The organism is Ignavibacteria bacterium (genome assembly GCA_036262055.1).
Lineage (GTDB): Bacteria > Bacteroidota > Ignavibacteria > Tepidaquicellales > Tepidaquicellaceae > DATAJP01.
In genome coordinates this window covers 865,070-912,500 of the sequence record DATAJP010000003.1, presented here as the reverse complement: position 1 = coordinate 912,500, position 47,431 = coordinate 865,070, and the positions used below count along the sequence as shown (strand labels likewise).

40 protein-coding genes, 1 tRNA gene and 2 rRNA genes (2 of these 43 cut by a window edge) are annotated in these 47,431 nt (G+C 36.2%); 32 read left to right on the top strand and 11 right to left on the bottom strand.

Annotated features, from left to right (window positions below):
- The 3 genes from VHP32_11065 to VHP32_11055 all read left to right on the top strand — a co-directional run.
- Nucleotides 1-280 (top strand): 23S ribosomal RNA (locus VHP32_11065) (it extends 2,642 nt beyond the left edge of the window).
- 195 nt (nt 281-475) lie between these two features.
- Nucleotides 476-590: ribosomal RNA gene (rrf, locus tag VHP32_11060) — 5S ribosomal RNA — on the top strand.
- 150 nt (nt 591-740) lie between these two features.
- Complete coding sequence (locus VHP32_11055) at nt 741-3,059, top strand: zinc-dependent metalloprotease family protein (GenBank protein ID HEX2788433.1); 2,319 nt, start codon at nt 741-743, stop codon at nt 3,057-3,059.
- Between the two features lie 78 nt (nt 3,060-3,137).
- Here VHP32_11055 and VHP32_11050 read toward each other — a convergent pair whose 3' ends face one another.
- Nucleotides 3,138-5,111 carry a T9SS type A sorting domain-containing protein gene (locus VHP32_11050; GenBank protein HEX2788432.1) on the bottom strand — a complete coding sequence of 658 codons (1,974 nt, stop codon included), beginning with the start codon at nt 5,109-5,111 and terminating at the stop codon, nt 3,138-3,140.
- Nucleotides 5,112-5,287: 176 nt separating this feature from the next.
- Between VHP32_11050 and VHP32_11045 the strand changes: the two genes are divergently transcribed.
- From VHP32_11045 to dnaB, 9 genes are all read left to right on the top strand, one after another.
- A tRNA-Arg gene (locus VHP32_11045) sits at nt 5,288-5,361 on the top strand.
- A gap of 30 nt (nt 5,362-5,391) precedes the next feature.
- Nucleotides 5,392-6,114 (top strand): SDR family oxidoreductase, encoded by a 723-nt coding sequence (locus VHP32_11040; protein HEX2788431.1) that lies wholly within the window; start codon nt 5,392-5,394, stop codon nt 6,112-6,114.
- A 5-nt stretch (nt 6,115-6,119) separates the two neighbouring features.
- Nucleotides 6,120-7,073, top strand: a complete 954-nt coding sequence (locus VHP32_11035) for an LOG family protein (protein HEX2788430.1) — start codon at nt 6,120-6,122, stop codon at nt 7,071-7,073.
- A gap of 54 nt (nt 7,074-7,127) precedes the next feature.
- The gene (locus VHP32_11030; GenBank protein HEX2788429.1) at nt 7,128-8,009 is read left to right on the top strand and encodes a YicC/YloC family endoribonuclease; all 882 of its coding nucleotides are present in this window, start codon (nt 7,128-7,130) and stop codon (nt 8,007-8,009) included.
- A gap of 26 nt (nt 8,010-8,035) precedes the next feature.
- Nucleotides 8,036-8,593 (top strand): guanylate kinase, encoded by a 558-nt coding sequence (gene gmk, locus VHP32_11025; GenBank protein ID HEX2788428.1) that lies wholly within the window; start codon nt 8,036-8,038, stop codon nt 8,591-8,593.
- A gap of 80 nt (nt 8,594-8,673) precedes the next feature.
- Nucleotides 8,674-8,961, top strand: coding sequence for a DNA-directed RNA polymerase subunit omega (locus VHP32_11020; GenBank protein ID HEX2788427.1), 288 nt, complete (start codon nt 8,674-8,676; stop codon nt 8,959-8,961).
- An 82-nt stretch (nt 8,962-9,043) separates the two neighbouring features.
- Nucleotides 9,044-10,255, top strand: a complete 1,212-nt coding sequence (gene coaBC, locus VHP32_11015; GenBank protein ID HEX2788426.1) for a bifunctional phosphopantothenoylcysteine decarboxylase/phosphopantothenate--cysteine ligase CoaBC — start codon at nt 9,044-9,046, stop codon at nt 10,253-10,255.
- On the top strand, nt 10,252-11,055 hold the full coding sequence (locus tag VHP32_11010; protein HEX2788425.1) for a uracil-DNA glycosylase: 804 nt from the start codon (nt 10,252-10,254) through the stop codon (nt 11,053-11,055). Before coaBC ends, VHP32_11010 begins: the two co-directional genes overlap by 4 nt.
- Nucleotides 11,056-11,059: 4 nt before the next feature.
- Nucleotides 11,060-12,523, top strand: a complete 1,464-nt coding sequence (gene dnaB / locus VHP32_11005) for a replicative DNA helicase (protein ID HEX2788424.1) — start codon at nt 11,060-11,062, stop codon at nt 12,521-12,523.
- Here dnaB and VHP32_11000 read toward each other — a convergent pair.
- Nucleotides 12,520-12,990, bottom strand: coding sequence for a GNAT family N-acetyltransferase (locus tag VHP32_11000; protein HEX2788423.1), 471 nt, complete (start codon nt 12,988-12,990; stop codon nt 12,520-12,522). The two genes, dnaB and VHP32_11000, sit on opposite strands and share 4 nt — an antisense overlap.
- An 81-nt stretch (nt 12,991-13,071) precedes the next feature.
- On the opposite strand from VHP32_11000, the gene VHP32_10995 reads away from it, so the two are divergent.
- From VHP32_10995 to cphA, 6 genes are read left to right on the top strand one after another with little or no spacing between them, the layout of a single operon-like run.
- A complete protein-coding gene (locus VHP32_10995) occupies nt 13,072-13,947 on the top strand; it encodes an N-acetylmuramoyl-L-alanine amidase-like domain-containing protein (GenBank protein HEX2788422.1) in 876 nt (291 codons plus the stop codon).
- Between the two features lie 28 nt (nt 13,948-13,975).
- Nucleotides 13,976-14,662: a glycerol-3-phosphate acyltransferase gene (locus tag VHP32_10990; GenBank protein ID HEX2788421.1), complete on the top strand. Its 687-nt coding sequence runs from the start codon at nt 13,976-13,978 to the stop codon at nt 14,660-14,662.
- Between the two features lie 27 nt (nt 14,663-14,689).
- The gene (locus VHP32_10985) at nt 14,690-15,553 is read left to right on the top strand and encodes a transketolase (protein ID HEX2788420.1); all 864 of its coding nucleotides are present in this window, start codon (nt 14,690-14,692) and stop codon (nt 15,551-15,553) included.
- Entirely contained in the window at nt 15,546-16,019 is a 474-nt protein-coding gene (locus tag VHP32_10980) for a protease complex subunit PrcB family protein (protein ID HEX2788419.1), read from the top strand. The genes VHP32_10985 and VHP32_10980 overlap by 8 nt, the downstream gene beginning before the upstream one ends.
- 13 nt (nt 16,020-16,032) lie before the next feature.
- Complete coding sequence (locus VHP32_10975) at nt 16,033-16,908, top strand: cyanophycinase (protein ID HEX2788418.1); 876 nt, start codon at nt 16,033-16,035, stop codon at nt 16,906-16,908.
- 21 nt (nt 16,909-16,929) lie between these two features.
- A complete protein-coding gene (gene cphA / locus VHP32_10970; protein HEX2788417.1) occupies nt 16,930-19,593 on the top strand; it encodes a cyanophycin synthetase in 2,664 nt (887 codons plus the stop codon).
- Between the two features lie 38 nt (nt 19,594-19,631).
- Here the strand turns inward: cphA and VHP32_10965 are convergent, their stop codons facing one another.
- The 4 genes from VHP32_10965 to VHP32_10950 all read right to left on the bottom strand — a co-directional run bounded on the left by VHP32_10965 (nt 19,632) and on the right by VHP32_10950 (nt 23,532).
- Nucleotides 19,632-20,561 (bottom strand): isoaspartyl peptidase/L-asparaginase, encoded by a 930-nt coding sequence (locus tag VHP32_10965; protein ID HEX2788416.1) that lies wholly within the window; start codon nt 20,559-20,561, stop codon nt 19,632-19,634.
- 84 nt (nt 20,562-20,645) lie between these two features.
- Entirely contained in the window at nt 20,646-21,665 is a 1,020-nt protein-coding gene (locus VHP32_10960) for a PorV/PorQ family protein (protein ID HEX2788415.1), read from the bottom strand.
- Nucleotides 21,666-21,812: 147 nt separating this feature from the next.
- A complete protein-coding gene (locus tag VHP32_10955) occupies nt 21,813-22,814 on the bottom strand; it encodes a glycosyltransferase family 4 protein (GenBank protein ID HEX2788414.1) in 1,002 nt (333 codons plus the stop codon).
- Nucleotides 22,815-22,833: 19 nt separating this feature from the next.
- Nucleotides 22,834-23,532 (bottom strand): FkbM family methyltransferase, encoded by a 699-nt coding sequence (locus VHP32_10950; GenBank protein ID HEX2788413.1) that lies wholly within the window; start codon nt 23,530-23,532, stop codon nt 22,834-22,836.
- A 155-nt stretch (nt 23,533-23,687) separates the two neighbouring features.
- Here VHP32_10950 and VHP32_10945 point away from each other — a divergent pair, with 155 nt between their 5' ends.
- The 6 genes from VHP32_10945 (at nt 23,688) to VHP32_10920 (ending at nt 31,446) form a co-directional block, all read left to right on the top strand.
- Nucleotides 23,688-25,064, top strand: coding sequence for a sugar transferase (locus tag VHP32_10945; GenBank protein ID HEX2788412.1), 1,377 nt, complete (start codon nt 23,688-23,690; stop codon nt 25,062-25,064).
- 3 nt (nt 25,065-25,067) lie between these two features.
- The gene (locus VHP32_10940) at nt 25,068-25,787 is read left to right on the top strand and encodes a polyprenol monophosphomannose synthase (GenBank protein HEX2788411.1); all 720 of its coding nucleotides are present in this window, start codon (nt 25,068-25,070) and stop codon (nt 25,785-25,787) included.
- A gap of 3 nt (nt 25,788-25,790) precedes the next feature.
- On the top strand, nt 25,791-27,728 hold the full coding sequence (locus tag VHP32_10935) for a glycosyltransferase (GenBank protein ID HEX2788410.1): 1,938 nt from the start codon (nt 25,791-25,793) through the stop codon (nt 27,726-27,728).
- A gap of 60 nt (nt 27,729-27,788) precedes the next feature.
- Complete coding sequence (locus tag VHP32_10930) at nt 27,789-28,739, top strand: acetyl-CoA carboxylase carboxyltransferase subunit alpha (protein HEX2788409.1); 951 nt, start codon at nt 27,789-27,791, stop codon at nt 28,737-28,739.
- Nucleotides 28,740-28,884: 145 nt separating this feature from the next.
- Nucleotides 28,885-30,195 carry a UDP-N-acetylglucosamine 1-carboxyvinyltransferase gene (gene murA, locus VHP32_10925; protein HEX2788408.1) on the top strand — a complete coding sequence of 437 codons (1,311 nt, stop codon included), beginning with the start codon at nt 28,885-28,887 and terminating at the stop codon, nt 30,193-30,195.
- 30 nt (nt 30,196-30,225) lie between these two features.
- Complete coding sequence (locus VHP32_10920; protein ID HEX2788407.1) at nt 30,226-31,446, top strand: tetratricopeptide repeat protein; 1,221 nt, start codon at nt 30,226-30,228, stop codon at nt 31,444-31,446.
- A 2-nt stretch (nt 31,447-31,448) separates the two neighbouring features.
- On the opposite strand, the gene VHP32_10915 is transcribed toward VHP32_10920, so the two are convergent.
- The gene (locus VHP32_10915) at nt 31,449-31,676 is read right to left on the bottom strand and encodes a hypothetical protein (GenBank protein ID HEX2788406.1); all 228 of its coding nucleotides are present in this window, start codon (nt 31,674-31,676) and stop codon (nt 31,449-31,451) included.
- A gap of 183 nt (nt 31,677-31,859) precedes the next feature.
- Between VHP32_10915 and VHP32_10910 the strand changes: the two genes are divergently transcribed.
- The 4 genes from VHP32_10910 to VHP32_10895 all read left to right on the top strand — a co-directional run bounded on the left by VHP32_10910 (nt 31,860) and on the right by VHP32_10895 (nt 34,530).
- Nucleotides 31,860-32,159, top strand: a complete 300-nt coding sequence (locus VHP32_10910) for a hypothetical protein (protein ID HEX2788405.1) — start codon at nt 31,860-31,862, stop codon at nt 32,157-32,159.
- Nucleotides 32,160-32,229: 70 nt separating this feature from the next.
- Nucleotides 32,230-32,652 (top strand): hypothetical protein, encoded by a 423-nt coding sequence (locus tag VHP32_10905; GenBank protein ID HEX2788404.1) that lies wholly within the window; start codon nt 32,230-32,232, stop codon nt 32,650-32,652.
- On the top strand, nt 32,652-34,193 hold the full coding sequence (locus tag VHP32_10900; protein HEX2788403.1) for an acyl-CoA carboxylase subunit beta: 1,542 nt from the start codon (nt 32,652-32,654) through the stop codon (nt 34,191-34,193). The genes VHP32_10905 and VHP32_10900 overlap by 1 nt, the downstream gene beginning before the upstream one ends.
- 46 nt (nt 34,194-34,239) lie before the next feature.
- Nucleotides 34,240-34,530: a GIY-YIG nuclease family protein gene (locus VHP32_10895; GenBank protein HEX2788402.1), complete on the top strand. Its 291-nt coding sequence runs from the start codon at nt 34,240-34,242 to the stop codon at nt 34,528-34,530.
- A gap of 241 nt (nt 34,531-34,771) precedes the next feature.
- Here VHP32_10895 and VHP32_10890 read toward each other — a convergent pair whose 3' ends face one another.
- Nucleotides 34,772-38,587 (bottom strand): PKD domain-containing protein, encoded by a 3,816-nt coding sequence (locus tag VHP32_10890; protein HEX2788401.1) that lies wholly within the window; start codon nt 38,585-38,587, stop codon nt 34,772-34,774.
- Between the two features lie 184 nt (nt 38,588-38,771).
- On the opposite strand from VHP32_10890, the gene VHP32_10885 reads away from it, so the two are divergent.
- On the top strand, nt 38,772-39,263 hold the full coding sequence (locus VHP32_10885; GenBank protein HEX2788400.1) for a hypothetical protein: 492 nt from the start codon (nt 38,772-38,774) through the stop codon (nt 39,261-39,263).
- Between the two features lie 59 nt (nt 39,264-39,322).
- Here VHP32_10885 and xerD read toward each other — a convergent pair whose 3' ends face one another.
- The 3 genes from xerD to VHP32_10870 form a co-directional block, all read right to left on the bottom strand.
- Nucleotides 39,323-40,240: a site-specific tyrosine recombinase XerD gene (gene xerD, locus VHP32_10880; protein HEX2788399.1), complete on the bottom strand. Its 918-nt coding sequence runs from the start codon at nt 40,238-40,240 to the stop codon at nt 39,323-39,325.
- A 1-nt stretch (nt 40,241) separates the two neighbouring features.
- Nucleotides 40,242-42,500, bottom strand: coding sequence for an HDIG domain-containing protein (locus VHP32_10875; GenBank protein HEX2788398.1), 2,259 nt, complete (start codon nt 42,498-42,500; stop codon nt 40,242-40,244).
- A gap of 120 nt (nt 42,501-42,620) precedes the next feature.
- Nucleotides 42,621-42,914, bottom strand: coding sequence for a hypothetical protein (locus tag VHP32_10870; protein HEX2788397.1), 294 nt, complete (start codon nt 42,912-42,914; stop codon nt 42,621-42,623).
- Nucleotides 42,915-43,039: 125 nt separating this feature from the next.
- Between VHP32_10870 and VHP32_10865 the strand changes: the two genes are divergently transcribed.
- The 3 genes from VHP32_10865 to VHP32_10855 all read left to right on the top strand — a co-directional run.
- Nucleotides 43,040-44,569: a tetratricopeptide repeat protein gene (locus tag VHP32_10865; GenBank protein ID HEX2788396.1), complete on the top strand. Its 1,530-nt coding sequence runs from the start codon at nt 43,040-43,042 to the stop codon at nt 44,567-44,569.
- Between the two features lie 63 nt (nt 44,570-44,632).
- On the top strand, nt 44,633-46,750 hold the full coding sequence (locus VHP32_10860; GenBank protein HEX2788395.1) for a thioredoxin domain-containing protein: 2,118 nt from the start codon (nt 44,633-44,635) through the stop codon (nt 46,748-46,750).
- 4 nt (nt 46,751-46,754) lie between these two features.
- Nucleotides 46,755-47,431, top strand: partial view of an aconitate hydratase gene (locus tag VHP32_10855; protein HEX2788394.1) — the 5' end (the start) only. Its footprint extends 1,582 nt past the window's final position; only the first 677 of its 2,259 coding nucleotides appear in the window; it begins with the start codon at nt 46,755-46,757; the stop codon falls past the right edge of the window.

Below are 47,431 nucleotides of genomic sequence, written 5' to 3'. Positions count from 1 at the left end.
TGCAGGCGCAGGACAATTGCGAAGGCTCGCTCTTAGTACGAGAGGACCGGAGTGAACTGACCAATGGTGTACCAGTTGTCACGTCAGTGGCACCGCTGGGTAGCTATGTCGGGTTGAGATAAGTGCTGAAAGCATCTAAGCACGAAACTCGCTTCAAGATTAATTGTCCCTTCCCTTGTGGAAATAAGAGTCCAGAAAGATTATCTGGTTGATAGGCTGCAGGTATAAGCTCAGTAATGAGTTCAGCCGAGCAGTACTAATAACTCGAACGACTTGCCTTTTTCTTTTTCGTTATTGACAGCTTAAGTTTTTACAGATATGAGCTATCAATTATTTACTTGTTATAAGGTTACGATGAATATATTCCTAGCACTATTAAATTGATAAGTCCCAATTTTACTTGCAAAAGTAAAATGGGATACTGTCAGTTGAAAAAGTTTAATGAAGTTAAAAAACCAATCAATTTAATAAGTGTTCTGGTGATTAAATGTAAGGGAAACACCTCTTCCCATTCCGAACAGAGCCGTTAAGCCTTACATCCCTGATGGTACTACGTGGGCAACTGCGTGGGAGAGTAGGATTCGCCAGGCTTTTTTAAAAAACCCGTTTTGAGCAATCAGAACGGGTTTTTTGTTTTATGCTTTTCCTTTCCTCGTGATTTTTGAATTTTTTTCCGCTACTTTAAGTTCTTGTATTTTATGAGTACCCTAACCTAATTAAAAACAAACTACTTACCCTCAATGAAAAACTTCATTAAGATTAATTTTATTAAAATTTTATTACCTCTTTTTTTGATTCTTGTGTTTGTTGTTTTTGTTTCGATTAACAAAAGTAACGATGGAATCAGCTTCAAACCAACTTCCGTTTCAGCTTCAGTTACTTCTTCAACATCAACTTTATGGAGCGATGTAACTGAGAATGATTTTTCTCTAAAAGGTGAAAGAAGAATCATACCAAATTCATACAGAACTGTTAAGGCAGACATAAATTCTTTGGAAAATGTTTTGAGAAATGCTCCAAAAGAAAGAACATCAGCAGCACAAAACTCTCCGCTCATTATTGAGCTTCCTTTGCCATCAGGCGAGATGAAAAGATTTTCGGTTACGGAATATTCAATGATGGAGCCGGGTCTTGCAGCGCAATTTCCTGAAATAAAAACATTTAACGTCAAAGGCATTGATGACCCTTATGCAACCGGAAAGCTTGATATTACTCCGCAAGGATTTCATGCAATGGTGCGTTCTCCATTCGGTGATTTTTATATTGACCCTTACACCACAAACGAAAGAGAAATATATATCAGTTATTTTACAAAAGAGTCTAGGTCAAGCGAATTATTCGAATGCGGTGTTACCGAACATTCTACTGTTGCACCGGATTTTTCAGGCATCATAAGCAGCGGACCTGAACTGCGCACATACCGTCTTGCAAATGCATGCACGGGTGAGTATGCAGCATTCCACGGTGGAACAGTTCCGCTTGCCCAAGCAGCAATCGTAACTGCAATTAATCGTGTGAACGGTGTTTATGAAATAGATTTTGCCGTAAGAATGGTTTTGATTGCAAACAATACTTCAATAGTTTATACCAATGCAAGTACCGACCCATATACAAACAATAATGGCTCAACAATGCTTGGACAAAATCAAACTACATGTGATAATGTTATCGGATCAGCTAATTATGATTTCGGACATGTATTCAGCACAGGCGGCGGCGGTATTGCCGGCTTGAGGGTTATTTGTGTTGGCGGACAGAAAGCACGCGGAGTTACCGGCTTAGGCGCGCCAATCGGCGACCCATTCTATATTGATTATGTTGCTCATGAAATGGGACATCAGTTCGGCGGTAACCATACTTTTAACAGCACACAAAGTTCATGCAGCGGTAACAGAAATGCATCAACTGCATGGGAACCGGGAAGCGCATCAACAATTATGGGTTATGCAGGAATCTGCGGTGCATCAAATTTACAAAGCAATAGTGATCCTTATTTTCATACGGGAAGTTTTACTGAAATTGCAATATATACTCAGCTTCAGGGCGGAAATAGTTGTGCGGCAATAACAAATACCGGAAATACTCCACCTGTTATTACAATTCCGACAGGCGGTTGGACAATTCCGATTAGCACTCCATTTCAATTAACAGGTTCGGCAACAGATGCACAAACACCGAATACACTTACTTATTGCTGGGAGGAATTTGATTTGGGACCGGCAGGAACGCCTAATAGTCCATCAGGTAATGCACCGATATTCAGGTCATTTAATCCTGATACTGCGCGGACCAGATATTTTCCAAAAATGTCAAACATAGTAAACGGAACTCAGACAATTGGCGAGCTTTTGCCGACTTATTCAAGAACATTGACTTTCCGTCTGACTGTAAGAGATAATGCTGTTGCAGGCGGTGGGGTTGATTATTCCGAGCTTGCGTTCAGCGTTTCCAATGCAGCAGGACCTTTTACTATTACTTCACCCAATACTGCTTTAGTATGGAATCCGATAACACCATTCCCTGTATTATGGAATGTTGCGAATACAAATATTGCTCCGGTTAATTGCCAGAATGTTAATATACTGCTTTCAACAGACGGCGGATTTACTTATCCGACAACACTTGTTTCAAATACACCTAATGATGGAAGCCAGATTGTAAATCTTCCGATAATAAATACCACTACGGCACGCATAAAAGTTGAAGCTGCAGATAATATCTTTTTTGATATTTCAAATGCTAACTTTACTTTAACTAATCTCGTGACAGTTGGAAATAACGGAAGCGAAATTCCAAATGAATATTCTTTAATGCAAAATTATCCGAATCCGTTTAATCCGGCAACTTCGATTAAATTCGGATTACCAATGAGTTCAATGGTGAGTTTAAAAATTTACAACTCTGCAGGTCAGGTTGTTAAGACATTAGTTTCATCTGAATTGACTGCAGGGTATTATGATGTAAGTTTTGAAGCATCAAATCTTGCAAGCGGAGTTTACTTCTATGAGTTAAGAGCAGGAAATTTTGTTGAAACCAAAAGAATGGTGTTAGTAAAATAATTTTTTAAAATTGTTTAAACTAAAAAGCCATCTTGAATCATCAAGATGGCTTTTTTTTACAACTAAATATTTAAGTTCCTATTTAATCAATAACATCTTCTTTGTCTCGGTAAAGTTATGTCCTTCGAGGCGGTAGAAATATGTTCCGCTTGATAAACTGCTTGCGTTAAATTCTACAAGATAACTTCCCGGATTTTTTACTTCATTAACAAGTGTCTGAATTAATCTTCCCGTTATGTCAAAGATTTTCAACTGTACTAATCCTGAAACAGGAACTGAATAGTTTATCCTTGTTGTCGGGTTAAACGGGTTCGGATAATTTTGTCCGAGTTTGAACGAAGAAGGAATGATCGAACTTACAGGGTCATTACCGACAAGCGAGCAATCAACTGAATCCGTCAGGACGAACATTCTTGTTGTCTGAACGGTTGAAGGCCAGAAGCCGCCCGGTATGTAAACTCTTGCTTTATTATTCACAATAGCCGAAGAAATGACTCCCCAATAATTAGATGCTGAGTTTGAACCTCTGCCAGAGAGCATTTGCGGAAGCCAGGTTGAATCTGTAATATTCCAGATATAAATTGAATCCTGAGCCGCAGCTCCCGGTGTAGTCTCACCTGAAACAAAATAAAATCTATTATTAATTGCAGTTCCACCGGGACGGGAATTTCCTGTTCCACGGACAGGAACATCGGTTTTCTGGCTCCATGTGATTGATTCCGGAGTTGCTCCTATTGTTCCTACCCAGAAATCTTTTCTGAATGTTCCTGAATAACCTGCCGCTACAAATAATTTATTTCCTTCAATGCCGCCTGCAAAACTTCTTCTGCCGTTGGTAGCGGGAATAGAATCGGTTGCGCGTGACCAGCTGTCTGAACCGGGTCTGTAAATCTGGATACCACGATAATAAGTTGACCATCCGCCCATCATGCAGAATATAACGCTATCTCCCCAGCATTCAGCAACGTTTCCTGTAACGGGAGTAGGAATGTTTGCAACTGTTGTCCAACCTGCAGCAGGTGTATATTTATATGTAACATTATTTGCTGCACCTGTCATTGTTGCAGCTCCGCCGCCTATATAGTAAAGTGCATTTCCGCATTTAACCATATCACCTGCAACTTTTGGTCCGGGTAAGTCTCTTCCTGCGCTCCATGTTCCGGAAGTTATTGAATATCTTGTAACCGTTGTGCTTGCATTTGGATTCGTTCCGGCGCCTGTAATTATTGAACCGCCTGCAATATAAAGTGTATCTCCTAAAATTGCAGAAGCATGACCACCCAGTGCTCCTCCTGAGTATTGCGGAATCAATCCGAAGTCACAGACTTTTGTAGGGTTGATAACCGTCGGCGCAGGATTAAGCTCAACGTTCCATGTCGCAGCAATTTCTGAAGCACTTACAGCTCTGCTGTAAAATCTGAACTCATCAATTAACGCGCCTACAGGTATGCTTGCTGCAGTTCCGTAGCTTCCGACCTTGAACGGAACAATAGCGTTAAGGTTTAAAGGACTTTGAGCAACAGCCGATTGAAATACACCGTTCACATAAGTTCTGACTTCAGGAACAGTATTATCATAAACGAAGTGAATTACGTTAGGTCCCGGTAATACTCCGGTCACGTTCACATTTGTAAAATTATTTGCACGTAATGTAATATTTCCGGCGCCTGCAGCTCCGTTTGTAAAGCATCGGAAGCTGGTAGTAATATCATTTCCGAAAAGATAAACTGTTGTGGTCGGCATATTGCTTAACCAAAGTGAAATTGTCCAGCTTGAAGTACCTAAATTCATATTCCATCCGGAATTAACGTAGGTATTTGAACCTGTACCGCCGTTTCCAACTAAAGCATTTCCGAATTGACCACCGGGTCCCATTGTGTTGTTAACCAACTGTGCATCAGGAGTGCCCTGACCGGGTATAGCTAAATTCGGTGTAGTAGTTGTTCCTGTATTAAACTTGTAATAAAGTATTTCAGGAACGGTTTGTGAAAAAGAAGTTGAATTAAAAACAAAAACTAAGGAAAGGATTAAAAAGAATTTTACTAATTGCATTTTACCCCCTGGGTTAATTTTTTAAGAATCTATAAAGATAGACAATATCATAAAAAAATACAAAGCAACATATCGGCTTTCTAACCGGATCGATTATTATTTACAATTTTGTATTTACATAAAAACACCTGATTTTACACTGAATTAAAAAGGTATATTAGGTATATTTAATGTCTGCCCCCGTAGCTCAGGTGGATAGAGCAGCAGTTTCCTAAACTGCGTGTCGGATGTTCGAGTCATCCCGGGGGCACAGAGCTTTTTTAAAAGATTTTTGAACAATATGAACAAAATTGCACTTATAACAGGCGGTGTAAGGCGTTTGGGGAAAGATATTTCAATTTCTTTATCCGAAATTGGTTATGATTTAATTGTTACCTATAATAAATCAAGCAAAGCTGATATTGATAGTTTTAAAAAAGCTGTTAAAACTAAAGTTGATTTAGTTAAATCCGATGTTTCTAAAGTTTCTGATATTAAAAAGCTATTTAAGCATATAAATAAAAATTATAAGAGCTTGAACCTTCTCGTTAACAACGCAGGAATATTCAGGCACTATGATTTTTTTGAAATAACGGAAAAAGATTTTGATGATTTTATTAATACAAATCTTAAAGGAACATTTTTTTGTGCGCAATTTGGAGCCGAATTTATGCTAAAAACAAAATCGGAAAATCCGCAGATTATTAATCTTGCTTCGCTCGGAGGCATTCAGAACTGGACGGGGTATATTCCTTATTCAGTTTCAAAAGCGGGAGTTATAAAATTGACTCAACAGCTTGCAAAACGTCTTGCGCCGGATATATTAGTAAACTCGATTTCACCGGGAACAATTGTGATTGAAAATGATAAAAATGAAACAGTGAATTTTAATGAAATGAAAAAATATCCGGTTAAAAAATTCGGAGAGGCGCGTGATATAACTTCTTTAATAAATTTTTTAGCGACTGAAAATAAATTCATAACCGGACATAATTTCATTGTTGACGGAGGAAAAACATTATAAAGCTTATGAGAAACGAGAAAAATACAAATAATCCCAAAGACATGAAAAGTGAGATAAAGAACGATATGAAGAAAAATAATTTGATAAAAGCTGACAAGAAACCTAAGCAGCAGAAAAAAGAAGAAGTTATAAAAAAATTAGCTAAAGCACCCAAAGCTTATGCAAATGAAAAATTCATTGCATCACCATCTGCAAGGATTCTGAGAATACTTGCAGAGTATATCGAACCTCATGAACGGTTCCGAAAGTATAACATCAGGCACACAATTGTTTTCTTTGGTTCAGCAAGGATTAAATCAAGAAAGGAAATAACAGATAAACTCGCAAGTCTTAATAATGAAATTAAGTCCGTAAAAGGAAGCGACAGGACACGCATTCAGCAGGATATTTTGAAAGCTGAAGTCGAATATGAAATGTCAAAGTACTATGAAGATACTGTCGAGCTTGCATATTTACTTACCAACTGGGCGAAAAGCCTGAAGAAGCCGAACAAGTTTGTCGTTTGTTCAGGCGGAGGACCGGGAATTATGGAAGCCGCAAATCTTGGCGCTGCAAAGGCGAAGGGCTTTTCAATGGGACTGAATATTTCGCTTCCGTTTGAACAGTATCCCAATCCGAACATTTCCCCTGAATTGAATTTTGAGTTTCATTATTTTTTTATGCGAAAATTCTGGTTTGCATATCTGGCAAAAGCGCTTGTTATAATGCCGGGTGGTTTCGGAACTATGGATGAGCTTTTTGAAACACTCACGCTTGTGCAGACAAATAAGCTTCACAAAAAAATGACAATTGTTGTTTACGGCACAAAATTTTGGGAGCACATAATTCAGGTTGATGAGCTTGTAAAATACGGAATGATAGATAAGGAAGATTTAAAGCTCATGAAATTTGTTGACACACCCCAGGAGGCATTTGAGTATCTTACCCGGGAGCTTACAAAAAATTATGTAGTAAAATAAATAAAGAAAGAAGTCATTCCTGCGCAGGCAGGAATCCCATTACGTTTTAAGAATATGATTTTAAGCATGACAGGCTTCGGCAAAGCCGAAGAAAAATTAGGAACATCGGTTTATTCGGTTGAGATTAGGTCTGTGAATAACAGATTTCTTGAATTGTTTTTTAAATACCCTAAATATCTTTCATCGAAAGATTTTGAGTTGAAAGAAGTTGTAAAGAAAAAAATCACAAGAGGAAAGCTGAATATTAATTTAACAATCAACGCTGAGACCGAAAACGACCCGCATCTGAAATTCAACGATGAGTCAGTTAAAAACTATTTTCAGTTTCTAAAAAATCTTAAAAAAACTTTAGGGCTTAAGGAAAAAATTAAATTAGAGCACATTCTTCATTTTACGGATATAATGGGTCTTGAGGAAGAATATACGCTTCAGGAAGATGAGTTTAAGTTTATTCTGGATTTGCTTAATAAGGCTCTCGATGATATTCTTACAATGAAAAAGAAAGAGGGCGATTACATAAAAAATGATTTTTTTAAGCGTCTTGAGTTCATAGAAAATGAAGCTGAAGAAATAAAAAATCTTTCTAAGCAGAATATTGACGAAGAGAAAGAAAAGATTCTCAAAAAAGTGATTTCGATTTTAAATGATAATACTCTTGTAAGTGAAAAACGCATTGAGATGGAAATTGTAATGCTTGCTGATAAGCTTGATATAACCGAAGAATGCATTCGTCTCGAAAGTCATATAAAATATTTCAGAGAATATTGTGATTCTCAAGAGCTTGCAGGGAGAAGACTGAACTTTTTATTGCAGGAAATGAACCGTGAGATAAATACGATGGGCTCTAAATCGCTTGATGCTTCAATATCGCAAAAAATTTCAGTAATGAAAGAGGAGCTCGAGAAAATCCGCGAACAGCTTCAAAATGTTGAATAAACCATTAATAACTATAATTTGAAAAGATGTTATATGTAATATCTGCTCCTTCCGGCGCAGGCAAAACAACAATTACAAAAGAAATTTTAAAAAATAATCCGGACATTCAATTCTCGATTTCTGCGACGACCAGAGAAAAAAGGGAGAACGAAGTTGACGGACGGGATTATTATTTTTTATCAAAAGAAGATTTTGAAAATAAAATTAAGAACAACGAGCTTATTGAATACGAAAAGCTTTACAATAATTGTTATTACGGAACTTTGAAATCGGTTGTTGATAAATCCATTGCAGAAAATAAAGATATCATTTTTGATATCGATGTTAACGGCGCGCTGAATCTGAAAAAATTTTATAATGATAAAGCAGTAACGATTTTCATAAAACCGCCGGATCTGGGTACTCTCAAACAAAGATTAACTGACCGAAAGACTGAAAGTTCATTGCAAATTGAAGAAAGATTGAAACGGGTTGATATGGAAATGTCAAAAACGGACAAATTTGATTATATCATTGTAAATAAAGAACTTAATGATGCTGTTCATCAGGTTCAGGCGATTATAAATAATTGTAAAAATAGATAATTATCCATAAAAATTGCTTTTGAATTTCTCATAAAAAAAAGTTAATTTTATAATTCACAGAACGAAATCTAAATATATTTATGTCAATACAAACATTAGACCTTAATAAATTCGAGAAAGACGTTGATAACGTTTATGAAGGTGTTGTCATTGTTTCTAAAAGAGCAAGACAAATCAATGATGAAATTAAGATGGAGCAAAACCAGCGTCTTGAACCAATAATTGCAAAAGAAACTGAAGACGATACAATTATGAATCAGGATAAGATGAACATTTCTCTTGAGTTTGAAAAAAGAGAAAAGCCGACACAGGAAGCAGCTGATGAGTTTATGAATGAAGAGTTGAATTTCAGATACAGAGACGAGTAATTCCGCAAATGCGGTTTTTAAATCTTAACAGGGACGTAAGTCCCTTTTTTATTTGTAAAAATTTTTATTGTATTGTGTTGTAATGAAGAATAAAAAAATTCTTATAGGAATATCAGGCGGAATAGCTGCATATAAAACCTGCGAGCTTGTCCGCTTATTCATAAAAGCCGGTGCTGAAGTCAGAGTAATAATGACGCCGTCTGCAACAAAGTTTGTTTCTCCTTATACGCTTTCAGTGCTTTCCAAAAATGAAGTTCTCATAAATTTATTTCCCGAAACGGAAGACTTTTCTAAAGTCGAAAAAGTCGATACAAAAACTTCTCACGTGAATTATGGTCTATGGGCTGATTTATTCATCATCGCTCCTGCAACATGCAATACAATCGGGAAAATTGTTACAGGCATAAGTGACAATTTATTGCTTACGACTGTTTTATCTTCACGCTGCCCTATAATGATTGCACCTTCTATGGATGACGATATGTTCAAACATCAGGTCATTCAGAAAAATATTTCAAAGCTTAAAGAGCTTGGTTACAAAGTATTACAGCCTGAGCAAGGCGAGCTTGCAAGCGGTCTTTACGGCTACGGCAGAATGCCCGAACCGCAGACAATTTTCGACGAAGCGCAGAATTTTCTCTCAAAAAAAAAAGACTTAACCGGTAAAAAAGTTCTGGTAACTGCCGGTCCGACTGTCGAGTACATCGATGCCGTCCGTTATATAACAAATCCCTCTACAGGCAAGATGGGCTTCGAAATTGCCCGAGCGGCGCAGGAACGCGGCGCTGAGGTAACGCTCATAACAGGTCCGGTTAGCTTAAATTCTCCCGAAAATATTAAAAGAATTGACGTTAAGTCTGCAGATGAAATGTTCAATGCGGTAAAATCTAATTTTAAAAAAATAGATTATGTCATAATGAGCGCGGCTGTTGAAGATTTAAAGCCTGTTGCATCAATAAATAAAAAACTCAAAAAAGAAAATTTGGATAAAAAGTTTTCGTTTGAATTTGAAAAATCGGTTGATATATTGAAGTATCTGGGAGAACATAAAAACGGATATAAGCTTGTCGGGTTTGCTCTTGAGACCGACAACGAGTTAAAAAACGCGAAAGAAAAATTAACAAAAAAGAATTTAGATTTCATAGTTTTAAATAACCCGAATGAAAAAGGCGCGGGATTCGGTCACGATACCAACAAAGTAAAGCTAATCGATAAAAAATCCGTTACAGACATTCCTTTGAGTTCAAAATATGAAGTTGCTAATAAAATACTTGATAAACTTTTGAAAAAATGAGTGAGACTAACGATATTTTAAACAAGATCGAAAATTATTTTAATTACATTAAAGATAAAAATTTATTAATATTTAGTAAGGAAGTTGAGAGTTACGAAAAGTTTTTAAATTCTAAATTCGAATACACTCCTCAATACACTCAAAACGATGAAACTTCACAAGAAAAGATGTCGGATGTAATTAGCGAAAAGCAAAGTGATTTTTCAAATATTCGAGTTTGTGATGAAGATTGGAAAAATGCAAAAACTTTAGATGAGCTTAAGGAAAAGATTGAGGAATGCAAAAAATGCGATTTATGGAAAACAAGAACTAACTTTGTTTTCGGGACAGGAAATCCAAAAGCAAAAGTTGTAGTAGTCGGCGAAGCACCAGGTGCGGAAGAGGATAAGCAGGGAAAACCTTTTGTCGGCAGAGCGGGACAGCTTCTCACTCAGATTTTGGCATCGGTTGGTTTTGACAGGGAAGAGGTTTTTATATGTAATGTTTTGAAATCACGACCGCCTGAAAACAGAAACCCGCTGCCTGAGGAAATAAAAGCTTGCGAGCCGTATCTGATTAAGCAACTCGATATAATAAAACCAAAACTGATTTTATGCGTCGGTACATTTGCTGCACAAACTTTATTAAAAACAAAAGATTCACTCGGGAAAATGCGAGGTTCATTTCATACATATAACGGCATTCCATTGCTCGTTACGTTTCATCCTGCAGCATTGCTGCGAAATCCGAATTGGAAAAGACCGACATGGGAAGACGTTCAGCTTTTCAAAAAGGAATATGATAAAATAATGGCTAACTGAATTTATGAAAAAGAAATACATGAAGAATGGATTCAATGAAATAAACGAATTCAATGAAATTGAATTCCGGGAGAAGCACGGCAAAGGGGCTCCGAATTCCGTAGAGCTTGAGCATAGAATTTTAGGTGCTGTTATGATTGATGACCAGATTTTTGGCGAACTTAGCCAGATTCTTGAAGCAAGACATTTCTTCAATAAAAAGAATGGACTCATTTTTCAGGCAATGCTTAATCTTGACAGCCGTAAAGAGCCAATGGATATTAATACGATTAAGGAAGAACTTAAACGCATTGATAAAAATGATTCTGTTGATGTTGAATATTTAATTGACCTTACTGAAATTACTTCAACATCTGCAAATGCTTTACAGCACGCTCAGTATGTTCTCGAAAAATTTCTTTTGAGAAGCTTGATTCATACCGCATCAGGTATAATTGAGAAATGTCTCGACCCGACAGTTAATACATTTACGGTTCTCGATGAAGCTGACCAGCAGTTTCTCGATGTTTCCGCAACACTTAATAAGAAAAAAGTTATTTTAGTAAAAGATGAGCTCAGCAGTATCATTGCAGAGCTTGCCGACAGACGTGCAAATAAAACAGTAACAGGAGTGCCGACAGGGTATCACAAGCTTGATGAGACGCTTGGCGGCTTTCAAAAATCCGAATTAATCATTATTGCGGGACGACCTTCACACGGTAAAACAGCACTTTCAATAAACATCGCGCGCAATGCGGCAGTAGAACACAAAAGGAAAGTAGCAATTTTTTCTCTTGAGATGTCATTCAGGGAGTTAATGTACAGATTGCTTGCATCGGAAGCCCGCATCAACGGAAAAAATTTAAAACTCGGAAAATCTTCGCAGGAAGACTGGCGCAAGCTTCAGAATTATTTTTCGAATTTAAATACTGATATATTTATTGATGACACAAGCTTGATGTCGATTACAGACATCCGGGCAAAAGCGCGCCGTCTTAAAAAAGAGCAGGACATTGAACTTCTTGTTGTTGATTATTTACAGCTTGTCCGCGGACCATCGGATGTTGAAAGACGCGAACTCGAAGTCGGTTATGTTTCGCGCGGATTAAAAGCACTTGCGAAGGAGCTTGATATTCCTGTTGTTGCATGCGCGCAGCTTAACCGTTCCATTGAACAGCGCGGAAAAGAAAAAACTCCGCAGCTTTCCGATTTGAGGGAGTCGGGTTCTATCGAGCAGGATGCTGACGTTGTTATGTTTGTTAACAGACCTTATATGAATTTAATAGGTCAGTTGGATTTTACAGCAAAGGAAGATTTGGAAAAATTCCACAGAGCTGAAATTATCATTGGAAAAAACAGAAACGGTCCTGTTGATAGTTTAAGATTGGTATTCTTGCCTGAGTTTGCGAGATTTGAAAATCCTGTTATGCGGGAACCGCTTGAAGTGAATATTCCTGTGCCTGATGCAGACGACGAAGCACCGTTTTAAAGTTCCAATCTGTACCAAGTCCATTCATTCATTGGCTTTGCGCCAAGCTTGTTATAAAATTCAATTGCATTGACGTTCCAGTTCAGCACGCACCACTCCATTCTTCCGCATTTATTTTTTTTGGCAATATCTTTCAATTCTTTTAAAAATAATTTTCCGATTCCTTCACTTCGGTATTTTTCAGTTACAAAAATATCTTCGAGATATAAAGTTTTTAAAGCTTTAAAAGAAGAAAAAGTAAAAAAATAAAATGCATATCCTAATATTCCGCCTTTTTTATCTGCCACTAAAATTTCAAAAGAAGGATTTAAGCTGAAAGCTTCTTTTATAAGACGTTTCCGGGCTTCTTCATTTGGCGGTTCAAGCTTTTCAAATTCAGCAAGCTCTATTATAAGTTTGATAATATTTGCCTTATCATGCGGTTCGGCGCGTCTTATTTTAACATCTTTTAAAGCTGTTTTGGTCATTTATTTTGATTTTGTATTTTATTTTATCTTATAACAAAATAATATATTTCTTATTTTTATTAAATTTTTAAATTAATATTTATGTCTAAGAAATTCTTTCTTTTAACAGCACTTCTTTTGGGATTTGTTTTGCTGAATTCCTTCCGGTTATTGCCTCAAAGTAATTTATATGATGATTATGAAGATATGAAGTGCAAAAAAATTCTCGCAAAATTGGATATGAGTTTAAAAACTCAGCCCATTGATGCTGTGATTGCTGAAGTCGGAAAAGTTTTTTTAGGAACTGAGTATGTAGCAGGAACTCTTGATAAAAATAACAAAGAAAATTTGGTTGTGTATGTTACAGGGCTTGACTGCGTAACGTTTGTCGAAAATGCACTTGTGATGTCACGAATGATAAAAAAAGGGCAATCAAGCTTTGAGGATTACAAAAAAGAACTTGAATATATTCGTTACAGGAATGGTGTAATGGACGGTTATCCATCTCGACTTCATTATTTTACCGACTGGATTTATGACAACCAGCAAAAAGGAGTTGTGAAAGACATCACTCAGGAAATCGGGGGTGTTCCTTATAAAAAGAACATTGATTTTATGACTACTCACGTTGGTTCATATAAACAACTCGAAAATAACCCTGAAGCTGTTCAGCAGATGCAAATATTTGAGAATTTAATGAATGCAAGAGACCTGTATTATATTCCAAAAGGTGAAGTCGATAATTATTATGATAAGCTGCAAACAGGTGACATCATTGCAACGACAACTGATATCGGCGGACTTGATGTAACTCATACGGGTTTCATTTACAAAGATGAAAACGGCAGGACAAAATTTATGCACGCGAACATTAAAACAAAAGAAGTTATGATTACCGATGTTGAATTAAAAGAATATCTTGCGGGCAATAAAAAGCAAACAGGGATTATTGTTGCTCGTCCTCTTGAAGTGAATTAATAAATTCTCTCTGTGAGAAGTCATTCCCGTGAAAACGGGAATCCCATTCGTGTTAATATTGATGACTACTGACGTTGTTCTTAATTATATTTTAATTTGTGTTCTTTGTTATCTGATTGGCGCAATCCCGTTTGCGCACATTCTTGTTAAAAAAAAACATAAGCTCATTATAGCTGAACTTGGCAGCGGAAATGTCGGTGCAATGAATACGTTTGAAGTTACTAAATCCAAAGCAACCGGAATAAGTGTTTTTTTGTTAGATTTTCTTAAGGGGTGTATTCCTACTCTGATATTAACTGAAGTTCTGATATTAAGTTTACCTTTAATTATATTACCTCTTTCTTTAATCGTTCTCGGACATAATTACTCAATATTCCTGAAATTCAAAGGCGGACGCGGCTTAGCAACTGCTGCGGGGATTTTTTTAGTAATAAATTTTTTATTAGTGATAGTATGGTGTCTCATTTTTGTCATTACTACGAGAATTAAAAAAAATGTCCATATAGGAAATGTCGTCGCATCTTTTCTGATGCCTTTTCCTTTACTCATTGCTCAGAATTTTTTCTATAAGTTTACTTATGGCTCTGGGGAAATTGGCAGCATTAAGCTCACTATAGAATTTCTATTTATCTTAAGTTCCTCAATTTGTTTAATTATATTATTGAAGCACGTTCAGCCGGTTGTTGAATTAATAAAGCAAAAACTTAATAAATAATACTAATTATCATCAAATAATCATTAAATGAATACCAATCCCAAATTAAAATCCGTTGATGAATTGAATGAAATGGCTCGTCAGATAAGACGCGACATAATAAATATGCTCTTAATTTCTCAGTCAGGGCATTCAGGCGGTCCGCTTGATATGGCTGATATTTTTACTGCATTATATTTCAGCGAGATGAACTTAAATGAAAAAGAACCCTATTCATCTGAGAGAGATTACTTCTTTTTATCAATCGGACACATTGCACCCGTTTGGTATGCAACTCTTGCAAGAAGAGGTTTCTATCCGCTTGAGGAAATGAAAACATTGCGACAAATCAATGGAAGATTACAGGGACACCCTGCGCCATTGAAAACTCACGGACTTCCCGGAGTTGAGATTGCATCGGGCTCACTGGGACAGGGTCTTTCAATTGCAGTTGGTGCAGCGCTTGCTTTACGTCTGGATAAAAAACCAAATTATGTTTATTGCGTGAGCGGGGATGGTGAGCTGCAGGAAGGACAAATCTGGGAAGCAGTAATGACTGCTGCTCATCATAAGATTGATAATATCACTTATATAATAGATAAAAATGATTGTCAGATTGATAATCGTGTTCAGAATGTTCTGAACTTAGACCCGATTGCAGATAAGTTTGCTGCGTTCAACTGGAAGGTTTATGAAATCGACGGTCATAACATGCAGGAAGTTATTGATACATTAAAAGAAGCAAAAGAATTCAAAGGAATGCCTAAAGTAATTATTGCAAAAACTTTCATGGGCAAAGGGGTTTCATTTATGGAAGATAATTATAAATGGCATGGCGTTCCGCCGAATAAAGAGCAGGGCGAGCAGGCATTAAAAGAATTAGCCACGACAAAATATGGTGATTTTGTATAAAACATTAAATTTTGTTTTTATTATTACAGTGATTTTTATTGTTCAGAGTTGTTCATCTTCCATGCAAAGAGAAAAAATCGGATTTACCGTTCTTGCATCCGGAGGCAATAGTGGTTATGAAGAAAAAGAACGATTAAAAATAACCAACAAGGCTGATTTTCAGAAAATGTGGGACAGGGTGTACGTAAACTTTTCTGAGAAACCCCCGCTTCCTGATGTGAATTTCAACAATCAGATGGTAATAGGCGTTTTTTACGGTCAATATCCCAATGGCGGGAGTTCTATTTCGGTAAAATCTGTTGAGATGTATGAGACTATGATAATGGTGAAAATTGATGAAGTAACTCCCGGTCATAATTGTGTGACAACGGATGTTTTGACACAGCCGTTTCAGATTATAAGGATTCCAAAAGTAATGGTTCCCATTAACTATGCAACTGAGCAAGTAATTAGAAAATGTGATTAACTTAATTGTATAAATGGCAAAAACGAAATCAACTAAGAAAAAGACAGCGTTAAGAAAAACAAAGAACGGATTTAAAGGCGGAAATATTCTGATAATAGGCGGTGCCGAGGATAAGCTTAATGAAATGCATATTCTCAAAAGATTTTATCATCTCACAGGCGCTTCAAATGCATCGATTTTAATCATCCCAATTGCCTCCGACTTCCCTGAAGTTGCTGCAAATATCTATAAAACAATTTTTAAAAATTTCGGTGTTAAAAACGTTAATATATTTTATAAAACTTCTGCCGAGCAAGTAAGAAAAGTTAACGCAAAAAAAATTCTTGATGGAGTAACGGGAGTTTTTCTTACAGGCGGCGACCAGCTGCGTCTCAGCACCATACTTGGCGGAACTGAATTTGAAAAACTTCTTAAAGAAAAAATTCATCATGGACTTACCATAGCCGGCTCAAGCGCAGGTGCGGCAAGCATAAGCGCATATATGATAACAAGAGGCGAGCCGAAAGATACTCCTTCCCAGGATACAATAAGAATAACGCCGGGTCTGGGAATTCTGGAAAACATAATCATAGACCAGCATTTCACACAACGTGCGCGGATAAACAGATTGATTACTGCAGTTAGTTATAATCCTAAAAATCTCGGAATAGGTATTGATGAAAATACCGCTATACATATAAATCCCAATGGCGACCTTGAAGTTTTAGGAAGCGGGACGGTGACAATCATAGACGGTAAAGATGTTACGTTCAATACCATATCGGAAGTAGATGAACATCAGCCGTTTGCAGTCATAGGTTTAAAAATCCATGTGCTGAACAATTCAGTCAATTTTAATATTAATACACACAGACCCTCCAAAAACAGTCTGATTTATTATCAGCTTTAATAAAAATTGTAACAGTTACTTATGAAAATTTTAGAAATCAGAGCCCTGAGAGGACCAAACTTCTGGAGTATCACACGTCATAAAATTATCCAGATGGTTCTTGATATTGGAGATTATGAGCAAAAACCAACCAATGAAATACCGCAATTTCTAGAAACTCTTAAAGAAGTGATGCCTTCGCTTTATTCTCACAGATGCAGTTACGATGAAGAAGGAGGTTTTTTTAAGCGCGTAGAAGAAGGAACTTGGGCAGGTCATGTGATTGAACATATTGCCCTTGAAATGCAGACTCTCGCAGGGATGGATACGGGATTTGGCAGAACACGTGAAACTGCAAAGAAGGGTGTTTATAATGTTGTTTTTAGTTACGTTGAAGAAGCGGCAGGAAAATATACTGCAGAGGCATCAGTGAAATTATTTGAATTGATTGCTGAAGGAAAGCCTGTTAAAGACATCAATGATGTTTTAAAAAATGATATTCAGAAGCTTCGTGAAATCAGAGAAGATGTTCGCTTCGGACCAAGCACAGGTTCGATTGTTAATGAAGCAGTCTCGAGAGGAATTCCATATATACGTTTAAGCAATGATTCGCTTGTCCAGCTTGGTTATGGAATTCATCAGCAAAGAATTCAGGCAACGATAACAGGAAACACAAGCCAGATAGCCGTTGATCTTGCCTGTAATAAAGAAGCAACAAAAAAAATCCTTGATAATATGGGAGTGCCGGTACCCAAGGGTTATAAAATCAGAAATGAATCGGAACTGTCCGATATAATTGAAAACATCGGATTTCCCGTTGTAATAAAACCCCTTGACTCTAATCATGGAAAGGGAATCACAGTTAATGTCGGCAATCTTGAAGATGCTAAGACAGCTTTTAAATCAGCAAAGAGACATTCAGATTCTATTATCATAGAGCGATTTCTGAGCGGGAAAGATTTTCGCGCGCTTGTGATTAATTATAAACTGGTTTCAGTAGCGGAAAGAACTCCGGCTTATGTAAGCGGCGATGGTAAATTATCAATTAAAGATTTAATTGCAAAAGAAAACGCTGACCCAAGGCGGGGATATGGTCATGAAAAAATTTTAACACAGATAACTATTGATCATCAGACATTAAGAATTCTTGAATTCAAAGGTTACTCACTTGAAACAATTCTGAAAGATGGTGAAATATGTTATCTGAAATCAACTGCAAATCTTTCAACAGGCGGAACTGCCATTGACAGAACCGATGAAGTTCATCCGGATAATATTTTTATGTTTGAAAGAATTGCAAAAATAATCGGTCTTGATATCGCGGGCATAGATATAATTGCGCCTGATATTTCAACACCTCTAATCGAAAATGGAGGCGGAATAGTTGAAGTCAATGCAGCTCCGGGATTTCGCATGCACCTTGCGCCTTCTGAAGGTCATGCAAGAAACGTTGCAGATCCTGTATTGAGTATGCTTTTCCCGCCGGGAAGAGCTTCACGAGTTCCTATAATTGCTGTTACGGGAACAAACGGAAAGACAACAACAACAAGATTAATTGCGCACATATTAAAAAACATAGGTTACACAGTAGGTTTCACGACTACAGAAGGGGTTTATATCGGAAACCGCATGGTGGAACCGGGTGATAACACAGGACCATGGTCCGCACAGCTTGTTTTGCGCGACCCTGCAGTAGAAATTGCTGTGCTTGAATCCGCCCGCGGAGGAATTTTACGCGCAGGTCTCGGTTTTGATAGCTGTAATGTTGGTGTTGTCCTGAATGTGACTGCAGATCACCTTGGACTTAAAGACATTAACGATCTTGAGGATATGGCACGCGTAAAATCGGTTATTCCTGCTTCAGTCGTTAAAGAAGGTTATGCCGTTCTTAATGCAGACGATAAGCTTGTTCTTGCAATGCGTGATGAGCTTAAATGCAATGTTGCACTTTTTAGCATGGATGAGAATAATCAAGACGTCATTGAACATACAAAGAACGGGGGCATTGCCTGCATACTTGAAAATAACTGGATAACGTTAATTAAAGGTCAATGGAGAATTCGTGTCGATAAAGTAATTAACATTCCTATCACGTTTGAAGGTAAAGCTGCTTTCATGATCCAGAATGTTCTTGCTGCAACTCTTGCATCTTATATTTTGCGCAATGTAACAATTGAAGATATAAAATTCGGATTAAATTCATTTATGCCGTCGACATCCCAAACACCGGGAAGATTAAACTTGATAGATATTGGTAACTTCCAGGTGCTTATTGACTATGCACATAATCCTGCGGGAATGGAAGCGCTCAGCAAGTTCATTGCAAAGCTTGATAATAAAAATAAAGTATGTTTATATGCAGGAACAGGAGACAGAAGAGATGATGATATAATATCTATGGGTAGACTTATTGGTAAAATGTTTACTGAAATCATTATAAAAGAAGATAAAGACCTGAGAGGAAGAGAACACGGAGAAATTCCAATGTTATTGATGAAAGGAATTGAGGAAGTAGCTCCTAAAATACCGGTTAAAATAATAGAAGATGAAGTTGAAGCCATTAATTATGCTTTGAAGAAAGCAAAGAAAGGTGATTTAGTTGTGATATTCCCTGATAAGACTACTGAAGTGATAAAGATGGTTAATGAATATAGAGATAAGCTGAATACGGTTAACGTTGACCAGACTGATATACCGAATTTATAACTCTTTGTCATTCTGAGCTAAGCGAAGATTCCCTTAAGTTATTTATAAATTTTTATTTCTACTTCCTGTCCGGTTTTTACAAAGCCCCGATACATCCCTTCGCTATTAAACGGCATAACAATATTGCAATCTGTATCGATTGCAATTAACCCGCCATCACCATCTATGCCGGTTAATATTTTAAAAATATATTCATCCGCTGCTTCTTTCAAAGATAGTTTTTTATACTCCATTAAAGCGGCAACGCGATAAGCAGCAACAGTTCTCATAAAATATTCGCCTGTTCCCGTGCATGAAACTGCGCAGGTTTTATTGTCCGCATAAGTTCCGGCACCGATTATTGCAGTGTCACCGATTCTTCCGTATTTTTTGTTTGTCATTCCGCCTGTTGAAGTAGCCGATGCGAGATTGCCGTTTGCATCAACTGCCACAGCCCCGACTGTTCCTTTTTTCATATCCTTTTCTAACGTATGATCTAAAAACGCTTTGCCTGATTCTTTTGCTTTTTGAAGCTGTTTATAGCGATGTTCGGTATGAAAATATTCATCTGATGCAAATTCAATATTGTTAAGCTTTGCAAATTCGTCTGCTCCCTTAGTGCTCATCATAACAAACTCACTTTTTTCCATTACTGCTCTTGCAAGTAAAATCGGATTTTTGACATTTGTAACTCCGCATACAGCTCCGGCTTCGAGATTTTTCCCATCCATAATCGTAGCATCCATTTCGTGTTTTTCATCATTTGTATAAACTGAACCTTTGCCTGCATTAAATAAAGGATTATTCTCGAGTTCAATCACTGAAGCGGTTACCGCATCAAGAGCACTTCCTCCTTGCTCCAGAATTCTCCATCCTGTAATCAGACTGTTATTGAGACCTTCTGTATATTGTTTTTCCTTTTCATCGGTCATTGCAGATTTTAAAATTGTCCCTGCGCCGCCGTGAATTGCTATCCCTATTTTTTTCATTATGTATGTAAAATAAAAACGCCTTGTTAATTTAATTATTAACAAGGCGTTTTTAAACTCAATTAAAAATTATTTTATTAACTCTTAATGTCTCTGGAATTTTTCTTCTTCTAAAGTAAATGTTAATGAAATTCTGTGTGTGTTTCCTAAATCTTCCGTGCCGTCAAACTTTGCAAATGAGTAATCGATATTGATTTTAGGAAGCTGGACACCTGCTCCTAAAGTTAAATTCCCCAGGTCATTATACCCCGTTCTGATGCTGAATAAATTTTTGAATGTATATTCAATACCAGCGTGCATATCGAATGATACTGGACCTAAGTGCGCATTCGCAGATTCCTGTCTGTTTTCAAATCTAACGTCGAAATCCAGTGCCGGAGTTATAACACCGCTAAGAAAATCAAACTGATATGCAGTTCCGATTTTCGCAGTCGGCTTAATTAGCTCCTTTTTTCCTGTTGACCATGAGAGATATGTAGTAGTTAAGTCCTGTAAATTGGCGCCGAGATAAAATCTACCGAAAGGATTGTAAGAGAAACCAACATCAAGACCAAGACCCCATGCCGATTCTTCGGCAATATTTCTTCTGATTACTTTCAAGTTTGCTCCGTATGAAAATGCATCAGAATGTCTTTTCGCATAAGTAACATAAAACGCATAATCGGTTGTGCTGAAATGTTTAATTTTGTCAGGGTCAAGACGCTCACCCGGATCAAGAACACCGTTTCCGTTTAAATCGATTAACGCTTCGCGTGTATCAGGAATGTCATCAATACCCATTCTGATAACGCTCAGACCAAGTGACGCTTCCTTTCCAAAAGGAATACCGACAGAGCCGTAGTCATAATTAACAAGACTTCCGAATCTTTCGTCGTGCATCAATGAAAATTGCGGGTAATTTATTTTGGAGAGTGATGCAGGATTCCAGTAACCGGCTGTTACATCATTAACAAGTGCAACATATGCTCCTCCCATTCCGAGAGGTCTTCCGCCAACACCTATTGCAAGAAACTCACCTGCATATTTATCCTGAGCTCGTGCTTCAGGTTTTACATTAAATAGAAACGTTACAACTAACGCTGAAATAATTAATTTATATTTCATTTTTCTTTTCTTTTAACTTAGCAAACGGTATCCTAAATCTTATAAGCTCCTATTTAATTTTAACTAATATTTTCAATATACGCATTTAAGTCAAGACTGATTTTAATGACGAATTATGTCATTCCCGCGAAAGCGGGAATGACATTCTTATATAAACTTCTCAAGTATTTGCTTAATCTTTTCCTTGCGAACATTATATGAAAAAAGCTCTTTTATCCTTTTAGGACCTTCTGAATTTAATTTTTTATACAATCCTTCATCATTCATCAATTTTCGTATTCCGGTTGCAATTTCATCAATGTTATTTGCATCAACCATGACAGCCAAATCACCTGTAACTTCGGGAACTGCCCCATTCGGGCTGGTTACGACAGGGGCTCCACAAAGCATACTTTCTGCAATTGCCATTCCAAATCCTTCAAAATCTGTCGGTTGAACATAAATTTTACAGTTTTTATAGTGTTCAATCTTCTCGGAATCGGGAATTCTGCCCAAAAATTCGACTCGGTCATTTATATTCAAATTATCGACAATTTGTTTCACACCTAAATAACCTTTATCGTCTGTTCCGCCTGCAATTTTAAGCTTTAAATCAGGGAACTCATCTTTGAGCAAATTAAATGCTTTTATAATTTCTTTTACCTTTTTTCGCTCTACATTAACTTCTGTCAAATGCGTAACCGTAAAAAGGTAGTTTTGCCTGTCCAATCTGTTATGCGAATATTTCGTTTCATCGATGCAATGATATAAATAAATCGGGTTTTTAGCTTTTAGAGTTTTAATTCCTTCAAACTCAATTTTTGATGTTGCAATCTGCAAATCGGAATTGCGCAAACAGTACTTTATCATTGTGCGGATATAAAAAGGTCGTGCAAAATATCCCTGAGTTGACGGATCGGTATAATGCAGATTGCCAATCATTATTGTTGGCTTCTTGAATTTCTTTGCATGTCTTAAAGCGATTATACCCGAAGACCACCACCAGATAAAATATAAATCAACGTCATCAGGAATTTGTTTTGCGCTTTCACAAATTACAACTTCATATCCGAGTTCTTTAAAAATTTTTATGTCGTTGGTATAGTAATCGGAAGTCTTATAATGATTTTTGGTAAGTATATGATTGGCAAAGAAACAAATTTTTTTCATATCGTTTAATCGTTATATCTTATGATTTTGCATACAATACATCCAACTGTGAAAGTTCACCGTTGTCCAATAAAAAATCCAGCATCTTTACAGGTTTAAATCCATTGTTAATTAAATATGAATCCAAATCGTTATATAGAATTTGGTTTTCATAATATTTTTTGAAACTTACTTCGGAGAGTATGTAATTTATTTTGTTCAAAGAATTTTTACTGCCTTTTAAAACTTCAAGCTCAAATCCCTGAACATCCATTTTGAGTAAAATGCTACCGTTTAGTTTTATCGTGCCATTATCAACAAGAGTATCCAGTGTTGTAAGGTCAACATTATATTTATCCTTAACTTTGCTGTCGAAACTTTTAAGCACCGAATTTATATGAGAATCTTCATATTCAATAAACTCAATTGATTTGGTTTCGCTCCCTAAAGCCATATTGAAAGATTGAAATCCCGATATGCCAGTCATAGTTTTATTTAACTCACCGAAAGTCGATTTTGTCGGCTCAAAGGAATAAACCTCAGCTTTTTCATAAAAAATCTTTGATGCAAATGCAAATTGTCCGCGGTTAGCCCCAACATCAATAATAGTATCTAATTTGATATTATTTTTATGAATCTGATAAATTATATTATAAGAAGCCAGGGATACCTTTTTGGTGAGATACTTAGTTCCCCCGAATTTTATAAACTTATTTAATTTAATTAATAAATTTAGCATTAAACATTTTAAACATTTAAGTTATTTTATTATTTATCTAAAATATAGCAAAAATAATAAAAATTGGCTGTTTTGAACGAAGTATATAATTTATTAATGATTTATTTGAGAATAAACTCAAATAATAGGTAGTTTTTGGAATTTAGTAAATAAAAGTGTCCAAATTTAAAGAAAAATTTTTCTTATTTTTTTCCGATTTTATCTTCATTAATCTCGCCTGGTTAATTTACTATTATTTACGGGTAGAAACCGGCTGGTTTAAATCTGCAAATACTGCTGCATTTCTGATTCCTATGCTTGTTGTTTATATTTATTGGCTTATAATTTTTTCAATAATGGGGCTATACCAATATTGGTTTGTCCGTTCAAGGTTTGATGAGTTTTCTTCGGTTGTGAAAGCAGTTTCCTTAGGCTGTTTCATTTTGTTCTTTTTTATTTTTATAGATGATATGATGAGAAATGCTCCGGCTATATCAAGATATTTTATATTGATTTATTGGTTATTGATGGTAATCTGCACGGGAGCCGGAAGAATAGTAATTCGCAGTTTGCAGAGAAATCTTCTTGAAAAAGGAATCGGGTTAAGAAATACATTGATTGTCGGAACAGGCATTAGAGCGATTGAATTAAACCAGACAGTTGAAACTCACCGCCAGCTTGGATATAAAGTAATCGGAAATATTTCAGTAGAAAAAAATAATGATAATAATGTTCTTGGAAGTATTGAACAGATTCCTGAAGTTTCAAAAAAAAATAATATCAGTGAGATACTGATTGCTGTTGAGCCGTATCAGAAAGAAAAAGTTATCGACATAATTAAATATTGCACAGGGATGGAACTTAATTTGAAAATTTTACCGGACACTTATGAAATTGTCAGTGGAATGGTAAAGACAAATCAGATTTATGGTGTTCCGCTTATTGAAGTGATGCCTGAAATTATGTCTCCGGCATCGAGATTTGTAAAAAGATTTATAGATATATTTCTTTCGATACTTATATTAATTTTATTTATGCCGTTCTTTTTATTATTTGCTTTGTTGATTAAGATAAACTCTAAAGGTCCGGTTTTATATATTCAGGAAAGAGTCGGCAGAAACGGCAGATTGTTCAAAGTGATAAAATTCAGAACAATGTATCATAATGCAGAAAAAGAACTTCCGGAATGGGCAGCAATAAACGACCCGAGAGTTACAGCTATCGGCAGAATTATGCGCAGGGCGAGATTTGATGAATTTCCTCAGGTAATCAATGTTCTTAAAAATGAAATGAGTCTGGTTGGTCCGCGTCCTGAAAGACCATATTTTGTGGAACAACTAAAAGCGGAAATCCCGTATTATTATAAGCGCATGTCGATTAAACCCGGCATAACAGGACTCGCTCAGGTAAAACACAGATACGACAGGTCACTTGACGACGTTCGCGTAAAACTTAACTACGATTTTTTTTATATCGAAAACATGAGCTTGCGTTTAGATTTTAAAATTCTTGTTAATACAATCATTATAATTCTTTTATTGAAAGGACAATAATTTTTGAAAGTTCTTGTAATCATTCCGACATACAATGAGTCTGAAAATATTTTAAACCTGATTCCGGAGATATTAAATAAATCCAACGGTGAAGATTTTAATGTTTTGGTTATCGACGATAATTCACCTGACGGAACTGCGTCACTCGTGAAAAATATGAATAATCCGAAAGTTCATATAATAGAGCGCGAGAAAAAAATGGGGTTAGGTACTGCTTATGTAACAGGATTTAAATATGCTATTAAGAACAACTATGATTTGGTTTTTGAAATGGATGCGGATTTTTCTCACGACCCTAAATATCTTCCTGATTTTATAACTAAGATTAAAGAAGGTTATGATGTTGTCGTTGGGTCGCGCTATGTGAACGGTATCTCTGTTCTTAACTGGCCTATCGGAAGGTTAATCTTAAGCTATCTCGCAAATGTTTACACACGCTGGATAACAGGTTTGAAAGTTATGGATACAACTGCGGGTTTTGTATGTTATAAAGTGTCTGCATTAAAACAAATCAATCTCGATAATATAAAATCTAATGGATATTCATTCCAGATTGAGATGAAATTTAAGATGCATAAAAAGGGATTAAAGATTTGCGAAGTTCCGATTTTGTTTGTGGATAGAAGAGCAGGCCATTCAAAAATGTCCAGAAAAGTTGTTTACGAAGCATATTTTATGGTTTGGAAATTAAAATTCAGGTCTATATTTAATAAGTTAAATTAGATAATGGTTGATATTTCTGTCGTAATCGTAAATTATAATGTAAAAAATTTAATCGATAATTGTCTTGCCTCAATTTATAAGGCGAGCCTGCATTCCGCATTGAATACTGAGATTTTTGTCGTTGATAACAATTCAATCGACGGTTCTGTTTCAATGATTCGTGAAAAATATCCTTCTGTAATACTCATTCCTCTTGATGCTAATATCGGTTTTTCAAAAGCAAATAACATTGCGCTTAAACAGGCATCAGGAAAATATATTTTAATTCTTAATCCCGATACTGTTCTCGAAGAAAATACTTTTACAAAAATGATTGCTTTCTGTGAAAAGCATAAAGATACGGGAGCAGTAACATCAAAATTAATTCTTGCAAACGGCAAGCTTGACTCTGCCTGCAAGAGAAGCTTTCCCACTCCTTCTGTTGCAATTCCGCGTATGCTCGGACTTTCAAGATTGTTTCCTAACAGCAAATTATTCGGCAAGTATAATCTGACTTATCTCGATGAAAATAAAACCTACGAAGTTGATGCAATCTGCGGTGCATTTATGTTTATTCCCAAAAAAGTTCTCGATGAAGTCGGCTTGTTCGATGAAGATTATTTTATGTATGGTGAAGACCTTGACCTATCATATAGAATTAACAAAGCAGGGTATAAAATATTTTATTATCCTGAAGTAACTACTATTCATCTCAAAGGTGAAAGCACTAAAAAAACAAATTTATCTTATGTAAATAATTTTTACGGAGCTATGGGTATTTTCGTTCGTAAAAATTTTACAGGATTTTCGCGCTTGCTGTCACCTGTATTAAGAATAGGAATTTTTTACAGGTCGTTACTGTCTTACATTAAAAGAATTTTTATTCAGTTTCTTGGCACTTTTGCGGATATAATAATAATTTTTGGCTCATTAATTTTTTCAGTATATAACCGCTTCCATATTTTTCCCAACGAGCAGTATTTATTTATCATTTCTGTTTATGTTGTCATCTGGATAATCCTGCTGACATTGTTTGGTGTTTATATAAGAAAAAACCGGTTGTCATTATTGAAAGTTTTTACTGCGATTATTTTTGGTTTTTTTGTCAATTCATCCATAACATACTTTTTTAAAGAATACGCCTTCTCAAGAGAAGTTATCCTGATGTCCACAGTTTTATCTTTAATCGGATTATTCGGATGGAGGTTAATTTTTATTATTAAAAATTTCTTTGAATCAAAAAATATTTTACTTAATAAGTCCAATTTGTTAATTGTCGGGAATAAAGAGCTCGTTGTAAATCTGGAAGATAAGTTTCACAACAAATACAATATTTTATATCTGAATGAAATTTCTTCTAATACAAATATCGAATCGCTTAATGATATAATTTTAATCAATAACATAAACTTTGTTGTGTTCACCGATGATACTTTTTCAAATCAGGAAATTCTGAGCACTATGTGGTTTTTCAGGGATAAAAATGTAGAATTTAAAATTTTGCCTTCGGGGAATGATTTGATTCTCTCGAGAATCCGAGGGAATATCGACGGCATTTCGCTTATCGAAATTGAATATAATATTAATAATAAAATAAATATATTTTTAAAGAGAATTTTTGATATAATTCTTTCATTTTTACTTCTTTTGACGGTTTATCCGTTCATATGGATTAAGAATAAGCTTTTTAAAAAAGATTTATCAAAACAAACTTCAAAAATTCTTCTTTTACCACAGGTTCTAAGCGGAAAATATAGTTTTGTTGGTTATCCTGTCTGGTATGACACAAATGGAAATAAATATCCCGGCAAAAAAGGGTTAACGGGACTGATTCAACTTTATTATTACGAAGGAATGAACGGTGAAGAAATGGAAAATTATAATGTGTTTTATGCAAAAAACCAAAGTTTAGCTCTTGATACGGAAATTATTTTAAAGACAATTTTTTCTTTAAGAAAATAAATGTTTAATTTTAATTCAAAGAAGTCATAAACTAATCAGAGTAAATCAGCGTTCAATATAATGGCAGCGACAATTTTAGAATTTGAAAAACCAATTATCGAGCTTGAGAAAAAAATCGATGAAATGCGGAAGATGTCAGACCAGCTCGATATATCTAACGAGATAAACAAGTTAGAGCAAAAGATTAATGATTTGAGAAAAAATATTTTTGAAAATCTTACTCCATGGCAGATTGTTCAGCTTGCTCGACACCCGGAAAGACCATACACGCTGGATTACATTTTTCTTATGACGGAAAACTTTGTCGAGCTTCACGGTGACAGGTATTACGGTGATGACAAGTCAATCGTCGGCGGATTTGCTGAGCTTGACGGCAAGCAGGTGATGATTATTGGTCAGCAAAAGGGTCGTGACACGAAATCTAACTTATATAGAAATTTCGGAATGCCAAATCCTGAGGGCTACAGAAAAGCATTTCGCTTAATGAAGCTTGCAGAAAAATTTAATAAGCCGGTCATTACTTTAATCGATACACCCGGTGCATATCCCGGAATTGAAGCCGAGGAACGCGGACAGGCGGAAGCAATTGCAAAAAATCTTTTTGAAATGTCTCGCTTGCAGGTTCCTATTATCGCAGCAGTCATTGGCGAAGGCGCATCAGGCGGTGCGCTTGGACTTGGTGTTGGCGATAGAATATTAATGCTTCAGTATTGCTGGTATTCTGTTATTTCACCTGAATCATGTTCATCTATTTTATGGCGCAGCTGGGACTTCAAAGAGCAGGCAGCCGAAGCATTGAAGCTGACCTCAGGAGATTTGCTAAAGCTTGGAGTAATTGATAAAATTATTCCCGAACCGGAAGGTGGTGCGCACCGCGACCATAAAAGAGCTGCCGAGATTCTGAAGAGCGCTTTGCTTGAAGAGCTTGAATCAGTTTCAAAGCTTAAAAAAGATAAACTTCTCGATAACCGTATTAAGAAATTCGGTGCAATGGGATTCTTCAAAGATTAAAATTCAACTTGCCGCAAAGTCTCAAAGACGAAGATTTTATAAACACAAAAGCACAAAAACAAAAATTTTAAGCATCATATTTTTTTGTGATTTCGTGATTTTGTGTTATTCTTTCCGTCTTTGTGTCTTTGCGGCTAAATAAAAAATGTCAGATACCAAATCAAAATTCATAATCAAAGGCGGAAATCCGCTTAACGGAAAAGTAAAAGTCAGCGGTGCAAAAAACTCTGCGACTAAACTGCTTGTTGCTTCGCTTTTGACAGATAAAGAATGCATACTTCATAACTCGCCGAATAAAATCAGCGACATTATCATCACAAAAAAAATCTGTGAGATTCTCGGAAGCGAGATTTCTCTCATCGGTGATACTCTTAAAACAAAAACAGCAAAGATAAAAACTCATCACGTTCCCGAGGAGCTCGGCAATCTCAACCGCATTGCGGTTCTTCTTGCAGGACCGTTGCTTCTTCGAACAGGGAAAGCGGAGATTCCGATTCCCGGCGGATGTAAAATCGGCTCACGTCCCGTTAATTTTCACATCGAAGGACTGAAACAGCTTGGAGCAAATGTAGAAATAAAGGGTGATTATTTTATTTTGCAAACCGACGGACTTAAAGGCGCAAACATACATCTCGATTATCCGAGCGTCGGCGCAACTGAAAATATCATAATTGCAAGCACGCTTGCAAAAGGCAGAACTATTATAACGAACGCAGCAGTCGAGCCGGAAATCATTGACCTTATAAAATTTTTGCAGAAGATGGGAGCTATCATCGAGCTGAGCACTGATAGAAAAATTACAATCGAAGGTGTCGATAAGCTTAATGGTGCAGTGCATTCGGTCATTCCAGATAGAAATCAAGCAGCATCTTTTGCATGCGCGGGCATTGCATCGAAGGGTGATGTGTATGTCGAGAATGCCTTACAGGATGATTTGATTACTTTTTTAAATTCAATAAGGCGTGTCGGCGGGAAGTATGAAATCGATGACAATGGTATCAGATTTTTTTATGACGGAAAGCTGAAAGCTGTTACAATTGAAACAAACGTTCATCCGGGATTCATGACCGACTGGCAGCAGCCGTTTGTGATTTTACTCACGCAAGCAGAGGGAATTTCCATCGTTCACGAAACAGTTTATGAGCAGAGGTTCGGTTATGTCGATGCTCTCAATAAAATGGGTGCTGAGATTGAGCTTTATGATACCTGTCTTGGGGCATCGCCATGCAGATTCGTAAACACTAATTATTTTCACTCCGCAGTTGTGAAAGGTCCAACCAAACTCAAAGCTGCTGAAATCGACATTCCTGATTTGCGTGCGGGCTTTTCTTACCTCATCGCCGGCGCAATTGCCAAAGGCGAATCAATATTAAATAACACAATGTACATAGACCGCGGCTACGAAGACATCGACCAAAAATTCACAGAGTTGGGAGTAGATATAAAAAGAATATAATGTTATTTTAATTTTTTATGCGCCAGAATTATGACTAAATACATAATTTATTTCTTTATAATTGGATTTTTCTCTTTAATATCTGTTGGAGATAGCTTGGGTCTATCTGATTCTTTAAGCTTTGAAGAAAGAGAAAAGGAACTTCTTGATAGTATCTTAAATTCTCCTGATAATTATGAACTTTATAGAAAACTTGGTAAACACTATAGAGTAAACAAAATATATGAGAAATCATTAGAAAGTTACAATAAATCTTTAGAGGTTAAAGAAAATTATGGTGCTTATTTAGGAAGAGCCGTTACACTTTTTGAATCTGGTGATACTGTTTCTGCATTCAGAGATTTCGATAAAGCAGTTGAAATTAATCCTAATGATACTGCATACGGCACTAGAGCTGCATATAGGTTTGAAATTTATCCGGTAGATAGCGTAATGAACGATGTTAATAGGGCTTTAACAATCAATCCGGGTTTGGAACAAACACTTGCTCTCAGAAGTCTTTTGTATTATTCAAACGGTATGATTGACAGCTTGCAAAATGACATAGAAACCCTGAAAAGAGTAAACCCCAGGAATGTTTCAGCATATTATTGGCAGGCACAATTAAGTTATGATGAGGAAAGTTATCTCAATGCTTTATCCAATATTGAAAAGGCTATTGAACTTGAAAAAGAAACTATCGGCTTTTATTTCTTAAAAGGAAAAATTAATTATTCAATGAGCAAGTTTGAAGAAGCCATAAAGGACTTTCGTATTTATGATAAAGATGAGAATAATGATGCCGAAACAAAATATTATATGGGCTTCTCATATTATTATATTGATAATTATTTAAGTGCGATAAAATATTTCAAGCAGGTTGAGAAGATTGATTCTACTTATATGGATCCTTTCGGATTTTATGCACTGGCTTTCAGTTATTATGAGGAAAATGATACTGTAAATTCAATCAAGTATTTAAAAAAATCTTTAGCATTAGATGATAAAGAAGCCAATTCGTTAAACTTATTAGGAGTAATTTTAACCGAGCAAAAAGATTACAAAAACGCGGAGAAATATTTAAAGGAAGCGGTTCAGCATATGGCTGAGGGTGTTTATTTGCCTTATATAAATTTGGCTGTTTTATATGAAGAGTTGAGAAATTATGATGAAGCAATAAAATATCTGAGACTTGCTAAAGCAAAGAATTTGGAGAATGCTGAAGATTATGAAAGACTTATTATGGGTTTAATGGAAGAAAAAAATAAATAAGTTCACTTCCTCTTTTTCTTTGGAGCTTTTCTTTTATAGGACTTCACTCTCGTTCCGTTTTTCTTTTTGTAGCTTTTGACTTTGATGGTCTTGCGACCTTTTGAAGATTTTTTCTTACGCGGTTTGCTTTGTGCGGAAATGTCCTGTTTTGTATTAATAAGCTCGGAAACAATCGGGCTTCCAAATCCGAATACAAATGCCAGAACAATAATGTAGATTATTTTTCGCATGTCTCACTTTTTTTCGTCAGTAAATATAAATTTTTTAAGAATAAAATAGTAGGTGTATTGAAAGTACGACAGGCATTTCTGCCTGTCGGGACAGACAAGAATGTCTGTCTTACCAAAGACTATCCAAAATTCTTAATTTCTTCTCTCCTGTTTTTTAGCAATCTTTAATTAAATATATAAATAATGGCTAACTATTTTATTTTTAGATGTAGTGATAAAACATATGGTGAATGTTTAAGAAGAAATTTATTCGGTCAAACAACTAATATGAAAGATTATGTAAAACAAGTGAAAAAAAGCGATATTTTATTTCTCCATAACGTTCAAAAACAAATTATAGAAGGACCTTTTTTCGCTAAATCTGATGGAATGTACAATATAATTCCAGACGCTTGGGAGGGTAAATTTCCTCAACAAGTACAAGTAGAAACCAGAGGAAAAACATCTAAAATTAAAAAAGCTTCATTTGATAAATTTGGTTAAGATATACCTTTGCTGATAGTTTCTTTGATTTTCAAATCCAACAGAAATCGGTAGAAAATTAATTATAGAAATGGGGTTAGAATTAAATAGAGAGGAAAATATTATAACAAATTATGAGACATTAGATGACATTGATGTAGATATAAGGTTAAGATATTCAACCACATTTCGTTGTACTGATGGACATTATGTGAGATCAAAGAATGAAGTAATAATTGATAATTGGTTGTATGAAAGAGGAATTGTACATATTTATGAAAAAAAGGTGATAGGAGAAAATATCATATGTGATTTTTATTTAAGATCAAAAGATGGAAATGCAATATATATAGAAGTTTGGGGATTAGATACTGATCAGTATAAAAAAAGAAAGAAGGAGAAAATTGATTTTTACTTAAAAAATAAATTAAATTTAATAAATATTACTGATGTCAATATAAGAAATATAGATGATTTTTTAGAAGTTGAATTGAAAAAATATAAATTAATTTAATGGACGATAAATTAAAGCATTTAAATAAAATTCGTGAAGAGGCGTATCTTGGCGGTGGTCAGGATAAAATCGATGCACAGCATAAAAAAGGAAAACTAACTGCGCGCGAAAGAATAAACTTACTGCTTGATGAAGGAAGCTTCGAGGAAATGGATTTGTTTGTGCGCCATCAGTCATCTGATTTCGGTCTCGACAAGTTGAAATATTACACTGACGGCGTAATCACAGGTACAGGCAAAATAAACGGTAGAACTGTTTGTGTTTTCTCACAGGATTTTACGATTCTCGGCGGCTCACTGGCTGAATACCATGCAAAAAAAATCTGCAAGGTCATGGACCTCGCTATGAAAATCGGGGTGCCCGTAATTGGTATCAACGACAGCGGGGGAGCGCGGATTCAGGAAGGTGTTGTTTCACTCGGCGGGTATGCGGATATTTTTCTTCGCAACACTCTTGCAAGCGGAGTCATTCCGCAGATTTCGATTATCGCAGGACCGTGCGCAGGAGGTGCGGTTTATTCTCCTGCAATCACAGATTTTATTTTTATGATTGAAAATATTTCTTATATGTTTGTAACAGGACCAAGCGTTGTGAAAACCGTCACAAACGAAGAAGTAACTTTTGAAGAGCTCGGCGGTGCGCATACTCATGCTGTTAAAAGCGGAGTGTGTCATCATGTTTCTCAAAATGAGGTTGAATGCTTCGAAGCAGTTCGCGAATTGATGAATCACTTGCCCTTGAATAATAAGGATGATGTTCCGATGTATCAGCATGATGAAGCAGAAAAAGATTTGAGTTTTTTGAATACGATTATTCCCGATAATGCAAACAAACCTTATGACGTTCATGAAATTATAAAAGCTGTTCTCGATGAAGAATCATTTTTTGAAATTCATAAAGAGTATGCCGAAAACATGGTCGTTGGTTTCGGTCGCCTTGCGGGTCGTTCAATCGGAATTGTTGCAAATCAGCCGATGGTGCTTGCGGGAGTGCTTGATATTAATTCATCGATGAAAGCTGCTCGTTTTGTCCGCTTCTGCGATGCGTTTAATATTCCTTTGCTTGTATTTGAGGACGTTCCCGGATTTTTGCCGGGCACTGACCAGGAATGGCGCGGAATAATAACAAATGGCGCAAAGCTTCTTTATGCTTTTTGTGAAGCAACCGTTCCGAAGATTACTGTCATCCTTCGTAAAGCTTACGGCGGCGCTTATGATGTTATGAACTCAAAGCACATTCGCGGCGACATAAATCTGGCGTGGCCTTCCGCAGAAATTGCAGTGATGGGAGCAAAAGGCGCAGCGGAAATTATTTTTAAAAAAGAAATTGATGCAGAAAAAGATAAGCAAAAAGCACTCGATGAAAAAGTGAATGAGTTCACTGAAAAATTTGCCAATCCATATCTTGCTGCTGAAAGGGGGTTTGTCGATGACATCATAGAGCCGAAAGATACCCGCGCAAAACTTATAAAATATTTTTCGATTCTTGAAACGAAGGTGGATTCAAATCCAAAAAAGAAACACGGGAATATTCCTTTATAAAAACTTTTTGTCGTTCCTGCGGAAGCAGGAATCTAGGAATCATGTCATGCATAAGTATTATGTGTACATACTTGCCAGTAAAAGAAACGGAACCTTATATATAGGTGTAACCAATGATCTATTCAAAAGAATAGGTCAGCATAAAAATGGAGAAATTGAGGGATTTACAAAAAGATACAATGTAAATATTCTTGTTTATTACGAAGAGACAGATGATATAAATGGTGCTTTACAAAGAGAGAAGAACCTAAAAAAATGGAAACGTAAATGGAAGTTGGAGCTTATTGAAAAAATTAATCCTGAATGGAAAGATTTATTTTTAGAAATAGATTTATAAAAAACTGGATCCCTGCTTTCGCAGGGACGACAGTTTGTTTTTGATAGTATTCAAAAGCTGCATAAAAAAGGACAGACATAAATGCCTGCCCTTTTAATCTTATCCCGCAAGCGAGACATCACTTCGTCCTGCTTTCGCAGGGACGACAATTTTATTTTTCATAGAAAAAAGGTCATTCTAATGAATGACCTTTAATTTTTTGCTTTTTTTTACTTTGCCTTTTTGCCTTTTCACTTTTCTCTTACTTTATCAGCATCATTTTCATTGCTTTCGAAAACGAAGTGGAATTGTTCACTCCCTCAGCTTTTATAATATAAAAATACACTCCGCTTGCAAAGTTGTTAGCATTCATAGTTACAGTATGATAACCGGCGCTTCGGGTTTCATTATTGACAAGTGCGGCAACTTCTCTTCCTGTTACATCATAAATTTTTATCGATACCTTACTGTCGAGCGGTAACTCAAAATTTATTTTTGTCGTCGGATTAAACGGATTTGGATAATTCTGGCTCACCGCAAAGTTGGTTGGTATTCCCACAATTACATCCGATGAGAGATTATGATATTCATAATTTCCATTGTAATCAATTTGTTTTAATCTGTAATTATATGTTCCTGATACTAAATTTCTATCAGTGAAGTTATAATTCGAAATTTCATTTGTTGTTCCTTTTCCTTCAATGAACCCTGCAGTTGTCCACTGGGTTTTATCTTTCAATTTTCGTTCAATGTTGAATCCTTTATTATTTATCTCGCTTGCTGTTGACCAGCTTAAATTAACATGCTGTTTGTTTGTAATGGCAGTGAAGCTTGCAAGTTCGACTGGAAGCGGGGGATTTGCAGGACCGTTAATTTCGAAGTCATCTATTGCAACTCCAACATCAGGTGTATTACCGTCCGTTCTGAAATGGAATCTGAAAGCAACACGCGAGTTACCAGCAAGAGAAGAAATGTCAGTCGAGTATTGCGTGTATGTTGCCTGAGCTCCTGAGAAAAATGGTTCACCTGCAGGGAATACCGTTGCAAGAACAGGATTTACAAAATTATACCATGTTAATCCCAATGTTCCGACAGGTGTCCAGCTGTTTCCATTGTCGGTTGTCGATTCAACTCTGAAACCGTCCCATGTAGCTTCAGTTTGATACTTCGCCCAGAAGCTTATTGTATAGGTTCCTGCATTTGTGAAATTGTATTCAGGTGAATAAAGCAGTGAAATCGAATTATCAAAATATGTTGCTTGAGTTAAACCCGTCACCCAGGCAAATGAACCGCTGTGAGTTCCGTTTTTATTAAGTATGGAAGAATTTCCGCGTTCCCATGAAGTCCCGCTTACAGTTTCGTTTGCAAACTCACTCGGATTGGTTTCAAAGTCTCCTGTGTAGCTTGCTCCTCCGCCAATCATAAACGGAATTCCTTTCTGAGGCAGAACAGTTATGTATGAAGTTTTTGTTTCTGTTAATGAACCGTTAATTGTCAGCGATACTGTGTATGTGCCTGCCGTGCTATATGAATGTGAAGGATTTTGTGAAGTCGAAGTATTTCCATCGCCAAAGTTCCAAAGCCATGTCGTTGCCTGGTATGAGTCATCTGTAAAATTTATCGGGGCTTGTATATAAGTCACAACTTTGTTTGCACCGAATGCAACGCGTGCAGATGAGAAAGCATCAGTTGAATATAAACCGCGTCCGTGAGTTGCTGCAATTAAAAAATTATCCGACGTTCTGTATTTCAGCATCCTTGTGCTTACATTTGCCATTCCCGTGTTTGAAGGACCCCATACTGTCGAACCACCGTCTATATTGTCTGTTGTCCAAACCCCGATTTCAGTTGCAAGAAGCAGATGGTCGCTGTTCAATGGGCTGAATAATGCCCACCAAATCGGCATATCCGGCAAATTGCCTTCGATTGATGTCCATGAAGTTCCTCCGTTGGTGCTTTCCCACACACTATTAACGCCGTAATTTGAATAAGTAACGATTATATGATTTTCATTTCCGGGTTGAATCGTTATGCATGAGACAAAACCATCAGCAGGTAATCCTGTTGAAATGTCTGTAGCAGTTTTTGATGTTCCTGTATTTGCAGCATCAACGTATTTTATTTCCGCATCTTCAAAACCAAAATAAACTCTGTTAGCAACATTCGGGGAAACCGTAACAGCAGTAATCAAAGTATCAAATCCTGTTACAGTAACCGTGCTTGATGTAGCGCCTGTCTGAGGATTATCCCATCTTAAATAGTTTCCCGCAGTGTTTGCGCAATACAATATATTTGCAGTATTATCATAATCAGTCGGATTTATAAATTGTCCGTTATCATTAAAATCTGCGGACACAAATGAATTTCCTCCGTCAGTCGAACGGAAATAATTATTAAACACGTAAGAAGTAAATTGATATTGAGGTTCATTCTGGTCAATGTGAGTAAAAGCACCGTCACCGCCGGTTACTTCAACTGTCGAGTTCATTCCTGCCGAAGAATATTTCTGTGAGCCGTTATCCTGCGCTCCTGCAAGAAAATGATTTGTATTTGCAGTCGGATGAATTGAACACGCATAATATTGAGTTACGTTATATCCTAAATTTTTATCTTTGATTACAGGCACAAGCGCAGTTCCATCGGATGTTTTGTAAATTCCTCCGTCATTACCAAAATAAATTACATCGGAGCTTCCCGGTTGAAAAACAATTGCATGCTGGTCTGCATGAACATACTGCGAGCCAAAGCTTCCCGTCCAATGGGAAATCTGCGTCCAGCTTGCACCACCGGTGATTGATTTGAACAAATCAATGCCTCCTACATACAGCGTGTTTGCATTATTCGGGTCAACTGCGCAAATCAAATCATACCATGCCTGGCTTCTCGTATAGTCTGCGCCAATTAAAGGGTCAGCATCTGTCGGCAATGCGCATGCAGTAAATAATGTTCCTGCATTTGTTGATTTAAAAATTCCGAGTATTCCATAATTAACACTGTTTTGTGCTACAACATAAAAAGTATTTGCGCTGCTTGGGGCAACAGCAATTTCAAGCCGGAAAAATCCTGTTGCAGGAAACCCGCTTAAAGGCACATTTAACTTTGTCCAGCTTCCTAAATCACCCGTAGCAGATTTATAAATTCCATCTTCCTGAAATACTCCCATTGCGGCATAAAGCGTTCCGTCTGCTGCAATTTCAACATCAGCGGCTCTGAATGCCGTTGCTCCGCTTCCTTGTCCCAGAACCATTGTCCAGCTTGTGCCGCCATCAGTCGAACGGTAAATACCCCCAAATAAATCAGAAGTTAATCCCGGTCCTTTTTCAAATCCGGAACGTCCGCGCGTTGCGGCATACAAGTGCCCCGTTATAGGATGAACTTTAAGATTTTGTATGCATGCGAATCTTGTTATATCGTTGGTTGCGGTTAAGTGATTAAAAGTTGTTCCCCCATCTGTTGATTTCCATATTCCTAATCCCCGTATTGCATCAACATTGAACCATCCTTCTCCAGTCCCGAAATAAATTTCCTGAGGATTAGAGGGGTTTTGTGTTAAGGTTGTTATTGCAATGTTATCGAAAAAATTATTGATATTAGTCCAGGTAGGATTTACATCGTTCATATTTGTAGTCTTCCATAAACCGCCTCCAACTCCTCCTGTAAATACCGTGTTTCTTGTAGCATCATTCAAATCAACAAGTATAGCACGCGTTCTTCCGGCAACGTTATTTGGTCCGCGTTCTGTCCAATTGATTGAAAGCGGTGCTGCGTCTCGTGCTTCAAGTTCTCTTGCATATTCAAATGCAGGAATCAATCTTTCAACAGGCACATGTTTTGTTTTCGGGTCTCGTGTGTATTTTAATTCGTGGAGCAATGCATCGTTAGGTTTATCATAAGAAGGTCCGTGTCCTTCACCTTCTTCATGTTCATTTTGCTTTTCGGATAATTCTTTCAATGCTTTTTCCAGCTTTTCATTTTTTTGTTGTGAAGGTAATAAAAAATTTTTTGTAGTTATGGCAAGTATTAGAAGTGAAAATAAAAAGATGGAAAGAAAAGTGAAGAAAGTAGAGCTCTTTTTCATATTCTTTATATTTAGTTTGAAAAAAACTTCTTCAGCACTATCAGGTTGGTTAGTTTATAATTACACAAAGCATATACCATTGCATAAATATATATTTTTTAGTTACTTATTTTATTTAAATAAAGTATTTTTAATAAAATATGTCTTGCTTTCCTGACAATTATGTCAGATTATTAACAAAATTATGAACGACAATACTTTCAACTGGAAGAGTTTTAAAAGAAAAATTTACATAGATAGAAGTAAGGACGACCTGTTTGAATTCATTTCAAAACCTTCCGGAATGATGAGATGGTTTATTGAGTTTGCATTTTTAAAAAACAAAAATGGGAATGATAAAGCTGCTCATTCAATAGCTGAAGCAGGAGATACTTATTTCTGGAAATGGACGCATGGCTTTGAGCTCACGGGCAATATTTTGGATACTGATGGAAATTCATTCGTGTTGTTTGATTTTGGCGGAGCAGGCAATGTTAAAATATCTGTCGGCTCTGAGAATGAGAGAAATTTTGTTGAATTAATTCAAGAAGTTTATTCAGGAAAAGAATATGACAACCGTATGCATGTTAATTGCTATACTAACTGGTCTTTTTATCTTACCAACTTGAAATCAATCGCAGAGACAGGATATGATTTGCGCGAGAGAAAAGATTTTAAAGATGAACTAGTGAATTAGGTTAATAAAATTAAAAATAGGAAGTCATTCCAGCGAAGGCTGGAATCCCATTTTGTATTTTACGCTCTGGGATGAAATGTCTTGTGAATTTCGATGAGATATTCTTTGTCTATATGAGTATAAATCTGAGTAGTTGAAATATCAGAATGTCCTAACATCTCCTGAATAATTCTTATGTCAGCTCCACCTTCAAGCAGATGAGTAGCAAACGAATGCCTGAAAGTATGAGGATGAACTTCTTTTTTTATGTTTGCTTTTTTGCAGTACTCATCTACGATGTTCCATACTCCCATTCTCGAGAGCTTGCCGCCGCGCAAATTTAAAAAAACATAATTGAATGATTTTGCATTTTTGATTTTATCGCGAAGTATTTTTATGTATTCTTCAATGAACCTAAGTGCTGATTTGCCAATTGGAACAATGCGCTCCTTTGAACCTTTTCCAAACACACGTAAAAACCCGCTTTCAAAATCTATATTATTGATTTCAAGGTTTGTAAGCTCGCTCACACGCAAGCCGGAAGCATACATCGTTTCAAGAATAGCACGGTTGCGAAGCCCTGCTTTATCGGATAAATTAACCGAATCAAGAATTTTATTTATTTCATCTATGGTCAGGACTTCCGGTAAAGCCCTTGCTGATTTTGGCGCTTCCAGATTTTCTGCCGGGTTATTTTTAATATGATTTTCCGCCTCAAGAAATTTAAAAAAAGTTCTGAATGAAGAAATGTAACGCGTAACCGACTTAACTGAAAACACCTCATCGTTCTTATTCATCGAACCTTTTATGATTTTCAAAAAATCATTTAATGATTTATCATCGATTTCTTTTACTGAAATTATCTTTTTGCGCTTTAAAAAATCAAAGAGTTTTGTAAGGTCGAAGTTATAAGATGCAATTGAATTCTCGGAAAGAGAACGTTCTGTTCTGAGGTAATTTATAAATAATTTTTTATGAAGTTCTAAATCCTCTGACATGCTAAGAATCTTCTGAACTTACGTTCTCAGGTTCAAGTTCTTTCTTTTTATCCGGATATTTAACGCGGTGGTGATGAATACCAATGAGAATTTTCAGAAAGCTGTTTTTTATTTTCGTAAGGTCACGCAAAGTAAGCTCGCATTCATCAAGCTCGCCTTCCATAAAGCGTGTTCTGATTATCTCGATAATTTTTTTCTCAAGCTTTTCAGGAGTCGGGTCTTCAAGAGTTCTTGTTGCCGCTTCTATTGAGTCTGCAAGCATAACGATGCCTGTTTCTTTTGTCTGCGGTTTTGGACCCGGATAACGATATTCTTCTTTGTTTCCGTCAGGGAAAATGTTTTCCTGGTCTTGTGCTTTATTATAAAAATAAGATACAAGTGTTGTTCCGTGATGCATTGGAATAAAATCAATAAGCACTTCAGGAAGTTTATATTTTCTTGCCAGGTCCATTCCTTGTTGGACGTGCGCAATTATAATCTGCGCGCTGGTTGTCGGCTGGAGCTTATCGTGTTTATTTATTTTATCAATCTGGTTCTCGATAAAAAATTCCGGCTCTACGGTTTTTCCTATGTCATGATAATAACATCCGACTCTTGCAAGAATCCTGTTTGCTCCGATTGCCTGCGATGCTTCTTCGGAAAGGTTTCCCATAATTATGCTGTGATGAAACGTTCCCGGCGCTTTCGATGAAAGCTCTTTTAACAGCGGGTGATTAAAGTCTGATAATTCAACGAGTGTGAGGTCAGTTGTAATCTTGAAAACTTTTTCATAAAAAATCAGAAGCCCGTAAGCAATAACAGGTGACATCACTGCGTTAATGCCGCCAAAAAGCAATTCCATCAGAACTTTATTGGTGTCTTCAGTTCTGTCAAAGCCGATTGCAAGTATGGATAACGAATAACCCAATAAAATAAAAAAGAAAGAGCGAAAAATCTGTGAGCGGTTTTTAATGTCCCGCACGCTGAATATTGCAAGCACGCTTGCGCAGAAGGAAATAAATGCAATCGTATAATCACCTCCGCGGATTGCCGCTACAAGAAAACAAATAATAACTGTTGTAAAAAATGATAATCGGGAATCAAATAAAATCGTGAGCATTATTGAAGCCACAGAAACAAATATCAACAGTTCAACAGGTGCGCTTACTGTTATTTTTAAGCTAATAAATGCAAAGAAACATTCAAGCAGTATCAAAGATGAGATGAGCGCAAGACGCAGATTATCCCTGAAAATTTTATTACGGATAAAATATAAAAACAAGGCATAGATAATCAATAGTATCAGCACCATAAAAAATTTACCGATATATTGCCTGAAGTAATCCTGAACTCCTATTCGTTCAAGCCGAATAGTCTTGTATGAATCAAGTTTTAATTTTGTCTGGCGTGTTATCGGGTCGTGTTTACTGATTATTCTTTCGTTCTCGCGAACAATCCCTATTGTTTTAGGAATTCTTTCTATTCTGTTGTTTAGCTCAACATCCGTAAGCTCTTTATTAAATAAAAGATTTGGTTGCAAATAAACTTTGGCAATTTCCTCTCCGGTTAATGCAAGATCTTCGTTTGCATTGATTTCCTTAATCCGCTGTCTGATTATGTTCCTGATTTCTTTTTCATCATAAACTCCATTAAGGTCTTTTATATCCTGAGTTCTGTTATCTGCAATGGATTCTATTGAAATTCTTCCTGATGTAATTTTTGCTTTTTCAGTATCAATTATATCATTTTTGCTTAAGTCCGATAAGGTATTTATTATAGAATTTTTGTAAATATTATATTGTGCAGCATTGTCTTTATATAAAGCATAAAGACTTTTCCACTCTTCGTTGCTAAAATCAATGGTTAATTGTGATTTAAGTGTTTGTAAGGCAGGGGAAAGAATGTCACCATCATTATTGGCTTCAAGTGTTTTCCCGGCATTCAAAACCTGCTCTATATTGTAAAATAAACTATCGAGCGCAGGTGTTATGTTTGGCTGATTGTTTAGTTTGTTATATACCGGAGCGAGATTTTTTATGATTTCATTTTTTTCGGCATCATATTCTTTGTCGTCACGGTAAATAGGAAATGAAAACGGAGCAATTAAATCTTCGTTCGACCAAACCGTTCCCACTTCGTATTCGGTTTCAATTGACTTATAGCTTGGCAGCATCAAGCTTATGAGGATTAAAGTCACAAGCCCGATTGCAATTTTTACTGAATTATCAGTTACAAATCTTAAAAATCCTTTATTGTTCTTATTTTGTGTTTTATCTTCCAATAAAATCTAAAAAGTAAATTACCTAAAAATATAAAAAAAAAGTAGTCCCGATGAATTCGAAACTACTTTTTAAAATTATTTTATACTGTGTTTGTTCCTTAAAAACAAACAAATTTATTTTTACAATTCGTATTTCGTCGAATAGGTAATTTTTTTGTCTTTAACAAGGTTGTTTATCTTGTCATTCAATTCAAGAACTTTTTCGTCCTGTCTGTCTTCGAGTGAATCAAAATCTTCCTCGGAATTACAAAAGTATATTTCCGAAAAATTATTTGAATTTTTCTTGTTCTCAAATGCCGAATAGCTGATTCCGCATTGCTCGTTAATATCTTTTAAATCATTTATAATTCCCATATAATCGCTTCTTTTTTCAGGAATTATGCTGTAATTAATTTCGAATATTACTTTCCCCATCGTATAATTTAATGTATAAAGTGCAATTTATATATGTTTTATTGAAAAATAAAGATAGAAATTGGTTTTTTGAGTAAAGTTTTATATATTTTTTGATAAGTTTTTTTCACCGATATTTATAGAATATGTGTAAAAAAGTGCTTCTGTCCATATTATTTCTTTGCGTCTTTTCTGCAAATTCTTATTCGCAATCCAACTCACCTGAAAGTCTTATCAATTCAGGTCTTGCTGATATTTATAATCTTAAATTTGATAATGCAGTAAAAACCTTCAAGGAAGTTCAGCGGCAATATCCCAATGACATAAAGGGGTATTTTTATGAATCCCTGGTCTATTTTTATTCTGCAATGGGTTCGCGAAGTGAATCGGAATTTGAAAAATATATGAATACTTCCGAAAAAGTAATTGATATTGCAGACAACCTCATCGATGATAACGAAAATAATTTCGATGCGATTTATTATAAAGGACAATCTCACAGCTATAGGTCATTGATTCTCTTAACGCTTAACAAAAATCTGCTCAGCGCTGCCTCTAACGGAAATGACGGTTACAGAATTTTAAGTGACGTAATTAAACGTAAGCCGGATTATTATGATGCATATATGGGGCTTGGCTTATATAAGATTTTTCTTGGGCTTGTTCCTGAAAAATTCAAATGGCTTTTATCGATAATCGGATTTGACGGGGACATAAAAGAAGGTGTTAATCTTTTAAAAACAGCGGCACAGAACGGAAAGTTTACTAAGATAGATTCAAAGATTGCTCTTGCGCTTTTTACTTTGCAGGAAAGAGAAGAAAAAGATGAAAGCATGGTGAAAACGATGGAAACAATCTGTGCGCAGTATCCTGAAAGCCCCATGTTTAAAATGATGCATGCCGGAGCTTTACAGTTGGTCGGGAGAACAGAAGAATCACTTCCATTGCTTGAAGATGCTCTTAGATTAAACAAGTTCTCAATGCAGAATGAAGTAAATAAAGGTGCAAACGGGCTGCTTGGTAACGTGTATTTTAAACGCAATGATTACGCTAACGCGATAAAATATCTCGAAGAACATTTAAAATATGTTCATCCGGAAGACAGATATAATATTAGTGTTTATAACTTGGCGGTTGCTTATGAAATGTCAGGCAACAGAGAAAAAGCTCTTGAAAAATACCGTGCAGTAAGAAAAGATTTCATAAATGAACGCGACGGCGAAACGGAGAAAATGTTTTACAGGTTTGCTCAGGACAGAATCAAAAATCCTATGAACCGTCTTGATTCGATTCTTACACTTGGATTGAATTTAAGAGAATCAAATAAATTGAGCGAAGCAGTAAATTTTTATGAAAATGTTTTAGCATCGGACATACTCGATGTTTATAAAAGCGATGATGATAAAGCGCGTTTATACTATGAAGCTGCCTTGACATATAATGTTAATGGCCAAGCCGATTTAGCTCAGGATTATTTCAGCAGAATAATAAATCTAAAACCAAAAACTGAAAACTGGTACGTGCCGTTTTCTTATTTCGAGCTTGGTAAAATTTATGCTCGTAAAAGTGATTGGCAAAAAGCCCATCAAATGTTTGAGAAAATTTCAGAATTCGATGAGTTTGAAATGAAACAGTCACTTGAAATGCGTCTAAAAAATTTCCGTGAAAAATATTAAGCCAATAACTAAGTAATTTCTTATCCATTTAATCAGGATTTTAAAATCGTTAAATTCCTGATTATGACTACGAATGTTCACCCACCTATAGAGTTAAAAGCGAACGCATTAATCCACGAAAAAAGTCCATATTTGCTTCAGCATGCCTATAATCCCGTTGACTGGCATCCATGGAATGAAAATACTCTAAAACTTGCAAAACAACTAAAAAAACCCATTTTTTTATCAATCGGCTATTCAACTTGCTACTGGTGTCACGTGATGGAACGAGAAGTTTTTGAAAACCCGGAAATTGCCAAATTAATGAATAAATATTTCATTAATATCAAAGTTGACCGCGAGGAACGTCCTGATATTGATAGAATTTATATGATGGCTTTGCAATCTATGACAGGCGCAGGCGGATGGCCTATGAGCATGTTTCTCACGACGGATTTGAAACCGTTTTATGGTGCAACATATATTCCGCCAAAAGCAAAATACGGACGCGCAGGTTTTGAAGATATTATTGGACAGGTTAATGAATTATGGAACACAAAACAAAATGAAATTCTTGAAAGCAGTAATGAAATTTATGCGCATCTTGAAAAAAGAATAAACTCCGTTTATAAAAAAGATGAAATCATAAACGATATGCCTGCAAAAAGCTGTTATGAGCTGTGCAGGAAAATTTTTGATTATGAAAACGGTGGTTTCGGTGAGGGAAATAAGTTTCCGAGAACATCGGTTCTCGATTTTTTATTAGCATACAATAAAGTTTATAAAGACATTGAAGCTCTCGATATGGTTACATATACCTGCCAGAAAATGTTTCTGGGAGGAATCTATGACCATCTCGGCGGGGGATTTCATCGCTACTCTGTCGATACAATCTGGAGAGTCCCGCATTTCGAAAAAATGCTTTACGATCAGGCGCAGTTAATTTGCACTTATATTGATGCATATCTTGTTTCGGACAATAAATTATTTTTGAGCGTTGCAGAAGATACTGCGAAGTTTATTTTAAATAACCTCGCAAGTTCTGAAGGTGCTTTTTACTCTGCGGAAGATGCTGAGAGTGCAACGGACGCTGATAAACCACATGAGAAAGCAGAAGGTGCATATAACCTCTGGTCAAAGGAAGAACTTGATAAAATTTTAGGCGATGATGCGGAAATTTTTAATTGTTATTTCGGAATCTTGCCTCACGGTAATACTCTTAACGACCCTCATGAAGTTTTTGGAAACAAAAACGTTTTATATATAGCTAACGATGTTTTCGATACTGCAAAAAAGTTTGATAAAACTCCTGAAGAAATATCTGAAACTATTTCATCATCAACAAAGAAGTTGTTAGAAGTTCGCAATAAACGACCTGCTCCGCATCTCGATGATAAAATTTTAACTTCATGGAATGCCTTAACGATAAAAGCATTCTGTAAGCTTTATCAGGTAACAGGAAATAATGAATATCTGAACATTGCAAAAAAAGCAACCGCATTTATTCAAGAAAAACTCTTCGATAAGAAAAATAAAACTTTGCTTCACAGGTTCAGAGAGGGGGAGTCAAAGTTCACTGCTTCGCTTGAGGATTATGCTTACTTAATTGATGCCTTGATTAACCTCTACGAATCATCTTTTGATGTTTCGTATCTTGAGTTTGCGATTGAGATTAATGAAATCACCATTAACAAGTTTTATGACAAAACAAACTCAGGTTTCTTTGATACTGAGATAAATGATGATATAATTTTACGCACAAAAGAAATTTATGACGGTGCAGAGCCGTCGGGCAACGCAATTCAGATTCAGAATTTATTAAAGCTTGGCGTCATTACAGGGAAAAATGAACTTACTGATATGGCAGTTAACTCCATAAAACTGTTTTTTGATGAACTTCAAAAGTATCCGTTCTCTTACCCGTGTTCGATTTCTGATTTAATGTTTTACTTAAATTCAGCTAAGGAAATTATTATAACAGGCGGTGATGACAAATCAAAAGAACTTTTAAATCAGGTATATGCGACCTATCTGCCTTTCAGAATTATCCTGAAAGCTGATAAAAATATTGAAAAAATTTCATCTTTTATAAATAATAAAACCTTTAATTTTGAAGAATCGAAGGTGTATGTTTGCAAAAATTACAAATGCGAATTACCCGTCTCCAATATTGAAGAATTAAATAATCTTTTAAAAAATTAATTATATGACATTCGATATAGACCTCATCAAATCGGTGTACGAGAAAAATAAAAAAAGAATTGCCGAAGCAAGAACAATGCTTAACAGGCCAATGACGCTATCGGAAAAAATTCTTTATGCTCACTTATGGGAAACTGCAAGAGCACCTTACCATGGTGGACAAGACTTCGCTGATTTTGCTCCCGATAGAGTTGCGTTGCAGGATGCGACTGCGCAGATGGCGTTGCTTCAGTTTATGTCGGCGGGAATCCCTAAGGTTGCTGTTCCATCGACTGTTCACTGCGACCACCTGATTCAGGCGGAGACAGGATTTCATCACGACATTGAGCGCGCAAAAAGAGAAAACAAAGAAGTTTATGATTTTCTTCAGAGCGTTTCTGCTAAATACGGTTTAGGTTACTGGAAACCCGGTGCAGGAATTATCCATCAGGTTGTGCTCGAAAATTATGCGTTCCCCGGCGGAATGATGATTGGAACGGACTCGCACACTCCCAACGCAGGCGGTCTCGGAATGATTGCAATTGGTGTCGGAGGGGCTGATGCTGTTGATGTCATGGCGGGGCTTCCATGGGAATTGAAATTTCCTAAATTCATCGGTGTAAAGCTCACAGGCAGACTCTCCGGCTGGGCATCTGCAAAAGATATTATCTTAAAGCTCTCGGGTATTCTTACTGTAAAAGG

Coding starts and splice junctions, on each gene's coding strand:
- VHP32_11055 (HEX2788433.1), top strand. CDS start 741: ATGAAAAACTTCATTAAGATTAATTTTATTAAAATTTTATTACCTCTT.
- VHP32_11050 (HEX2788432.1), bottom strand. CDS start 5,111: ATGCAATTAGTAAAATTCTTTTTAATCCTTTCCTTAGTTTTTGTTTTT.
- VHP32_11040 (HEX2788431.1), top strand. CDS start 5,392: ATGAACAAAATTGCACTTATAACAGGCGGTGTAAGGCGTTTGGGGAAA.
- VHP32_11035 (HEX2788430.1), top strand. CDS start 6,120: ATGAGAAACGAGAAAAATACAAATAATCCCAAAGACATGAAAAGTGAG.
- VHP32_11030 (HEX2788429.1), top strand. CDS start 7,128: ATGATTTTAAGCATGACAGGCTTCGGCAAAGCCGAAGAAAAATTAGGA.
- gmk (HEX2788428.1), top strand. CDS start 8,036: ATGTTATATGTAATATCTGCTCCTTCCGGCGCAGGCAAAACAACAATT.
- VHP32_11020 (HEX2788427.1), top strand. CDS start 8,674: ATGTCAATACAAACATTAGACCTTAATAAATTCGAGAAAGACGTTGAT.
- coaBC (HEX2788426.1), top strand. CDS start 9,044: ATGAAGAATAAAAAAATTCTTATAGGAATATCAGGCGGAATAGCTGCA.
- VHP32_11010 (HEX2788425.1), top strand. CDS start 10,252: ATGAGTGAGACTAACGATATTTTAAACAAGATCGAAAATTATTTTAAT.
- dnaB (HEX2788424.1), top strand. CDS start 11,060: ATGAAAAAGAAATACATGAAGAATGGATTCAATGAAATAAACGAATTC.
- VHP32_11000 (HEX2788423.1), bottom strand. CDS start 12,990: ATGACCAAAACAGCTTTAAAAGATGTTAAAATAAGACGCGCCGAACCG.
- VHP32_10995 (HEX2788422.1), top strand. CDS start 13,072: ATGTCTAAGAAATTCTTTCTTTTAACAGCACTTCTTTTGGGATTTGTT.
- VHP32_10985 (HEX2788420.1), top strand. CDS start 14,690: ATGAATACCAATCCCAAATTAAAATCCGTTGATGAATTGAATGAAATG.
- VHP32_10975 (HEX2788418.1), top strand. CDS start 16,033: ATGGCAAAAACGAAATCAACTAAGAAAAAGACAGCGTTAAGAAAAACA.
- cphA (HEX2788417.1), top strand. CDS start 16,930: ATGAAAATTTTAGAAATCAGAGCCCTGAGAGGACCAAACTTCTGGAGT.
- VHP32_10965 (HEX2788416.1), bottom strand. CDS start 20,561: ATGAAAAAAATAGGGATAGCAATTCACGGCGGCGCAGGGACAATTTTA.
- VHP32_10960 (HEX2788415.1), bottom strand. CDS start 21,665: ATGAAATATAAATTAATTATTTCAGCGTTAGTTGTAACGTTTCTATTT.
- VHP32_10955 (HEX2788414.1), bottom strand. CDS start 22,814: ATGAAAAAAATTTGTTTCTTTGCCAATCATATACTTACCAAAAATCAT.
- VHP32_10950 (HEX2788413.1), bottom strand. CDS start 23,532: ATGCTAAATTTATTAATTAAATTAAATAAGTTTATAAAATTCGGGGGA.
- VHP32_10935 (HEX2788410.1), top strand. CDS start 25,791: ATGGTTGATATTTCTGTCGTAATCGTAAATTATAATGTAAAAAATTTA.
- VHP32_10930 (HEX2788409.1), top strand. CDS start 27,789: ATGGCAGCGACAATTTTAGAATTTGAAAAACCAATTATCGAGCTTGAG.
- murA (HEX2788408.1), top strand. CDS start 28,885: ATGTCAGATACCAAATCAAAATTCATAATCAAAGGCGGAAATCCGCTT.
- VHP32_10920 (HEX2788407.1), top strand. CDS start 30,226: ATGACTAAATACATAATTTATTTCTTTATAATTGGATTTTTCTCTTTA.
- VHP32_10915 (HEX2788406.1), bottom strand. CDS start 31,676: ATGCGAAAAATAATCTACATTATTGTTCTGGCATTTGTATTCGGATTT.
- VHP32_10910 (HEX2788405.1), top strand. CDS start 31,860: ATGGCTAACTATTTTATTTTTAGATGTAGTGATAAAACATATGGTGAA.
- VHP32_10905 (HEX2788404.1), top strand. CDS start 32,230: ATGGGGTTAGAATTAAATAGAGAGGAAAATATTATAACAAATTATGAG.
- VHP32_10900 (HEX2788403.1), top strand. CDS start 32,652: ATGGACGATAAATTAAAGCATTTAAATAAAATTCGTGAAGAGGCGTAT.
- VHP32_10895 (HEX2788402.1), top strand. CDS start 34,240: ATGCATAAGTATTATGTGTACATACTTGCCAGTAAAAGAAACGGAACC.
- VHP32_10890 (HEX2788401.1), bottom strand. CDS start 38,587: ATGAAAAAGAGCTCTACTTTCTTCACTTTTCTTTCCATCTTTTTATTT.
- VHP32_10885 (HEX2788400.1), top strand. CDS start 38,772: ATGAACGACAATACTTTCAACTGGAAGAGTTTTAAAAGAAAAATTTAC.
- xerD (HEX2788399.1), bottom strand. CDS start 40,240: ATGTCAGAGGATTTAGAACTTCATAAAAAATTATTTATAAATTACCTC.
- VHP32_10870 (HEX2788397.1), bottom strand. CDS start 42,914: ATGGGGAAAGTAATATTCGAAATTAATTACAGCATAATTCCTGAAAAA.
- VHP32_10865 (HEX2788396.1), top strand. CDS start 43,040: ATGTGTAAAAAAGTGCTTCTGTCCATATTATTTCTTTGCGTCTTTTCT.
- VHP32_10860 (HEX2788395.1), top strand. CDS start 44,633: ATGACTACGAATGTTCACCCACCTATAGAGTTAAAAGCGAACGCATTA.